Here is a 52,453-nt window from a genome sequence, read left to right as displayed (position 1 = left end):
CTTTTCGTCATGGAAGCTCTTACCGTCACCCTCTTTAGCGAACAGCACCATGATGGGCATGGGCTGGCCTTGCACTCGCTTGAAGATGAAACCGAGCATGAAGTAGGTCCACCCGATTTGGGCCGCCTTCATCAAGACGATTTCATTGACCGCGGGATCATCCAACGCGGCAGCCACACCGAGGAAATACGGTGTGTAGTAGAAGTCGTAGAGTCCGTGAAGTACGCCGGATTCTGGCGGCAGCCAGAACTCACTCGACAGGTAATCAGTTGTTGATATTTGCTTCGGCGGATTGAACTGCTTGCCTGCCTCCAGCAAGGCGCCGGCCAAGCTTATCCGCATAGCCTCCAATTCGGCCGATTGTAGATTCAGCAATGCGAGCCACCGTGGTTCGGTCGATGCTGACCTTCAGACCGTTCTCCAGCTCCTGAATCAGCTTCTCGAAACCGCTCTGGTACTCGCGGTTGGCGAAGCTGGCCCAGTCACTGAGTGCGAACGTTGCGTCAGCCGTAGGGACGAGCGTCCCGAGTTTCTCGTGATAGGCCAGGCGGCCGTTGGCGGCCTTGACCGTGGACTCTTCAATACGAGCCGCATTGAGCAGCTCGACTTGGCTGCCGCCTCGACCGGCCGCCTTCTCTCGCAGGTCGCGGATGTATGCGGTACGGATCTCGTCAAGGGTGGCGTTGGTCCAGTCGATGGCGAGCGACTTCAGCACGTCGCGGCAGTTGCGCTCGCTCATGTCCAGGTGCTGGGCAATTTCTCGTTGCGAGGGCATGAACAACTCCACCGCAGGACCAGGCCGGAAGCGGAACCCCCTATACGCCCGTCACTCTGCGAAAAATCCGCGGTCTACGTCGCCGCATTTGAGGAAGTCGCCAGGGAGGACCCGCTCTTTTCGGGGCGTCGGGGCGTCGGGGCGTCACCGCGTCATCGCCTCACCACCCGCCGCTCCCGGAACACCGCGCCATGCCGACGCTCGGCCCCATCCCATCGCGGCGATTCAGACTTCAGCACCGCTGCCAGGTTGCCGCGTGACCGCCAGATCGCGCACGCGAACACCGCCAGCAGCACCACCAGCGGCCAGCTCTGCGGCTGCATGTGCAGCGAGCCCTGCAGAATGCTGATCATCGTCTGCCCGGCGCAGCCCATTACCAGCACCGCCACCAGCGAAACGCCCCGCCGGAAGCGCGCGCCGCTGCGGCGATACGTGAACAGTCGCAGGAAGATCACCAGGCACAACCAGAACGTCACCTGCGTCAGCACCAGACTATCCATCGGCTTGCCCTCGCTGAGCCGGCAGAGCGCCGCGCTTGATTGCATTGAGCGACAGCGTCACCACCAGCACCGAACAGATGAACGCAGCCGGCCCGGGGAACGCGAACGGATGGACGCCGAACACCTCAAGATCGCCAACGGCCGGCGACAGCAGATAGCCCATCACGAACGAAGTCAGGAAGAACAACCCGCGCTGCCACAACGGCAGCTCACGCGTCGTCGTGAAATACAGCAGCGCGCCGAATAGCGCACCCACCGCCGCCTCCGTGTTCACGCCAGCCAGCACACCGGCCACGCCAACACCGACAGCGCCGGCAACCACCACGCCGCTCGGCTCGCTCATCACAACCTCCCACCGGCCAGCGGCCAAAAGAAAAGGCCCACCGTTGCGGGTGAGCCTTGGAATGGATGCCCCCTCTCGGGGGCTGGCCTGCCGGGGAACAGGCCGCGACACAGCACGTCGCTTGGTGGTTATCGCTGCGGGCGCAGCTCTACAACCATGCGCACTTTCTACAGCCGACATGCAACGGCGTAAACCCTCGAATTACGCCCCTCTCGAATCCTCCGCGAATGCTCCCGCAATCCTCCGCCAATCCTCGAAACACACCGGACGAACGGCCATCACGCAGCCCCCTTCGCCGCCGCCCTCACCGCCCGCGCCGCAGCCTTGCGCTCCCCTTCACGCCGGCGCTCGGCCACCAGCGCAGCCCGTGCGGCATCGCGCGCCACCCGTGCCCGCTTCACCGCCGCCGCATGTGCATCCGTGCCCCGCTCCGCCGCCTGCAACCGCGCCAGCGCCACCGGCCACTCCGCCATCAGCTCCGCGTGCAGCTCATCCACCTGCGTCCGATACGTCCGCATCGAGATACCCAGGCGCGCACACTGCGTCGCCACCGCCACCGCCTGCGGCCCCTGGCAGTAGCGCACATGCGCCAACCGCTGCAGCACCCGCCCACGCGAGCCAAGCCCTAGCGGCGCATCCTTCGCCAGCCCGTCCAGCGCCATCGTCACCGCCTGGCTCGCCCGGCTGATCGCCACCGCGCACTCCACCAGCGACAGGCAACGATGCCCGCCAACGCCGCCCGGCGCATCGTCACCCAGCCGGCCCAGCGGCGAGGCGATGGCCACATCCAGAGCAGGGTCCACAACCTCACGGCCCCACGCCTGCAACAGCACCTCCATCGCCTCGATCATGCTTCACCCCCGACCCGACACAAAAACACCGAACCCAACACAAACCCGACACACTTAAAACCCTTACAAATCAACACCTTCAAAGTAACTGTGTTGGGTGTGTTGGGTTTGTTGGGTTTTTCAGCCCTCGCGTAGAAAAAAAACCAACCGTCACCGGTGCCGGCAACCAATCCCGAGCGCGATGCACGCATGCGCGCGCGCGCGTAAAACCCGACACACCCGACACACACCGCCGCAAGCCCCGCCGTTACTGGCCTGCCGCTGTGTTGGGTTGCAAAACCAAACCCGACACAACCCGACACACCCGACACACATTTGCGCCAAATCATGCCGCCACCTCCTTGACGTGATCCCAACCATCCACGTCCCAGCCCGCCAACTTCGCCCGCGCGCGCCACTCCCTCACCTGCTGGCCAAGCGCAGCGGCTTTCAGAGATAGGGGCGGGAAAGAGCCCTCCTCCTCGCCTTCCCCCGCATCCGGCAGGAAGAACGCACCGAAGCGCCGATCGCTGCCGTCCGTCCACGGAATCGGCCGCGGCGTCTTGCCGACTTCCGAACTGATGAACAAGCTGAACTTCGTCTGGCTCATCGCGTGCTCGCGGTTGCGCTGGCACCACTCCAGAAACAGCGCATACAGGTCCGTCGACAGGCACGCGCCCCACAGGCCCTTGCCCAGCTCGCCCACCCGCCACTGATGCAAAAACGTCTGCCACCCCGCACGGGACAGCGCCACCAACCGCTGACGCGCATCCGTCTTCGGTGGCCGCGTGCGCTCATTGAAGTCACCCAGGTCCACATCCAGCAGCCAGCCATACAGCGCCGCCACCCCACCGTTTGCCAGCTCCGCGCCGATCGCCCGCTGCCGTTCCTCCGGCAACGTCTCCAGCGGCCACATCACCAGAAACCGGCGGTCCGACTCACTGATCGGCCACGGCATGATCTCGTTCGAGAGGAACACCGCATTCATGTGGTTCGCCTCCTCCCAACCGTTGATGAACTTCGACTCCATCCGCACCGTCTTCCCGGTGATCAAATGCTTGATCTTGCCCACCTGGTTGTAACGCTGGTCCCGGCTTACCACCTCCTCGAACACCGCCCACAGCTTCCGGCTCTGCCACGCATTGAAGTTACTCTCCAACTGCGTCTGCCCCACCGTCGCCGCATACGGCCCGTACAGCGCCCCCAACGTATCGGCGAACAGCAGACTCTTGCCCGAGCCCTCCATCACCGAATGCATCAGCACCGCCGTATCCAGCTTCGCGCCCGGGTGCTGCAGCGGAAAGGCCAACCACTTCACCAGCCAATCCAGCGGCGCTGGCTCGTGGTTGCACAAAAAGGAGATCAGCCACCGCAGGTTCTCGCACGCCTTGTCATCGCGCACCGGCTCCAGCGGCAGCCCCTCGAACGTGTTGATGTACACCGCCGGGTCTTTCGTCATCGTCGGGTCGAACACAATGTGATCGACGTCCACCGTCCGCCGCTCCGCGCTGTTCAGCCACAACGCATAGGCATCGCCCAGCGCCATCTTCACCGCGCCCTCCGGGATGCGCCGCTTCTTCTCGCGGTCCCACACATCCTTCGTCCCATCGATGTACACATACCGCTGGATGGGCGTCATCCCCAGCGCACCGGCCTTCTTGCCAGCCATCCGCCGCGCCTGCTCGATCTCGCGCACCTCATCCGCGCCGATCAGCTTCTTGCCCGCATCCTCCGCCCAGCCCTTCGCCAACGGCTTCGTCACCAGGGCCTCGAACGCGGTCTTCTTCATCACCGCTTTCTTATCCTGGTCCCAGACGTGCGTCGTGCCTTCCACCAGCGCAAACCGCCGCAACACCTGTGCCGCCGTAAACCCCGCCCCCGCCCCCCCGCTTTCGGAGGAGCCGCCCGGCGCCGCGGCTTCGTCAGCGGATGGGGTCGGGGAAGGCTTACCACCAGCAACCGCAGCAGTAAGCTGCTCCGTCACCGCCTCCAGCCCCCACGCCACATGCACATCGTTCCAGTCCTGCCCCGCCTCGGCTTCGGCCGGCAGCGTAGGGAACGCCGCAATACCGCCAACCTCACCCGCCGCCGCTTCCGCCTTCTTTCGGCCCGGGTTGCCCGGCTTCGTCGGGTCGTCATCGCCGGCCAGCACCAACAGCGCATCCGGGCACTGCGCCGCCAGGTCGCGCGCCACCGCCGGCATGTTGCCGGAGTCCAGCGCCATCGCCACGGGCCAGCCCTTCGCCATGTGCACGCTCGCCGCCGTCGCATAACCCTCGGCCTCGGCGATCACCGCCGCACCGTCCAACTCGCCCAGCACATGCCGGCATCCCGCCTTGCGCCCGTACTTCGGGAACAGCTTCGTGCCCTGCTCGTTGATCGCCTGCAGGCTCCACAACTTCCCCGCCGCATCGCGCAGCGGCACCGCCACAGTGCCGGCCTTGAACATCAGGAACGACAGCGAATCCGGCCTGGGCTTCGGCATGTGCGCGAAGAACTCCCGCGCCTCGCTCCCCACCCACACATCGCAGCGCTGGCGCTCATCATCGATGGCCAGCACAACCGTGTAGTGGAAAAAGCCCACACCAAAAGCCCCCACCTGCTTACGCTCCAGGTAGGGGCTTTTGCCTTGCGGCTTGCAGTGCTTCGTCCAGATCAGCTCACAGGCGGAGGCCACGGCCTCACGCATTACCTGCGCCCGCGCCTCATCCGCCTCGATCTCCGCCTGCCGCACCGCACGGCGCTCCTCGGCCTCGGCATTCAGCCGGCGTTTCTCCTCGGCGGTCATCGGCTCGCGGCGCGGGCGCCACCCGTTGTCCTTCGCCAGCTTGATCACCGTGCCCATGCCCGTGCCCGCCTTGCGGAACGAGCGCCACACCGTTTTCGCATCGGCCGCGTTATACCCATCGCCGGTCGCGCTCCAGGTATCCCAGGCATCGAACCCAGCGCTGGCAAACTCCGCCTTGATGCCCATACCCACCTGCAACCACGTGTCGCGGTCATCGGCGGGGATGTACTGCAGCAGCTCGGTCAGGTCGGCTAGCGTCAGAGGTACGCGCTCAACCACGGCGCACCTCCATGACCTTTTCAGTGAGCCGAACCCACTGCGCCATCTCGTCTGAGACCAAATAGCGGACCCGCACCCGCGCGCCGATCAGATCAAGGAAGCTGAGCGGCATGCTCTTAGAACCGGACAAGATTGCCGATACGTGGGCGCCTGATACGCCAATCGCCTCAGCGAAAGCTTTTTGCGTGCCGTAGTGCTTTTCGATGTAGAGCTTCAGGATCCGGCGGCATTGCTCTTGGGTTACTTCAGCCACGGCGCACCCCCGCATTCCGCTTGTCCTCGAAGACCTGGCACTCCACGCACAGCCGGCACCCTTGCACCGCATCGCGCCGGGCCTGTGGAATCTCCACGCCGCACTCCTCGCACTCGCTCAGGCTCACGCCCTCATAACGCACGCGGGCGGCAATCGCCGCCTCCCGGTCGTCCAGCTCGCGCTGTTGCGCCATCTCGAATGCACGCTCATCCATGACAGCTCTCCTCCATCGCCTGCTCGGCGCCGGCGACGATCCCGAGAATCTCCCCGATCATCCGGTTCGCGTGGTAACGCAGCGTCTCCACCTCGTGCGGCTCCCAGCGGTTATCCGCTGCGCCGTCATGCAGGCTGCCGACAAACTCACCCTCGGCCTGCAACAGCGCGCCCAGCGCCTTCAGCGCATCGCGCGTCGCTGGTACCGGCTGCGGCACGAACGCCACCGCCCCGGCCGGGCGCACCAATGCCGCCAGCAGGCGCGGATCGCGCGTCGTAGCGACGATCTCCTCAATGAACTCAGGGTGAATTGGGCGGTGGCCCTCAGGGTTGACGCGCTTGCTCAGCTCGTCCGGGTCCATGCCGATGGTCAGCGCCACCGCGTTCTGGCCCCCTGTTGCGTCGCGCGTGGCGCGGTACAGCGCCTGGCGGGTATTAAGCACCGGGCCTTTGCCCGGTAGTAGATCTCTGCGGCTCATGGCTTTAATGCCCCGGTAACGCTGTAGCCAGCTGCAGGGCAGTTGCCCTACAGTTGGCTCACAGCTCGCGACCTTCCCGATACGTGCTGTGTCCTCGGGTCGCGGGTTGAGGGAGTCAGGGGTGGTACCCGTCTCCCGGACCGCTGGGTCAAGGCCGCTTTACTTTGGTGAGTGGGCGCCTTGATTCCAGCCTCTACATCCACCTGCCGCCGCGGCGTCAGGTTTGTTGCTCTTGGCCCTGGGCCTGTGCCGGCTCCGGTCTGCTGGTGAGGCTCCCGGAGCCGGCCCCCGCCGCCTGAATCCTTGTGCTGTATCCCGGCGGGGTGTGCCTTGGTGAGTAGTCAGGCTGCTGATTTGCGAGGAGCTTCCGACTCGCGCAGCGAGGAATCCGAACCGCCAACCTTCTGTGCGTAGAGCGATTCGATTGCCTTGCCTGTGGTGTAGCGAACATCGGAGCCATTCAGCGCCCGGTGGATCGTAGGCTGAGTGGCGCCCACCGCCTCGGCGATGGAGCCTTGGGTGTAACCCGCCTCAAGCAGCCCTTCGATCATGTTCTTGATGGTCATCGCTCAATCCTATGCGTATTCGCATTGAAATCGATAATACGCGGACGTATTGAGCGAATCAATACACTCGGCAATACGTTTTTGAATTGGAAACAGCCATGCATATAGGCAAGCGACTTGCCGCGAAGCTGGAAGAGCTTGGCTGGTCGGAAGGCGAGCTGAAACGCCGTTCCGGCGTATCGCAGCCGACCATCCATAGAATTATTACTGGTGAGTCTCAAGACCCTCGCCAGAGCAACGTCGAGAAGATCGCCCGGGCGCTCGGCGTAAACGCTCACTGGCTGCGGCATGGCGGCCCGAACGCCACAGGCACGAAGGAAGGCCCGGCGTCCTACGCTATTGATATGGAGCCGGGCCCGGAAATCGTTACCCCTTATCGTCCGATCAAGATCGTCGGCACCGCACAGCTGGGTAACGAGGGCTACTGGTATGCACTGGACGGAGGTGATGGCGTGGTTGACGTGCCCTCTCGGGACCCGGATGCCTACGCATTGCGTCTGCGTGGCGACTCGATGGCACCGGCGATTCGCTCCGGGTGGATCGCTGTCTGCGAACCTAACCACTCATGGGTACCAGGTGAATACGTGCTGATCTGCCTCACCAGCGGAGAAAGCATGGTCAAGGAACTGCTCTACGCCAACGACACGGAAGTCAGCGTCATGTCAGTCAACGACGCATTCGGCCGCCGCACCATTCCGGTCGAACAGATAGAAACCATCCACTACGTCGGGGCCATCCTGCCACCCAGCAAAGTACGGCTCTAACCGAAACACCTACGCAAGGAAGCGAAACCATGGGCAACCTCACCCTTACCCGCCGCGAAGGCGAAAAGATCGTCATCCGCGTTCAGCCCGGCACGAATGCCGAAGAGCTGATCGAACAGCTCCTGCTGGACGGCATCATCATTACCGTCAAAGAGATCAAACGCACCAACACGCGCCTAACCATCGACGCACCACTGGACCTGCAGGTGCTGCGCAGCGAGCTTGAAGAGGCGTAGACCCACCCTCAAGTCATGTACCGATACATTACATGGCGGCCTGCGAGACTAATGGCGTGCAAAATCTTATATGAGATAGAATCTCGTCAGTCGTAGCCGATCAGACGGGCCAGGGATGTCCACAGGAGAAAACATGAACACCGATTTACCCACTCGATTGGGGAAGTCACCGCTGATTGACTCAGTCTTTGAGGTCCGTTTCAGCGGCGGGCCATCATTATCTGCGATCCTGACAGGCGTCATTTATTCTGGCCTCGGCTGTACTGAACTGGCTAAGCTGCCTCATTCAGAAATACCGGAGTCTATACGCACTGCGGATCCCAACTTACGTTATGTTCCGCTGAATGGCTTATCCTGGGGAAATTATAGCTTAGGTGTTGGCGACAACATTATAAGCCTAACCCCCAAACACCCTTATCCCGGCTGGGCTAAATTTCAGGAAAAAATACGGGAGCTTATTAATTTTATAGGCGACCTTCCCTTTATCGAGAATTATGAACGCTACTCTTTCAAGTACATAGACATTCTTGAAGAGCGGATTCATAAAGACATATCCGACACCTTGGCCCTTACTTTCTCCTTGGGCAATAGGGATTGCAGGCTAAACAACATTCAAATTCGCACTGAATTCCCAATTGAGCGTGGCGTGCATATCGTTCAAATTGTAGGAAACGCAACGGCTCAACTACCAGACGGAAGAAGCTTTACCGGTATCATGGTGGATATTGACAGCATCCATATGGTTGAAGGTGGAGTGGGTAAAGCCGGTGCAGACATGGTCCTAGCGGGCATCTCTGAATTGCATTCAAGCAACAAGGCGCTTTTCTTTGATCTTCTTACTGCTAATGGTTTAGCCAGACTGGAGCCACAATATGGGTAACGCAAAGATTAATTATCTTGCAACCTTTGCGACTGCATCCGCGCTTGCGATTAGTACAAGCTCTATTGCTTCACCCCAGGTGATTGGCGCCGCGCACGACCAAGCAAATGTGCGCTATGAGCTCCACGCTACGAATTCGAGTCACGAAAGCGTCAAGATCCTCATCCCTGAGTACTCTCCATCAGACATAGAGACCCGGATGTCTCAATTCTACGGCAAGCTGGTGGCCGAGCAGGTTGACCTAGAGCCTGAGTTCGCCCACGCCCTTTTGGAAAACTTAGATTTTCTGTACGAGGACTAACGTAGGTGGTCATGGACGACGTTAAGGATCAAATACCTTATTACCTGACCCAGAAGGCTGGCGAAGGCATTCTCAAAGAGTTAGAAAATTACTCTGCGCATACACCAATGTTTCTCACCCGAGAAATGGAGGGGATACTACAGGGCGATGGTTGGAAGGGATTTTGTTTCTTTAACCACCTAACGGGAAACATCCAGAATGTGCGCGCAATAGTTTTGTCGAATAGCTGCGATATCGACCCAGGGAATGCTAGAGATCTCCCTGCACAGGTAACCTTCGTCCCCTTGATGAAGCTAAGCAAAATAGAAATAGTGTTTAGGAAAGCTGGCCACTCAGAACAAGCGATTCAGCAGAAACTCAGAGATATACGCGCCCAGAGGTCTACGTCTTTCTTCTTTTTACCGAGCCAAGGGGTTCTTGATGAGGACTATGCAGCTTGGTTAAGCGATGCTCATTCAATGCCTATGAAGAGCTTTCTTGACAGCGAGGCGCGCCAAAAAGTTTTCACGTTAAATATGACTGGCTTCTACCTCTTTCTGTTTAAACTCTCTATCCATTTCTGCCGCTTCCATGAAAAGGTAGACCGTTTCCCTAGCGGGGACGGGGCCTCGATGCGAGAGTAATAACGCCCGCTTCAAAATCCGCTCCATAAGTTTACATGTGGCATCCAGCCACCACACTCTGCCGTTGCTCGAATTAATCCTCACAACTACTGTGTAGATGTACAGTACAAAGGAGGCTTTTCATGCAAGGGCACGCTACGCTATCCCATCCCTCTCACCTCTCCACCTACCACCGCCTGGTGCGCCGCGTTAATCGCACCATCACCACGCCGCGCGCCCAGCGCGAGTGCCAAGCCAACCTCGCGCCGCAGCAGGATGACCGGCCCGAAGACTGGGAGCGCCTGCTGGATGAAATCCAACAAACGGACGGCGTCGCCATGACCAAGCGGCCAGATGGCAGCGTTCACGTCCGCTGGCGCTCTGCTGCGCGCTACCCCGAATCGTCGGCACTGTGACGACGGAAGTTCGCTCACCTATCCAATGCGGTTATTCGTTTACGCATTGACACGATCAATACGCTGACGTATTGTTCTCGCGTACCCACTCACCACGGGATCGCGACAATGGACACAGCACAGCACAGCAGCACCCGCTGCCCGGTCTACTTGCACCCGGCAGCGGCATCTAACCCCGTCACCGTACGCCGCATCGAACGTGAAACCGGCCTGACCGCTCACGTCACCCTGCGCGCCGCACAACTCAAGCACCACACCCTCCCCGCCTTCGAGGACTTCGGTCCGTTCGGTGGCGCAGCATGAACAGCCGAATTGAGGTTCTGGCCCTCCAGATCATGGCGCTCTGCATGCGCATCAGCGCCGCCGGGCGCTATACCGCCCACTGCGAATACGACGCGGACAACCATTGCATCGGGTGCCGCGTTCGCAAGCCCATGTCTAAGGCTGCTCGCACCACGGCGACCCCGGAAGAACACAGCGCACGGCACCTGTTCTCGGAATACATCTACATCGACGCGTTCACGGAATCGCTAGATCTGGATGTGGCCCAAGCGCAGCCGGTATGTGCCGATCTGGAAGCCTTGATCGAAAAGCTGATCGGCTACACCCGCGCCGAGAGCGAGGTGCCAGCATGAGCACCTTCTCCCTCACCAGGGGCAGCGAAGCCGCCCTTGGCATGCTCGCCAGCCAGGCCGGCAGCGAAACCCTGCTGCTCACCCAGCCCGCCCGCGAGCTGCGCGCCGAGCTGAGCATCGAGCCATTCACCAGCGACAGCGGCGATCAGCTGCTGGCCGTGCTGTTCATGCGCGAGCAGCGCCACAGCATGACCCTCCAGCGCAACGACGGCGCCAACTTCCAGCACCTGGCCGACTGGGTCGAGGCCGTCGCCAACGGCACGCTGGATACGGCCGAGGCCATACCGCAGCGCGCTTACCCGAGCGACTTGGCAGGTGCCACGGCGGCATTCAACGCAGCCACCCATGAGCTGAACGCGCAGACAGGCCCAGCCCCGGCGCAGGATGAGCCGCTTTATGTCACGCACCGCCCACTGATCCGTAACGCTATCGGATTACTGGGAATGCGCCGGCCTGTATCCCCTGGCGTGCAGCAGGTGATCGACGATCTCGAAATGATGCTGAAGGGAATGCCAACGCCGTCAGTGCCTGCCGAGGCGCAGTGGCTTGATGTGGCCGAGGAAGCCACACGGCTCGTGCAGACCGAACAGCAGCCGGAGCAGCGCAAGTGGGTCGAGATGATCGATGCGGCAATGTTGGAGATGCGAAATATCGCCCCTCCGCTTCGCCGGAGCGAGTGCGCGCGGCTTATCCGCGCCGCCCTGGCCGCCGGCCTCACAGCCTGAGGCCCACCACCATGAACCGTACTCTCGACCAAGTCGCCGCCGTGCTCGGCATCGGCCCGCGCAAGCTGCGCACCCGCATGCGCGCGCTGGGCCTGCTCAACCACGCCGGCGAGCTGATCAGCAGCGAGCGCGGCCAGGGCCGGCTGTTCGTCGACACCCGCAGCCGCTGGAACCCGGCCATCAACAGCTACACGCACTACGGCGTGGTCATGGCGACCGAAGATGGCATCGCGTGGCTGGCCGAGCAGCTGGAAATCACCATCACCCGCAAGGACGTCGCCGCATGAGCACCTCCGCGACCCAACACGCGATCGGCGCCCTCAAGCTCGCCAGCCTGCATCTGGACCACCCCAGCGTGATCCCAGGCCGAATGCTGCATGCCACCTGCGCCGAAGCCATCGACCGTCTGCAAACCAACCAGCCCCACGCGGATGACCTCGGCCGGCTCTGGTGCTCGCTGTTCGCGGTACTGCCGGGTGGCTACCTGCCACACGTCACCCTGACCACGGATCAGGCCGTGCCATTCGCCTGCGTCATCACCGACGCCACCGGCAACGTGGTCGACCGGCAAGCCGGCAAGACCATCGAGGGCATCACCGAGATCATCCGCCTGCGCCACGCACCCGGCGCGCCACGCTCCGTCGAGGGGCGCGGGGACCACGAAGGGGCCAGCCAGTGACCAGCACCTACGAGCAATTGCTACGCCGCTACGACCGGCCCTGCCTGCCACTGGACGAAGTGCGCGCCGAGTACCTGCCGCACATCAACAGCATGGAGTACCTGCTGGACGAGATCCGCACCGGCGCCATCAAGCTGCGCTACACCCGCCTGCACGGCACCCGCAAGGCGCAGCCCGTGGTGTACCTGCAGGACCTGGCCAACTGGCTCGATGCGCAAAACCCCACCCATTCCGCCGCCTCAACCAAGGCGGCATAACCGCCCACCACGGGCAACCAAAGAGGCACAGCACGCCATGAAACCCACCGATACCAGCGAGTTCATCAACTCCCTCAACGCCAGCGTATTCGCCCAGCAGGTCGGCCGCGCGCTTTCCGATGTCGCCGCAGGCGTGGTCGACCACGGCAAGCCCGGCGAGGTCACGCTCAAGTTCAAGCTCAAGCAGATCGGCCAGAGCAACCAGGTGACCGTCAGCCACACGCTGGACTTCGTGCAACCCACCAAGCGCGGCAAGAAGCGCGAGGACACCTCCCTCGACACGCCCATGTACGTCACCGAGAACGGCCTCGAGCTGTTCCAGACCAGCCCGACCGACCAGATGTTCACCCGCGAGGAAGCGCCGGTTAAAGCCCGCGAAGTCTGAGCCGCATCACCAAGCCCCACTCACCAAAAGGAAGACACAGCATGTCGCTGAGCAAAGAAGCCATCCAACACATCGAGTCCCAGGCCATCATCGCCGCCGCCAAGCCTATCGTCATCGACGGCGGCACGTCCGTGGCCGTGCTGCCGGAAGCTGTCAGCCTGCGCAGCCTCGAGCAGTACCAGCCCCTGCGCGATCGCTTCCGCGGAACACTGCGCACTCATTCGCTGCGCGACTTCACCAAGTACGTCGCCGCCCATGACAACGCCAACCAACCCCGCCCGGGTGGTTTCATCGATCAGGACGCCATGTCCGCCACCGTCATCTTCAACCTGGGCGAGCCCGACCACGCCGGCCACGGCGATGACACCGCCACCCTCACCCTCAAGCCCACCGCCGCCTATTCCGCTCTGCTCGGTGTGCTCGGCAAGCCGCTCAGCCAGAAGGACCTCGCCGAATGGCTGGAGGACTGGCTACCCACCCTGCAGGCGCTGGACGGCGAGACGAACCTGCAGATGATCCAGGCCATCAACGCAGTGCGCCGCATGACCATCAAAGCCACCAGCCAGCGCGACAGCAACGTCGGCGACTTCTCATCCAGCCGCTCAGCGATGGACGAGATCGAGGCCAAGAGCCAGGACACCCTGCCCTCCGCCTTCATCTTCACCACCGTGCCGTTTGAAGGGCTGGACGTGGCAGATATCAAGCTGCGCCTGTCCGTAATCACCGGCCGCGACGAACCGCAACTGAAGCTCCGGTGGGTCGGGGAGGAAGCGCAGCGCGAAGCCTTTGCCCGGGAATTCAAGGACGTGCTCGAGCAGGAAGTCGGCGGCCTGGTGCCGCTCACCATCGGCACCTTCTCCCTCGGCAAATAACCACCACCACCCGCCGGCCTCACCAGCCGGCGGTCACCACGGGGACACAGCACATGAACATCACCACCATTCAAATACTTGCCTTGATCGGCTGCGTTGCCGCCGCGGCACTCGTGTTCGGCATCGGCTTCTATGAAGGGCTGCGCGCCGGCAAGCGCGAAGCGTTCGACACCGGCTACCAGCGCGGCCTGCAGGCCCACCGGCACGAGCTGCACCGCCTGCACGAGCAGCGCGACAAGGCCCAGCACGAGCACACCATCACCCGCCTCGACGCTGCCCAGGCAATCGAGCAGCGGACCTCAGAACTGGACACCTGCAAGGCCCAGATCGCCACCCTGCAGAACCGAGCGCTGACCGAGGCAGACGCCGACCACCTGATCGCGATGGCCGACAAACTCAGCCTGGCCGCCAACACGTTCGCCGGACTGCGCTCGAACGACCAGGCAGAAACCTGCCGCCGCCTCTCCAACACCGCTCGCGCCATGTTCGACCGCTACTGGCAGACCCTGCCCGTGCTGGAAGTGGAGGTGATGCAATGAGCTGGATTCTCACCCGCACCGGCCGCCGCTTCGACCTCCTCGCGCCCAAGGCCGACCAGGTCAGCACGCTGGACATCGCCCACGCGCTCTCGCAGCTCTGCCGCTTCAACGGCCACACCAGCCGGCACTACTCCGTCGCGCAGCACAGCCTGCTGGTAGCCAGCATCGTGCCGGCCGAACACCAGCTCGCCGCCCTGCTCCACGACGCGACCGAAGCCTACGTCGGTGACATGACTCGCCCACTCAAGGCCCTGCTGCCCGACTTCAGCGCCATTGAGCACGGCATCTGGCTCGCCATCTGCGAGCGCTTCCAGCTCGACCCGCAACTGCCCGAGTGCATTCACGAGGCGGACATGGTCGCCCTGGCAACCGAACGCCGCGACCTCATGCCCGAGCACGGCGAGAGCTGGCCATGCCTGGAAGGCGTGACACCAGCACCGTGGCAGCTGCCCGAATGGACCAACACCCACGCCTGCGTCCAGTACCACAGCAAGCTGCTCGAACTGCTGTCCACCACCCACCGCGCCCGCGCCTGCTCCACCTGGGAGCGCGTGGACGCCGAGCACACCGGTGCCGCTGCGCCGCAGTGCTTGTGAGGTGAGCATGGACAATATCTTTCGCATCCACCCGCAGCCGGCGTTCAATTTCAGCGGCCTGGTCATCGACAACTTCGCCGGCGGCGGCGGTGCCTCAACGGGCATCGAGCTTGGTATCGGCCGCCCGGTCGACATTGCCATCAACCACGACCCCGAAGCGGTGGCGATGCACGACATCAACCACCCGCACACCAAGCACTTCTGCGAATCGGTTTGGGAGGTCGACCCACGCGTTGTCGTCGACGGTCGCCCGGTCGATCTCTGCTGGTTCAGCCCGGACTGCAAGCACTTCAGCAAGGCCAAGGGCGGTGCGCCTGTGAAGAAGGAGATCCGCGGACTCGCCTGGGTCGCCATCCGCTATGCCGCCACGGCCAAGCCGAAGGTCATCATGCTGGAGAACGTTGAAGAGTTCGTGACGTGGGGGCCGCTGGCCACCGACGGCCGCCCCTGCCCGAAGAACAAGGGCCGCACCTTTACCAGCTTCGTCAACGCACTGCGCCGCCTCGGCTACGTCGTCGACTGGCGCGAGCTCCGCGCCTGCGACTACGGCGCCCCGACCATCCGCAAGCGCCTGTTCCTCATCGCGCGTTGCGACGGCCAGCCGATCGTCTGGCCCGAGCCCACTCACGGCGACCCGGCGAGCGAAGCGGTCAAGGCCAAGCGCTTGAAGCCATGGCGCACCGCCGCGGAGATCATCGATTGGTCACTGCCCTGCCCGTCGATCTTCACCCGCAAGAAGCCACTGGCCGAGAACACCCTGCGCCGCATCGCACGGGGCATTCAGCGCTACGTGATCGAATCGAACCAGCCCTTCGTTGTTCAGGGCATGGCACCTTTCATCACGGAGCACGCCAACGGCAGCACCCAGCGCAACATGCCGGCCGATGCACCGCTGCGCACCATCTGTGCCCAGGTAAAAGGCGGGCACTTCGCGCTGGTAGCTCCGGTGATCACCAAGTTCCGGTCGAACGATCGAGGCTCATCGGTCGAAGCGCCGCTGGCAACTGTCACCGCGAACAGCTTCATCAAGAAGCCGGGCGGCGCCGCTCCGATCGGCCTCGTCGCCGCCTTCCTCGCCAAGCACTACGGCGGCAACTACACCGGCCCGGGCAGCAGCCTGGAAAGCCCGCTGCCAACCGCGACCACCGTCGATCACAACGCACTGGTGACCAGCCACCTGGTGAAGCTGCGCAACAACTGCATCGGCCAGGACCTGCGCGAGCCCATCCACACGCTGACCACCGGCGGCCACATGGGCGAGGTTCGCGCCTTCCTGCTCAAGTACTACGGCACCGGCGACGGCCAGCCGCTGCAGGAACCACTACACACCGTCACCACCAAGGACCGCCACGCACTGGTGATGATCAAGGGCGAGCCCTACCAGATCGTCGACATCGGCATGCGCATGCTCGAGCCGCACGAACTGTTCGCGGCCCAGGGCTTCCCGGCCGACTACATCCACGACCGCACCGCCGGCGGAAAGAAGCTCAGCAAAGCAGCTCAAGTCCGCATGTGCGGGAACAGCGTCTGCCCACCGGTAGCCGCCGCCCTCGTCCGCGCAAACCTCAGCGCGCAGCAGCTCGGGGAGGAGGCGGCATGAGCCAGCTTGATCTATTTGCTCCGGCGCTCGGAATTGCTACGCCCAATCGAGTGCCTTATCAGTCATTCGATGCCAGGCGCGCGCGCAACATCATCCTCGATCAGCTGCGCCGCGCGGGTGGCGGGTGGGTGCGCCGCATGGCACTGAGGCGCGCAACCGGCATGCGGCCGAGCGAGGTGGGTGGCGTACTGAATGAGCTGGCACGCACTGGCCAGATTGAATTCACGGAGTCGATGGACATCATTCACCCCTTGCACGGGTTCATGGGGCACACGCGCGGCTACCGCATGCTGATGGAGGTCACGGCATGACCTACTCGATCTTTTTCACCACCGAAATGCCCAACGACACCGCCCAGGTCAGCGGCCGCCTGCCACGCAAGCCGCAGCGCTGGACGATTGAGTGGTTGGTCAAGACGCCGGACGGCAAGACCCACGTCGACAACTCACGCACTATCCAGCGCGCCACCTATGAGGAGGTGAACGCGATCATGGGCGCCATCATCGACGACATCAAAGCCGAGATCGGCGAGCTGGCCACGTTCATCAGCTACCGCCTGACCTGCCACGGCGGCACCAAGAAGCATCGCAAGGGAGGGAAGCGGCGATGAATACCGCATTTCTGCTGATGGCCCAGTACAACGGCCAGGCGATCATTCCTCTAGAGCGGGTGTGCTCGGACTATTTCAGCCATCTGACGCCGGACAAACTCCAGCGCAAGGTAGCCACTGGCGAAGTGGATTTGCCAGTGGTTCGCATCGAGGGAAGCCAGAAGGCCGCCAAGGGTGTGCACCTCACCGACTTGGCGGCTTACCTCGATGAGCAACGCCGAAAGGCCGTGGCCGAGAACGACAAACTACACGGTCGCTTCAAGCGAGCCGGCTGAGCTTTTGTCCGCTTCTTTCCCTCTGGCGCCCAGCTCAACGGGCGCCGCTATTATCCGCTCCAACCAATTCCAACCGGCGTAAGGGTCGCCGCGACCCCGCAAATGTGTGTAGCGCCGCAGCGAGTTCCAATCCCGATGGCCAGACACACTGGCCACCCGCGGGATGTCCCAGTCCATCTCGAACAGCCGGCTCACACCATCATGCCGGAGGTCGTGAAACGTCAGGTCGTCCAACTCCAGAAATTTGCCGGCCCGGGTGAACGCCGCGGAAATCGAGTCGCTGTTGTAGGGAAAGATCACCTCACAGTGCCTCGGCATGCTTTTCAGAATCGCCCAGGCCTCATCAGGAAGGTGGCACCACACATCGTTACCAATCTTCTGACCGGGGTTCTTCATATCCCGAACCAGCACGGCCTGCCGCTTTTCATCCAGGTCGGCCCAGCGGATTCGCGTGATCTCTTCCTGACGGCGGGTGGAGAAAATGGCGAAACCGATGATCTTCGGCATGTTGATTGAGCTTGGCCGACGCTTCTGCGTCTCGAAGAAATACTCGAGCAGCTTGTCCAGCTCATCCGCCGTTGGCCGCCGATCGCGTTCTTTGCTCTTGGTGCGCACCCCGAGCTTTCGCAACACCTTGCGTGCGTCACCAACCGCATGCGGATCGACGTCATACCCCCAGGCAGGCTTTGCAACCGATAGCACCGCACCAAGGTGCGCCAGATCGTTGCCCACGGTCTGCCCCTTCACGCCGCCGCCCTCTGACCCCATCCGCCAGGTTGCGAACTCCACCAGCCGCTGACTGGTTACGTCGACGTCCGCCAAGTCTCCCAGCCAAGTGCTAGCGATCGCCTTCAATGTTGCACGTTTGGTCTTGCCCAGAGGGCGAATCCGTTCGTACTCCTCCAGGTACTGGTCGATGATGTCTCGCAGCGTAGACGCTTTCCGATTCGCACGAGCGAGCGCACCGGGCTCTGCCAGCTCCGTCTCCCGGCGCTTCACCCATGCTTGTGCAGTCTGCTTGCGGTCGAAGGTCTGGCTTTCTTGATAAACTACCTTGCCTTCGCGCTTGATCCTGATCTGCGCGGTATACCCAACCCCGCCGCCCTTCCGCGGCCGCGCCGTTATCGTCCCCATCCTTTGCCCCCGGTGCTACACGCCAAAATGGCGTCCTACAATGTAGCACCGAGCCTAAAAAAACGGGCAAAAACAGGCGAAAACGAGCAACAATCAGACAGCCGAAATGTTCGACAAACCAGCCGCAAACGCAGTAACCACGCGCCCCGGACCTTCACGCCGCTTCTCCGTCGCACCGATGATGGACTGGACGGATCGTCACTGCCGGTACTTCCTGCGCCAGCTGTCGCGCCACGCCCTGCTCTACACCGAGATGGTCACCACCGGCGCGCTGATTCACGGTGATGCTGCGCGCTACCTGCGATACGACGCATGCGAGCACCCGCTGGCGTTGCAACTGGGCGGCAGCGTTCCGGCGGAACTGACGGCATGCGCGAAGATGGCCGAGGCCGCCGGCTATGACGAGGTCAACCTCAACGTCGGCTGTCCCAGCGATCGCGTGCAGAACAACATGATCGGTGCCTGCCTGATGGCCCATCCGGCGCTGGTCGCCGAGTGTGTGAAAGCCATGCGCGACAGTGTCGGCATCGAGGTGACGGTCAAGCACCGGATCGGCATCAACGGCCGCGACAGCTATGCCGAACTCTGCGATTTCGTCGGTCAGGTGCGCGACGCCGGCTGCCGCAGTTTCACCGTACACGCGCGCATCGCCATCCTCGAAGGTCTATCGCCGAAGGAGAATCGCGAGGTGCCGCCGCTGCGCTATGACGTGGCCGCGCAGCTGAAACGGGACTTTCCTGACCTGGAAATCGTCCTCAACGGCGGGATCAAGACGCTCGACGAGTGTGAAGCGCATCTGCACACCTTCGATGGCGTCATGCTCGGCCGTGAGGCGTACCACAATCCCTATCTGCTGGCGCAGGTGGATCAGCGGCTGTTCGGCAGCAGCGCGCCGGTGATCAGTCGCGCGCAGGCGTTACGCGCCATGCGGCCGTACATCGAACAGCACCTGGCGAGCGGCGGCACGATGCATCATGTGACCCGCCACGTACTCGGGCTGGGCTCGGGCTTTCCCGGTGCGCGGCGCTTTCGCCAGATGCTCTCGGCGGATATCCACAAGGTTACCGACCCGCTCGCGCTGTTCGATCAGGCTGCCGCCCTGCTTGACGGACATTGATCGCCGCCCGAGGGAACGCTGCCTTCCCAGCCCCATCAAAGCACGCGTACCCGTGACTATCGGCCCGTTGTAGCGGGCCGGTTCGCTCGGGTAAGGTCATGCTCATTCACTGGACGGAGCCTCCCCTTTCATGACTTCCAAGCTGGAACAACTCAAGCAGTTCACCACCGTCGTCGCCGACACCGGCGACATCGATGCCATTGCCCGTCTGCAACCGGTGGACGCCACCACCAATCCGTCGCTGCTGCTCAAGGCTGCTGCGCTGCCGCGCTACGCCGAGCATCTCAAGTCCGCGATGAGCCGCTGCCAGGGCGATGTCGGGCTGGCCTGCGACCTGTTCGCCGTCGCGGTGGGCGAGGAAATTCTCAAGCTGATTCCGGGGCGTATCTCCACCGAAGTGGATGCGCGCCTGTCCTTCGACAGCCAGGCGATGATCCAGCGTGCCGAGCGCCTGATCGGTCTCTACGAGCAGGCGGGAATCGGCCGCGAGCGCGTGCTGATCAAGATCGCCGCAACCTGGGAAGGCATCCGCGCCGCCGAGCAGCTGGAGAAGGCCGGTATCCAGACCAATCTTACCCTGCTGTTCTCCTTCACCCAGGCGGTGGCCTGCGCCGAGGCTGGCGTCTTCCTGATCTCGCCGTTCGTCGGCCGCATCTACGACTGGTACAAGAAACACGAAGGCCGCGACTACCAAGGTGCCGAAGATCCGGGCGTGCAATCGGTGAGTCGCATCTACGACTACTACAAGGCACACGGCTACGAGACGGTGGTGATGGGCGCGAGCTTCCGCAACGTCGGCCAGATCGAGGCGCTGGCCGGCTGCGATCGGCTGACCATCAGCCCCGAGCTGCTCGTCCAGCTCAGCGAGGCCAGTGGCACGCTGGAACGCCGCCTAGCGCCGGGACGTGGCAGCGAACCGCGCATCAGCCTGGATGAAGCCAGCTTCCGCTGGGGCTTGAACGAGGATGCGATGGCGACCGAGAAGCTGGCCGAAGGTATCCGCCAGTTCGCCCGCGATCAGGAAAAACTCGAAGCCCTGCTCAAGGCGCTCGCCTGATCAGGAACGCTCCAGCGCGGTGACGAGGTCACGGAAGGCCTCGCGGTTGGATTCGTTGAGGCTCATCAGGATGCGGTGAGCCTCCAGCACCTTGGCCTTCACCACCTCTTCCGACTGGTCCTGCGATGGCAGATCAGCCAGGCATTCCGGGCACGGCAACGGCCGGTCGACGATGTTGAACACCTGATCGAAGCCCATCGACTGCAGCAGACGGGTGATGTCCGGGTGGGTAGTCACCAGGGTCGGCAGCATGCCGACCTTCTGCCGCGACAGGATCGACAGCTTGGCCAGCAAGCCCAGCGTGGTGCTGTCGATGCTGCGGCTTTCCGTCAGGTCGATGACGATGGTGGAGAAATTGAGCGCCGAGAAAATCCGGTCGATGGTGGCGTCCAGCGCCGAACACAGCGTCAGGCGGATTTCACCGATGAACTTGAGGACGAAGGTACCGTCCATCTCGGCGAACTGGATCTTACCCGTACTCATGCAAGGTTCCTGCTCAACACCAGCAAGGCGATATCGTCAGGCATGTCCGCCAGCTCGGCCAGGCCGAAGACTCGGCGCAGGCCATCCAGCGTGCCACCGGCGCCGCTGATCAATTCCGGCAACGCCGACTCTTTTTCTTTGAGTGTATCGCCTGGCAAAAGGTCCAGAATGCCGTCCGAGAGCAGCGTGAGGCTGAAGGTTTCCGGGAGTTTCAGCTCGAAATCCTGATAGGTAGCCTCGACGAACAGCCCTACCGGCAGACCGCGCCCCTCCAGGTAATGGGCAGCGCCGCCAGTGTACAGCACCGGCATCGGCAGATGCCCGCCGATGCTGTAGTGCAGCACGTCACGCTCGATGTCGATCACCCCGCCGAGCATGGTCACGTGTTTGCCCAGCTTGCAGTTGATCAGCCCACGGTTGATGTGATCGAGCACTTCGGATGGCTTGAATTCGCGCAGCGTGCCGCTGCGCCGCGACTCGTAGAGCAGCCGCGTGGTCATGAACTTCAGCAGTACGGTTACGAACGCCGACGACGCACCGTGCCCCGATACGTCGGCGAGGTAGAAGCCTATCCGCCGGTCATCCACGCGGAAGTAGTCGACGAAATCGCCGGACAGGTACAGCGACGGAATGATCTGGTGGGCGAAGTCGAAACCGTCGGCGCTCCAGGGCGTCACCGGCAGCATGTTCATCTGTACCTGACGACCGGCGTCCTGATCTTCCTGCAGCAGGTGCAGGCTGGCCTGCAGATCGCGGTTGGCGGATTCCAGCTGCTCGCGATAGCGGCGGTTTTCCAGGCGCAGACGGGAACGATCCAGTGCGCGACGCACCGAATGCTCGAGCATGGCCAGGTCTTCCAGCGGCTTGATCAGGTAGTCGGCGGCGCCCAGGCGCAACGCCTCGACCGCATCGCTCATGACACCGGCACCGGACACCACGATGACCGGCAGATCGGCCTGGCGCTCGCTGATCTGGCGAATCAGCTCGAGGCCGTCCATCTGCGGCATGCGCAGGTCGCAGATCACCAGATCGGGCTGCTCGGCCTCGAACAGCGCCATGCCTTCCTGACCGCTGCTGGCCTGCAGCACGCGGAAACCACTGTCATCCAGATAGGCTGCAAGGCTGGCCCGCACCACATCGTCGTCATCTATGATCAGTAGCGTCGCGCTTGGTTTATGCATGTTCCTACCAGGCGATTTACGCCAGGATGATGAGCCAGAGCGTGGAGCCCGCGCGGTGCGCGGCACGAGGGATGTTTTCAAGGCGCAGACGGTACTCCCATACGAACAGCGTTTCAAGCCAGGCACCCTGGACCGGCCGCAGGCGTCGATGCCACGATGATCGCTGGCTATAAGAACTTCGACAAATAGATGAAAAGGACAAGCACATGAGCCAGAAAGACCGGGACTACAGCGAGAAGCGCGACTTCATCCGCATGCCTGTCGAATGCACCGTGCGGTTGCTGGACGGCGAACGGCAGATTCAGGGCAAGTGTCTCGACCTGTCGAGTACCGGCATGCAGGTCGTGGCGGCGACCAGCCTGAATGCCGGCGACCGGCTACGCGTGCTGATCGCCTCGCAACATCCGACGCTCAAGGGACTGGACGCCGAAACCGAAGTGATACGGGTCGCCACATTGGAAGACGGCCAGCAAAGCCTGGGCCTGGCGATACTGGCGATGGCCTGACGGAGAGGTCGCGTCAGGCCTTATGCCGAATTCAGCGATCCGGCGGCGAGGATCAGAAGTCGTCTTCGACCTGGCCGTCGAGCGTGCGGAATTCGCGGTTCTGCAGGTAGGCGTTGCGGACGAACACATACTTGTCGCCAGTGATCATCTTCTCCGCCGACAGCAGGCCAGCACGGGTGTCGATCACATTCACGCCGCGCGTGAGGTTGCGCGACGGCACATGATCCATGTACGGATACGGCTTGAGGAAAGCATCCGGCACCAGTCCTGCGGTGTCGCGTACGGTGCTCGGCCCGAGCAGCGGCAGCACCACGTACGGTCCATTGCCCAGCCCCCAGACACCCAGCGTCTGGCCGAAGTCTTCATCATTCTTCGGCAGCCCCATGCGCGTCGCCACGTCGAAGAAGCCCAGCACGCCGAAGGTGGTATTGAACAGAATGCGGCTGGTGTCGATGCCGGCATCGCGCACCTTGCCCTGCAAAAGGTCGTTGGTCAGCACCACCACATCGTCGAGGTTTCTGAAGATATTGCTGATGCCGTCTTCGAGAAAGGTCGGCGTCACCTTCTGGTAGCCCTGAGCGAGCGGTTTGAGGGTGTAGGTATCGAGCGTATCGTTGAAGCGGAACACCGCCCGGTTGACGCCCTCCCACGGGTCTTCCTCGGCAGCCTGCAGCGCCGGTACCGCCAGCGCTGCAGCGGCAACCAGAGCGACGTTGAAAAGCCCGAGGCACCGCGTGCCGAACTTGCGCATTGCAACTCTCCTGTTAGTCGGTGGCCGTGCCACCCTGCCGATCCAAGCGGCGAAGTATAGAACCATTCGCCAGCATTTCGGCAGCCTGCGGACGTGCGGAGGCTGCGCCACCGCGGAGCATGGTGCAGACACAGACAAGCCAACGCGGCTGGTTTAACCTTCGTTCATCAGCACGGCTTGCCGCCGTGACGTTTCGCAACCATGAGAGGGAAGCAACATGCCGGCACATGATCTGCAGTCGCAGCTCGAAGAACTGCGTAGTCAACTGGCGCAGGACACCCCGCTGACCGAGGAGGAGCGCGCCTCGCTCCAGGCCATCGCCCTGGATATCGAAGCCCGCCTGGCAGATGATGGCGAGGCCGAATACACCGACTCGCTGGTGGACGGCGTCAACCTCGCCGTGGAGCGATTCGAAGTCAGCCACCCAAGCATGGCCATCACTCTGCGCAACATCCTGCAGAGTCTGGCCAATATGGGTATCTGAACGGGTCGACCGGGCTTACTGCCGCACCAGCCGGCGGTTGTCCGGCGCGAACGCCTCGGTGCTGCGGTACGGGTTGATGTCCAGCCCGCCGCGGCGCACGTAGCGGGCGTAAACCGTCAGCCTGCGCGGCTGCAACAGCTTCTGCAGGTCGAGGAAGATGCGCTCAACGCACTGCTCGTGAAAGTCGGCGTGCTGGCGAAAGCTCACCAGATAGGCCAGCAGGCTCTCCGGCAGCAGTGCCGGCCCGCTGTAATCCACCAGCACGCTGCCCCAGTCCGGCTGGCCGGTCACCGGGCAGTTGGACTTGAGCAGATGGCTGTGCAGGCACTCCTCCACCTGCCGGCTCGCGTCGCAGCGCAGCAGGTCCGGGCGCGGCGCATCGTAATGCTCGATGGCAAAATCCAGTTCATCAATGCAGCGCCCCGGCAGGGTCGCCACGCCCTCAGCCGCCACCTCATCGAGGCCGCGCAGGCGAACCGCGACCGGCTTGCCCGCCGCGCCGGAAAGATCGCGCTGCATGACCTCCAATAGCGCCTGCTGCGAGGCGAAGACCGACTGGTTGAGCGAGTTCAGATAGAGCTTGAACGACTTCGACTCGATGATGTTCGGCGAATCGGCCGGGATGGCGAACTCTCCGATGGCCACCACTGGCCTGCCCGACGGCAGCAGCCAGGACAGCTCATAGCAGTTCCAGATATCCACGCCGCGATACGGCAGCGTCGCTGCGCTCAGGCCCAGCTCGGCCCATTTCGGCGCGCGCGGAATGGGAAACAGCTGCTCGGGGCTGTAGGTGGCAACGTAGGCGCTGGACTTGCCCAGCGGCGAATGTTCTGCGGGATGCTGCATGGCGGGAACCTGAACGAAAAACGCCGCGAAGTGTAAAGCCTCGCGGCGTTTTTTTCAGCGCAGCGCGGTGCCAGGCGATTACTGGCGCATGCCGCGCCCACTCTTGAGCAGACGCACGCAGAACAGATACAGCAGCACCGCCGCCACGGCCATGAAGCTGATCGCCACGCCAATGCGAATGTCCGACACGCCGAGGATGCCGTAGCGGAAGGCGTTGACCATGTGCAGGATCGGGTTGGCCAGCGACAGTGTCTGCCAGAATGGCGGCAGCAGGTGGATCGAGTAGAACACCCCGCCGAGGTAGGTCAGCGGCGTCAGCACGAACGTCGGGATGATCGAGATATCGTCGAAGTTGCGTGCGTACACCGCGTTGATGAAGCCGCCGAGGGCAAAGATCGTCGCCGTCAGCACGATCACCAGCACCATCACGCCGGCGTGATGGACCTGCAGGTCGGTGAAGAACATCGACAGCAGCGTGACGATCACCGCCACCGCCAGGCCGCGGGTGATGCCGCCCAGGGCGAAGCCGATGACGATGACCTGCGGCGAAACCGGCGAGACCAGCAGCTCCTCGATGGAACGCTGGAACTTGGTACTGAAGAAGCTCGACACCACGTTACTGTACGAGTTGGTGATCACCGACATCATGATCAGCCCCGGCACGATGTACTCCATGTAGCTGAAGCCGCCCATCTCGCCGATTCGTGCGCCGATCAGGCTGCCGAAGATGACGAAATACAGCACCATGGTGATTGCCGGGGGCAGCAGCGTCTGCGGCCAGATGCGTGTGTAGCGGCGGATTTCGCGCTGCACGATGGTCTGCAGCGCGACCAGGTTGGGGCGCAACTCGGCACTCATGGGTTCACCTTCTGCAGGTTGGTTTCCACCAGCGACACGAACAGTTCCTCCAGCCGATTGGTCTTGTTGCGCAGGCTCAGCACCTCGATGCCCTGGGCGGCGAGCAGGCGGAACAGCTCGGTCACGCCCTGGCTCTTCTCCACCTGAACCTCCAGCGTGTGGTGATCGACCAGCCGCGACGGATAACTACCCAGCTCCGGCGGCACCAGCTGCGACTCCTTCAGGTCGAGCAGGAAGGTCTCCACATGCAGCTGCTTGAGCAGCTCGCGCATGCTGGTGTTCTTGACGATGCGACCGTGGTCGATGATGCCGATGTTGCGGCACAGCTGCTCGGCTTCTTCCAAGTAGTGGGTGGTGAGGATGATGGTGATGCCCTCGCGATTCAGCTCGGTGAGGAACGACCACATCGAGCGGCGCAGCTCGATGTCCACGCCCGCTGTCGGCTCATCGAGGATTAGCAGGCGCGGCTGGTGGATCAGCGCTCGGGCGATCATCAGACGGCGCTTCATGCCGCCGGAGAGCATTCGCGAGGACACGTCACGCTTGTCCCACAGCCCCAGCTGATGCAGATATTTTTCGGCACGCTCCCCGGCGATCTTCGCCGGGATGCCGTAGTAGCCGGCCTGGGTGACGAGAATATCGAAGGCCTTCTCGAACTGGTTGAAGTTGAACTCCTGCGGCACCACACCCAGGCAACGCTTGAGTCCGGACGGATCGCGATCCAGGTCGTGGCCGAACACGTTCACCGTGCCGCTGCTCTTGTTCACCAGCGTGGAAAGAATACCGATGGTGGTGGACTTGCCGGCGCCGTTGGGGCCGAGCAAGGCGAAGAAATCGCCTTCGGCAACGTCCAGGTCGATGCCCTTGAGGGCCTGGAAGCCGTTGCCATAGGTCTTGGTCAACTGCCGGATGGACAGAGCGTTATTCATATAAGAAGTGCACACAACGCCGAGGGATCATCCTAGATAAGGTCGCCGCGCCGTGATTGCAACCATCCATCCCCTCGCCCGAAGGCCGCCTGCCTGCAGGAGGCTTTCGCTGACCGGCCGTTTACGCGAGGATGGGCCGCCCAACCAGACGGAATCGCTCATGTTGCGCACGCTCGTCCTTTCGCTGGCTCTGTGCCTGGCCGCTTCTGCCCAGGCCGACGGATTCATCACCCGCCTGCTGAACAAACCGGTACCGGGCGGCGTCGCCGTGATCGCGCTGGGCGACAGCGCGCGGGCGCCGCAGGTCCGCTATCAGGACAAACCGACGCTGGTGCTCCGCGAGGAAGGCCAGCGCTGGATCGCCATCGTCGGCATCCCGCTGACGGCCCGGGCCGGCGCGCAAGCGCTGGAGGTCGACGGTCAACCGCGGACCTTCCAGATCGCCGGCCGCGAATACCGCGCGCAACACATCACGCTGAAGAACAAGCGGCAGGTCAATCCGAACCCGGCCGATCTGGCGCGCATCGAGCGCGAACTGGCCGAACAGAATCGCGCCTATGCCCGCTTCAGTCCGAACCAGCCAAGCAACCTGCTGTTCGACCATCCGGTGGATGGCCCGCTGTCTTCACCGTTCGGCCTGCGTCGTTTCTTCAATGGCGAGGAACGCAATCCGCATTCCGGGCTGGATTTCGCCGCCCGAGCCGGCACCCCGGTGAAGGCCCCGGCAGCCGGCGAGGTGATCCTCACCGGCGATTACTTCTTCAACGGCAGAACGGTGTTCGTCGATCACGGCCAGGGCCTGATCAGCATGTTCTGCCACCTCTCGGCGATCGACGTGAAGGTCGGCGACCGCCTGGAGCGCGGCGCCGTGCTCGGCAAGGTCGGCGCCACCGGCCGTGCCACCGGGCCGCACCTGCACTGGAACGTCAGTCTCAACGACACCCGCGTCGATCCCTCGATCTTCATCGGCGCGTTCAAACCCTGACCACAAGGAAAGCCCGCATGCGCATCAGAGCCACGCAATCGACCCTGCTCATCATCGACATTCAGGAACGCCTGCTGCCGGCGATCCTCGACAGCGCGCTGATGATTGAAAACACCACCTGGCTGCAGCAGATCGCGCAGCGTGTCGGCGTGCCGGTGCTGCTCACCGAGCAGTACAGCAAGGGCCTTGGCCCGACCGCTGCGGTGCTGCGCGAGGGCGTGCCGGATACCGCGATTCTAGAGAAGATGGAATTTTCCAGCGCCGCCGACGGCGAACTGTTCAAAAGGCCTGGCGGCGAGCGCCAGCAGTTCGTGATCTGCGGCTGCGAGACCCACGTCTGCGTCATGCAGACCGTGCTCGACCTGCTGGAGCGCGGCAATCAGGTGTTCGTCGTCGAAGAAGCCGTCAGCTCGCGCCGCGCCTCGGACAAGGCGCTGGCGCTGACGCGCATGCGCCAGGCCGGTGCGCAAATCGTTTCGCGCGAGATGGTGGCGTTCGAGTGGATGGAGCGCGCCGGCACCGAGCTGTTCAAATCGATCAGCCGCGAATTCATCCGCTGATCCCTTCTGCAGCGCACCGGCGGGCGGGAATTTGCTAAGGTCCCGCCGTTCGGGCGGCCCCGCACGCCGCCCCTCTCTGCTGGAGCGCCCATGAAGGAACAACTGACCATCGCCCTGGACTGGCTCGGCAAGCATCCCGAGCTGCAAACCCTGGCCGCCTGCGCCGCCCTGATCTTCGCCGCCTGGCTGTCCAACTGGATCGTCAAGCGCATTCTGGTGCGCGGCCTCTACCGTCTGCTGCGCCACGCCGGCGACCCGCAGTTGCAGGACTTCGGTGTCATCAAGCGGCTGTCCAACATCGTCCCGGCGCTGGTGCTGTCGATCGGGGTGAATGCCGTGCCCGGCCTGCCGGAAGCGGCGGTGACGGTGGTACGCAACGTCTGCGGCGGCTTCATCGTGCTGACTGTCGCGCTGGCGCTCGGCGCGGTGCTGGACATCATCAACCTGCTCTACCAGCGCCGCGCGGACGCGCGAATCCACCCGATCAAGGGCTATCTGCAGGTGGTGAAGATCGTCGTCTACGCGATCGCCACCATCCTCATCATCGCCACGCTGATCGACCGCTCGCCGCTGATCCTACTCTCCGGCCTCGGTGCGATGGCCGCGGTGCTGATGCTGATCTTCCAGGACACGCTGCTGTCGCTGGTGGCCAGCGTGCAGATCACCTCCAACGATCTGATTCGTGTCGGTGACTGGGTGGAGATGCCGCAGCTCAATGCCGACGGCGACGTCATCGACATCGCCCTGCATACCGTGAAGGTGCAGAACTGGGACAAGACCATCACCAGCATCCCCACCAAGCGCTTCATCTCCGACTCGTTCAAGAACTGGCGCGGCATGCAGGAAAGCGGTGGCCGGCGCATCAAGCGCAGCCTTTTTCTGGATCAGCAGAGCGTGCACTTCCTCGACGCCGAGGAGCGCAAGCGCCTGTATCGCTTCAGCCTGCTGGAGGACTACCTGGTCAACAAGCGCAAGGAGATAGACGAGTGGAACGCCAAGCTCGCCGAGCGCGGCCAGGAGCCGGTCAACACGCGCCGCGCCACCAACATCGGCACGTTTCGCGCGTACGTCGAACGCTATCTGCGGGCACATCCCGGCGTGCACCAGAACATGACGCTGCTGGTGCGCCAGCTGAGTCCGACCGCGGACGGCCTGCCGCTGGAAATCTACTGTTTCACCAACACGGTGGTCTGGGCGCAGTACGAGGCGATCCAGTCGGACATCTTCGATCACCTGCTGGCGATCCTGCCGGAGTTCGGCCTGCGGGTGTTCCAGCATCCGAGTGGAGGCGATATGCGTGATTGGCGCCAGTCGCTGGAATCGCGCGACGCGCCGGCGTTGCAGCAGCCGGACGAACATCCGGCCGAAGTGGAGGGTTAATCGTAGGTTGGCGCTGAGGCACGAAACACTCAACACAGCCTTGAGCACTGCCCATTGCGTCGTCCCTGACGCCAGCGCCGCGAGCTGCCCCGAAACGCCCCGCGCCTCAGCGCCAACCTACGTCCGGAGCGGGTAATTCCCACTCCTAGCAGCCGTGAATCAGAAGCTCATGTCGACGCGCGCCCAGTAGGTACGCCCCGGCTCGTTGACCCGTGTAGTCGGGTCGAGCCCGTAATCGGCGAAGCCCGCGCTGCCGGCCAGGTTGAGATGCTCGCTGTAGTTCTTGTCCAGCAGGTTGTCGATGCCGGTGCTGAACTTGAAGTTCTTGTTGAACCGATAGGCACCGTTGACCGCCAGCACTCCGAAGCCCGAACTCTCGTCGAAGTCCTTGCCGACCACCGTACCCTGGTTTTCGGCGACCCGGCCCTGCGAAGCCACCACACGCCAGAGACCACTGGTGCTCCAGTTGTCGCGTTCGTAGGTCAGGCCCAGACGCCCTTCCAGCGGCGGGATCTGCGGCATGGCACGATCATCGCTGCGGTTCTTGCCCCAGGCGTAGGCCAGGCTGGCATCACCCTTCCAGTTGCTGGTGAAACGGTAGCTTGCACCCGCCTCGGCACCGGCGATGGTGGCGTCGATGTTGCTGACATCGGCGCGCATCATTCCCGGCATCACCCCAGGTACATAGCTGAACAGGATGTAGTCCTCGACCACACCGGCGTAGGCGGATACCCAGGCCTCCAGCGGCCCCTTGGCGTACTGCAGACCGACATCCAGCTGCGTGGTCTTTTCCGGACGCACCGAGTCGAACGGCTGCACGGTGCCAACCGGCCCCGGATTGGAGACGAACAGCTCCCAGTAGTCAGGGAAGCGCTGCGCGTGGCCAAGCCCGGCATACCAGGTAGCCGGCAGACTGGACAGCTCTTCCTCGTAACGCACGAAGCCGCTGTACAGCGTATCGCGACGGGTTTCGCCAGCGGTGGGGTTAGCCCAGTCACGCTTGACCATCGGCATGCTGGAAGGATCGTGGCTGTTGAAAAATTCGCGCTGATCCTCGGCCTCGTGCAGATCTACCCGTACGCCGCTGACCACTTTTTGAGTGTCGGTGATATCCCAGGTCAGCTCGCCAAACAGTCCATAACTGTGCAGCATCGCATCCGGTACCCACGGCAGAGCGCCGCTACCGGCCGCGAGAACGGTCTGGTTAACTGCCTTGGTCGGATCCATCACCTTACGGTGTTCGCTACGCTGCGCATCGACACCGGCCTTGAGCTCGACGTCGGTCCACTGCCAGGTGCCGACCAGACGCCCACCGACGGTGCGACGATCGACCCGCGAAAGCGTTGGGTTGGGCATCATTCCGCCCGGACTGCGCAGGCTGAAGTTGTCCATGATGTGATCGGCGTAGTTGTAGTAGACCTGCGCCTCCAGCCCGTAGAACGTCTCGCCGATGTTGGTTTTCTTGAAGCGCAGCCCCAGGCTTTCGCGCTGGAACTGGCTGCCGTCCATGCCGCGTCCGGCATAGCGCGCATAGCCGTCGCCGCGCCCGGCGGTCAGCTCAACGAGCGTGTCGGCATCCGGCGTCCAGCCCAGCGCGACATCGGTGTTCCACTTGTCGTAGCGCGACGGCACGGTGTCGCCGTTGCCATCCTCGTAATCGTCGGCCTGAGAGCTGTTGGCCATCAGCCGCGCGTAGCCCTGCTCGCTGCCCGCCGCGGCATCGATATTGCGGTCGAAGCGGCCGTTGGAGCCGGTCAGCAGGCTGGCGTTGATGCGATAGTCCGGTTCGCTGAACTGTTCCGGTTCACGCTCGAACAGGATCGTTGCCGCCGAAGCCCCCGGGCCCCAGAGCACGCTCTGCGGTCCTTTGATGACGGTCAGCTTGTCGAAGGTATCCGGGCTGATGTACGAGCTCGGCGAGTCCATGCGATTCGGGCACGCACCCAGCATCTCGCCACCGTTGCTCAGCAGTTTCAGCCGCGAGCCGAACATGCCGCGGAACACCGGATCGCCGTTCACCCCACCATTACGCACCGCGGAAAAGCCCGGGATGGTCTTGAGGTAATCGCCGGCGTCGCTGGCCGGAACCGGCTGGCGCGGGATCTTCGGATCGGTGACCACTGTCAGCGGCGACTGCTGAGCCACGCCAGTGATGACCATCGGTGCCAGCTCGACCGAGTCGGCTGCCTCGGTGTGATGCGAGTGATCCATCGGCTCGGCAGCCAGTGCGGCACCGCTGAGCAGACTCAGTAATGCGGCGTGCGCCAATTGCCAGCGGCGGCGCGAAGGACGAAGCGAAAAATCAACGGACAGGCGCGAGCGCGCCGCACAGCCAATAGTGTTACTGGACATAGTTCTTTCCACATCTGCATTTTTGAATAGCCGCGTTGGCGGCCTTGAAAATTCAACTCTGCAGATATGGCGGGGCGCGTGGATGGCCGCTGCTGCGGCGCTCGGCAGACGGCAGCGGCGCCTGCGGCAGGGCGTGGAAATAGGCAGGGCGATGCAGTGGCAGCGCCAGATCGACGGACAGGGTCAACGGCGGATTGAGCGTGAGCAACTCGCAATAGCCACACAGCTCCAAGGCCGTCAGCCAGGCCGGACCGTCACTGGAAAGCGCTCGATGGTGCGCGACCGCCTTGACCGGCGCGCCCTCCTCGGCGTGCTCATGCGCGGCGTGGTGATGCTCGCCCATGACCGCCGGTTCCGGCGGCGATACCTGGAGCGCGGAATACAGCGGGCCGACATGAATCATCAGCATGGCGAACAGGCCAAGCCAGATACTCAATGTCGAAAGCCCTTTGCGCGTCACCGACGAATCCCTTGTTCGAACAGGCTGATTTACCACCCACGGCGGGTGCGGCTGGATGATCGCATGTCACCGCACCGAAGTGGTGCGGCATGGCGCCGCACAACCACATAGCAAGCAAACAGACAATAAATTCCAGAAAATGAAATTATATTGCTGAAATTATATCTAGATGGTGCTTCCTGCCATTTTTCGAAGCGTTGTTGCAATTCGGCCACAGAAAACCATAACGTTCGTCTCATGAACGACTGCGGCGGCAGGTGACCCGATTCCCTGCCCGCGCCAACAACAGGGAAACGCCATGACCATGCTCAAGAATCCATCGACGAAATATCGCGCCTTTCCGACCCTCGCCATGCCGGACCGCACCTGGCCGTCGAAGACCATCACCCAGGCACCGATCTGGCTGAGCTCCGACCTGCGCGATGGCAACCAGTCGCTGATCGAGCCGATGGACGCGGCAAAGAAGATGCGTTTCTTCAAGACACTGGTCGCGGTAGGCCTCAAGGAAATCGAGGTCGGCTTCCCCTCCGCCTCGCAAACCGACTTCGACTTCGTGCGCGAGCTGATCGACGGCGGGCATATCCCCGACGACGTGACCATCCAAGTGCTGACGCAGGCTCGCGAGGATCTGATTACCCGCACGTTCGAGTCGCTCAAGGGCGCCAAGCAGGCGATCGTTCATTACTACAACGCCACCGCGCCGAGCTTCCGACGCATCGTCTTCAATCAGGACAAGGCCGGAGTGATCCAGATCGCCGTGAATGCCGGCCGGATCATCAAGCGCCTCGCCGAACAGCACCCCGAGACCGCATGGCGCTTCGAGTATTCGCCGGAGATCTTCAGCTCCACCGAGCCGGAGTTCGCCGTCGAGGTGTGCAACGCGGTGGTCGAGGTGTTCCAGCCGACCCCGGCGAACAAGCTCATTCTCAACCTGCCGGCCACGGTCGAGGCGGCCACGCCTAACGTCTACGCCGATCAGATCGAACACTTCTGCCGAAACATCGCGCGTCGCGACAGCGTGCTGGTCAGCCTGCACACCCACAACGACCGCGGCACCGGCGTGGCCGCCACCGAGCTGGGCCTGATGGCCGGCGCCGACCGTGTCGAGGGCTGCCTGTTCGGCAACGGCGAGCGCACCGGCAACGTCGACCTCGTCACCGTGGCGCTGAACCTCTACACCCAGGGCGTCAATCCGCAGCTGGATTTCTCCGACATCGATGCCGTGCGCAAGGTGGTCGAGGAATGCAATCAGCTGCCGGTCCACCCGCGCCACCCGTACGTCGGCGATCTGGTGCATACCGCCTTCTCCGGCTCGCACCAGGACGCGATCCGCAAGGGTTTCTCGCAGCAGGACCCGAACGGTATATGGGAAGTGCCCTACCTGCCGATCGATCCGGCCGACATCGGCCGCAGCTACGAGGCAGTGATCCGCGTCAACAGCCAGTCCGGCAAGGGTGGCATCACCTTCCTGCTCGAGCAGGAATACGGCATCAGTCTGCCGCGGCGCATGCAGATCGAGTTCAGCCAGGTGGTGCAGAAGGAAACCGATCGCCTGGGCCTGGAAATGAGCGCCAAGCAGATCTACGCGCTGCTGGAAGCGGAGTATCTGCAGGCGACTGCGCCGTACGCGCTCAAGGGCCATCGGCTGCAAGAGGAGAACGGCACCAGCGCGCTGGATGTCGAGGTGCTCGCCGATAACCAGTCGCAGCACTGGCGCGGCATCGGCAAGGGCCCGCTGGAAGCGCTGGTCGCCGCGCTGCCGGTCAAGCTGGAGATCATGGATTACCACGAGCACGCCATCGGCGCTGGCAGCAACGCCAAGGCCGCGTCCTACATCGAGGTACGACTGGATGGCGAGCGCCCGCTGCATGGCATCGGCATCGACGAAAACATCACCACGGCGAGCATCCGCGCGCTGTTCAGTGCCCTGAACCGTGCCTTGCGCGAAGCCGGGACGAAAGCGGCCTGAAGCGAAACCGCACGATCACAAGGGATGCCAAGGCATCCCTTTTTTTATCGCTGCTACAGCGTCCGTCAGCAACCACAGCCACGCGCCGGCGGTCTACCCTGTTCACCAATCCTCGCCCCCTCACCCACCAGGAGCTTCCCATGATCGATGCACAGGGCTATGCCGCCCAAGACCCCAACAGCCCGCTCGCACCTTACCGTTTCCAGCGCCGCTCGCCGGGCGAACACGATGTCGAGATCGAGATCCTGTTCTGCGGCGTGTGCCACTCCGACCTGCACACCGCACGCAACGAGTGGAACAACACCCTATATCCCTCGGTCCCCGGGCACGAGATCGTCGGCCGCGTCAGCGCCGTCGGCTCGGCAGTGAGCACCTTCAAGGTCGGTGACCTGGCCGGAGTCGGCTGCCTGGTCGACAGCTGCCGCAACTGCCCGTCCTGCGGCGAAGGACTGGAGCAGTACTGCGAAAACGGCTTCGTCGGCACCTACAACGGTCCGGCGTTCGGTGGCGGCGAAAACACCCTGGGCGGCTATTCGGACCGTATCGTGGTGGATGAGAAATACGTGCTGCGCATCCGCCACACCGATAACCTGGCCGCCGTCGCACCGCTGCTGTGCGCAGGCATCACCACCTATTCGCCGCTTCGCCAGTGGAAGGTTGGCCCGGGACAGAAGGTCGGCGTGGTCGGCCTCGGCGGGCTCGGCCACATGGCGGTGAAGATCGCCAACGCCATGGGCGCCCGAGTGGTGCTGTTCACCACCTCGCCGGACAAGAAGGACGACGCCCTGCGCCTGGGTGCCTCGGAAGTGGTGGTGTCGAAGAACAAGGACGAGATGGCCGCACACGTCAACAGCTTCGATTTCATTCTCAACACCGTCGCCGCGCCACATAACCTCGACGCCTTCGTCAACCTGCTCAAACGCGACGCCACCATGACGCTGGTTGGCGCGCCGGCCTCGCCACATCCTTCACCCAGCGTGTTCGGGCTGATCTTCAAGCGTCGGCGCATCGCCGGCTCGCTGATCGGCGGCATCGCCGAGACGCAGGAAATGCTGGATTTCTGCGCCGAGCACGGCATCGTCGCGGATATCGAGATGATCCGCATGCAGGACATCAACCAGGCCTACGAGCGCATGCTCAAGAGCGATGTGAAGTACCGCTTCGTGATCGACATGGCAACGCTCACCGCAGCCTGAACGGACTAACGCCCGCCCCGCTCTCCGAACGAGAGCGGGGGCAGCACGCCGTTCGTCGAAAAAATCACAACCAATTGTTTTTATTGGTCTTTCTCTCAACGCTGAGGGCTAATATGCCGCGCCGCATGGATGCGTTACTCGTTCGGTTGTCGAGAATGCCATGCGTCACTTCAGTCTTCTGCTGCTCCTTGTCTTCTGCGGTGCCGCCGCCCATGCCGACGCGCCGCGCACCTTTCGCGAAGCGAAAAAGCTAGCGTGGCAAATCCACGCCGAGCGCCCGGTGGATTTCTACTGCGGCTGCCGCTACCGCGGTAATCGCATCGACCTTGCCAGCTGCGGCTATGTACCGCGCAAACAGCCACAGCGCGCCGCTCGCGTGGAGTGGGAGCATATCGTCCCAGCCTGGGTGATCGGCCATCAGCGACGCTGCTGGCAACGGGGCGGACGCAAGCACTGCACCGCCAACGATCCGGTATTCAGCCGTGCCGAAGCCGATCTGCACAACCTGGTTCCGGTGGTCGGCGAGGTCAACGGCGACCGCAGCAATTTCGGTTTCGGCATGCTTCCGGCCCGGCCAGGGCAGTACGGCGAATGCCCCATGGTGGTGGATTTCAAGCAGCGCACGGCGATGCCGCCCGAACGCAGCCGCGGCGCTATCGCCCGCACCTACCTGTACATGAGCGAGCGTTACCAGCTACGCCTGTCCCGCCAGGACCGGCGGCTCTACGAGCTGTGGAATCGCCGCTACCCAGTCAGTGAATGGGAGCGCTGGCGCAACCAGCGCGTTGCCTGCGCGCAGGGCAATGCCAACCACCATGTCGGGACCGTCAATCTGCAGCGTTGCACCGGCGACTTCGCCAGTCGCTGAGTCAGCCGGACAGCTTGTCGCCGTTCATCGGCAGCGGCATGCTGTGGGCATCGATACCATTGCCAGGACGCCATGCAGAACAACACGCTTTACGTCACCCTCGGCCTGATCGTGCTGCTGGCGCTCATCCTCTCTGGCATCCAGCCTTATGACCGTGCGACCTGGCTGCTGGAAGTCAGTCCGGTGCTGCTCGCCACCCCCGTGCTGCTGGCGACCCATCATCGTTTCCCGCTAACTCGCCTGCTCTACGTCCTGATCGCCTTCCATGCGCTGGTACTGATCCTCGGCGGCGCCTACACCTATGCCCGGGTTCCGCTGGGCTTCTGGGTCCAGGAGCTGTTCGACCTGCAGCGCAACCCCTACGACAAACTCGGCCATTTCATGCAGGGGCTGGTGCCGATGCTGGTGGCGCGCGAAATCCTGCTGCGGCAGCGCTACGTGACGCCTGGGGCGATGCTGAATTTCCTGGCTATCTGCGTGGCGTTGGCGATCAGTGCGTTCTACGAGTTGATCGAGTGGTGGGTAGCGCTGATCGCCGGTGGTGGTGCCACCGACTTCCTCGGTACCCAAGGCGATCCCTGGGACACGCAGTCGGACATGCTGCTGGCCTTACTCGGCGCCAGCGCGGTGCTGCTCGGCATCGATCGTCTGCAGGACCGGCAGATCGCCGTGCTCGAGACGCATAACAAGCCCGAAGGCTGATCGCCATGCCCTACCGCCTCGGCGCCGACGCACTGCTGATCCTACATCTGGGATTCGTGCTGTTTGCCCTGTTCGGCGGACTGCTGGTGGCGCGCTGGCGCGGCTTGCTGCCGATTCATCTGCTGGCGATGGGCTGGGCGATCTACGTCGAGCTGGCCGACCGCGGTTGCCCCCTTACCTACTGGGAACAGGCGCTACGCCAGCTGGCTGGCGAGACGGGCTACAGCGAAGGATTCATCGAACACTACGTGCTGCCGCTGCTTTATCCAGACTGGCTGACGCTGCCGGTGCAATACGTGTTGGCCGGCGTGGTGCTGATCATCAATGTGCTGGTTTACGCGTGGGTCTGGCAGCGCAGACGCCGGCCGCGCGACGCATCCACCGAGCACGCCCGCTCGTTGCACGCTCCGGTCGAACAGCCTGCCGCTCAACCGCAAAGAGCGCCTTGCTGGGCGCTCTACCGGATCGATGACAACGGCAACGAAGTGGAAATGCACCGTTTCAGCGATTACCGCGCAGCCGAACAGGCGATGCATGACTACGAACAGCGCGGGCACAAGCAGGCCTACCTGCTGCGCGCGGTGCGCTAGCGCCGCAGCTTGCCTTCCCGGCGCCGCGTCAGAGCTGTAACTCGAAGGCGTCGCCGTCGTGATAGGCCGGGAAGCGCTCACGGAACGCTGCCAGATCGCGCGCACGCAACGTGCAACGCAGAACGCCGTCGCGCTCGCCGGCATCAAGGAGGGTATCGCCCTTGAAATCCAGCACCTGGCTGTCGCCACTGTAGGCGTGTCCCTTGCCATCCTCGCCGATACGGTTGACCGCAGCGACGAAACACAGATTCTCGATCGCGCGCGCCGGCAGCAGACGGCTCCACGCATCACGGCGGGCAGCCGGCCAGTTGGCGGTGTACAGCAGCAGGTCGGTACCGTGCGGGTCGCGACTCCAGACCGGGAAGCGCAGGTCGTAACAGATAAGCGGACGCACCCGCCAGCCGTTCAGCTCGAATACTGCCTGCTGAGCCCCCGGCGTGTAATGCCGATGCTCGCCGGCCATGCGGAACAGGTGGCGCTTGTCGTAATGCAGCATCTGGCCATCAGGACGCGCCCAGAGCAGGCGGTTGCGATGGCTGCCATCGGCGGCCTCGACGATCAGGCTACCGGTCACCACCGCATCGAGCCGTATCGCCTGCTCACGCAGCCATGCGTAACTCGGCCCCTCCTCCGGCTCGGCCAGCGCCGCCGCCTCCATCGAGAAACCGGTGGTGAACATCTCTGGAAGGATGACCAGATCGGCGCCGCGGGCCTGCTCCAGCATGGCGGCGAAGCGCTCACGGTTGGCCGGCGCGTCCTGCCAGACCAACGAGGTCTGGACCAGCGCCAGTTCGAGATCGGGCAGGTTGTTCAGATCGCGCATAGTCGTTCCGCCGCCTGACGCAGCGTCTCCTCTCGTTTGGCAAAGCAGAAGCGCACCAGCCGCAGCCCCTGCGGCGGCCGCTGGTAGAACACCGAAATCGGGATGCTGGCCACGCCGTGCTCGCGGGTGAGCCACTGGGCCATCGCCACGTCGTCAAGGTCCGGACGAATGGCCGAATAGTCGATCAGCTGAAAATAGGTACCCGCGGCCCGCTCGAATCGCAGGCGCGAGCCGGCCAGCAGGTCGCAGAACAGATCGCGCTTGGCCTGGTAGAACGCCGGCAATTCGACGATGTGTTCGGGATGCCCGGCCATGAAATCGGCCAGCGCCCACTGCAACGGCGTCACTGCGGTGAAACTGACGTACTGATGCACTTTGCGCAGCTCGTCCGTCAGCGCCGGCGGTGCCACTACATAGCCGGTCTTCCAGCCGGTAACGTGATAGGTCTTGCCGAACGAGCTCACAACAAAGGCACGCTGGTACAGCTCGTCATGGCGCAACACGCTGGCGTGTGCACGACCATCGAACACCAGATGTTCGTAAACCTCATCGCTGAGCAGATAGATGTCACGCCCGCGGATCAGCTCGGCGAGGCGATCCAGCTCGCTGCTTTCGATCAGCGCACCGCTGGGATTGTGCGGGGTATTCAGCACAATCATCCGTGTGCGCGGCGTGAGCGCGTCAGCCAGGCGCTGCCAGTCGATCCGGAAGTCCGGCAGGGTCAGCGGCTGGTGGATGCACACACCGCCGGCCAGCTGCACGGCCGGCTCGTAGCTGTCGTAGCAGGGATCGAACACGATGACTTCGTCACCGGCGCGAACCACTGCCTGGATCGCGCAGAATATCGCCTGGGTGGCACCGGGACTGATGGTGATCTCGCGATCGGCGCAGGCGTTTCGACCGTAAAGCGAACGCACCTTGACCGCCACCTGCTCGCGCAAGGCTGGCAGGCCGGTCATCGGTGCGTACTGGTTGTGCCCGGCCATGACGTGCCGCGCCAGCGCCTCGCGCAGTGCCAGCGGGCCGTCGAAATCCGGGAAGCCCTGCGACAGGTTGAGCGCGCCGGTTTCGGCGGCGAGCTGCGACATGGTGGTGAAGATGGTGGTGCCGACGTTGGGCAGTTTGCTGGTAATCATCGATACAAAACGCCAGGGACCCGGGGCTTGGAGTGAGACCGAGCATGCACGCCGCCGCCCGGCCCGTCCAGCCTCTGCCCCGGCGCTCGCCGCTAGCGCTTCTTGTCGCGGCGCTTCTTCTCGGCCTTCTTGTGATGGCTCATCAAGCGGCGTTTCTTGTTGACCTGGCGATCGGTGAGGGTGTTCTTCTTGCCCTCGTACGGGTTCTCACCGCCCTTGTATTCGATGCGGATCGGCGTGCCGACCAGCTTCAGAACACGTCGGTAGGTGTTCTCCAGATAACGCGAGTAGGACTTCGGCACCGCATCGACCTGATTGCCGTGGATCACGATCAGCGGCGGGTTGGCGCCGCCCAGGTGCGCATAGCGCAGCTTGATGCGGCGGCCGGCGACCATTGGCGGCTGGTGCTCGCGCACCGCGTCCTCGAGGATTTGCGTCAGGCGGCTGGTTGGCCAGCGAGTAACCGCGGAGGTGAACGACGCCTGCACCGACTTGTACAGGTGCCCGACCCCGGTGCCATGCTTGGCCGAGATGAAGTGGATATCGGCGAAGTCGACGAAGAACAGGCGGCGTTCCAGCTCGGTCTTCACGTAGTCCTTCTCACCCGGCTCCATGCCATCCCACTTGTTCAGCGCGATGACCAGCGCACGGCCGGTTTCCAGTACGAAGCCGAGCAGGTTGAGATCGTGCTCGACAACGCCCTCACGGGCATCCATGACGAAGATCACCACGTTGGCGTCCTGGATCGCCTGCAGTGTCTTGACTACGGAGAACTTTTCCACCGCCTCGAAGATCTTGCCGCGCCGGCGCACGCCGGCGGTGTCGATCAGCGTGTACTTCTCGCCATCGCGCTCGAACGGAATGTAGATGCTGTCGCGCGTGGTGCCAGCCTGGTCGTAGACGATGACCCGCTCTTCGCCGAGCATGCGGTTGACCAGCGTCGACTTGCCGACGTTAGGCCGGCCGATGATGGCGATCTTGATGCCATCCTTCTCGCTAGGCCCGGGGATGCGCTTGGCCTCCTGCCCCTCCGCAACCTCCTCGGCTACCTCGCCTTCAACCGCCTCGCCCTCTTCGGCGTTGTCCTTGGGGAAGATGCCCAGCGCCGCGTCCAGCATGTGGCTGATGCCGCGACCGTGCGCCGCCGCGATGGGCAGCGCATCGCCCAGCCCCAGCGGGCTGAACTCCGCCCGCGCGAGATCCGGGTCGACGGTGTCGACCTTGTTCGCGACCAGGAAGCTGCGCTTGTTCCGCTTGCGCAGGTGCTCAGCGATCATCTGGTCGGCGGCAGTCAGCCCCGCACGCGAGTCGACCATGAACAGCACCGCATCAGCCTCTTCGATGGCCTGCAGCGACTGTTCGGCCATTTTCGCGTCGATGCCTTCCTCGTCACCGGAAATGCCCCCGGTGTCGATCACGATGTAGGTGCGCCCCTGCCATTTGGCCTCGCCATACTGGCGATCACGGGTCAGGCCGGCGTACTCGGCGACGATGGCGTCGCGGCTCTTGGTGAGCCGATTGAACAGGGTGGATTTGCCGACGTTCGGACGCCCCACCAGAGCTATTACGGGAACCATGCGGCTCTCCATTGCGATATTTCAGAAAACACGAAGGCCGCTGCAAGGCAGCGGCCATACAATCGAACGCTCCGCGGCGGCGGAGCGTCAGGACGACTCCGGCGTATCAGTCGTCTCGGCGGATGGTCAACGCGACCAGCTTGCCGTCATTGCTGAATACGTACAGCCAATCGCCCTCGACAACCGGGCGCGCGCGCAGTCCGGAGCTGTCGATACGCTCACGGGCCACGAAACGCCCATCCACCTGGCTCAGCAGATGCAGATAGCCTTCACGGTCGCCCACCAGCACGTAACTGGAAAACACCGCCGGAGCCGAAAGCTGGCGGCGCGCCAGTGCATCGTTGCTCCACAACGCCGTGGTGGAACGTTCGTCGACACCCTCCACGGTGCCGCTGGCGAGGCTCAAATAGACGCTACCGTAGCCCAGTGCAACGCCGGAATAGGTGGAAGCATCGCGTTGCCACTGGATACGGCCGCTTTCGACATCCAGCGCCGCCGCACGCCCCTGGTAGGTGGCGACATACAGCGTACCGCCGGACAGCAGCAGGCCACCGTCGATATCCACCACACGCTCCAGCTCGGAACGTCCCTGCGGGATCGCCACACGCTGCTCCCACACCGGCAGACCGCGGCGCGTATCCAGCGCGATGACCTTGCCGTTGGACAGACCGGCAATCGCCAGCTGATTGGTCAGTACCGGCGCGCCGGTGCCGCGCAGGGTGAGTACCGCTGGCGAGCCTTCGTAGCTCCAGCGCTGCGCGCCAGTGTCGATTTCCAGTGCGATCAGACGATCATCCTGGGTCTGCACCAGCACGATGTCGCCGTTCACCGCCGGAGCGGCCAGCACCTCACTGCTGACCCGACTGCGCCAGCGCTCCTCGCCGCTGGCGACGTCCAGCGCGATCACCTCGCCGCGCAGCGTGCCGACCAACACCAGACCATAGCCCGCACCGACCGCACCGGAAACCGGCACTTCGAGGTCGGTCTTCCAGTTGACCTTGCCGGTCAGGCGATCTACGGAAACCACCAGGCCCTCGACGTCGGCAGCATAGATTTGCTCGCCGTACACCGCAGGCACCAGCAGGCTGTAGGTTTCGCCCTGGCCCTCGCCAATCGAGCGGCTCCATTGCTTCTGTAGTTCGACCTCGGCTTCAAACTTGGTCAGCTCCGCAGGCTCCGGCTCTTTCGTGTCATTGCTGCTGCACCCGGCGGCCAGTACGGCGAAGGTCAGCAACGCGGCAGTCTTCCAGCGCATCGGTTACGCCTCCCCTCGGGCCAGATCGTCCAGCTTCAGCTGCAGACCGCCGATTGCGGCATCCTGCGACAGCGCCTGTTTGGCCTTGGTATAGGCGGCATGCGCCTCGTCCACGCGGCCCAGCTGCACCAACAGATCACCGCGCAGCTCCTCGCGGCTGGCGGCGAAGGCCTTGTCGGCCTCGCCTTCGAGCAGTTTGAGGGCATCTTCTGCCTTGTCCTGCGCCGCCAGCACACGTGCCAGGCGCTGACGCGCCAGCTCGCCGAGCGTTGCGTCGGCAGGCTTGTCGACAATTGCGCGCAATTCGGCAGCGGCTTCGTCCAGACGGCCGCCCTCAACCGCCACCTTGGCGACAAACAGGCTACCGTACTGAGCGTAATGAGTACCGGCAAAGTCCTGCTTCAGCTGATTGCCCAGGCGCGCCACTTCCGCGGCGTCCGCCTTGCCGGACTCCAGCGCAGCCGTCAGCAGCTGCTGGTACAGCCCGGATGCGTTATACGCCTGGTTGAGCTGATGGTTCTGCCAGAACTGCCAGCCGAACACCAGCGCCACGGCGAGAGCGCCACCCGTGAGCAAAGGCTTGCCGTTGCGCTGCCACCAATCCTTGATTTGTGCCAGTTGTTCTTCTTCGGTACCCGAGGTCACGCTGTCACTCCTTCCATTCGCTTAGTCTCAGACCTGCTCGAGGCAGGCAGCCAGACGCTCGGGTAGAGCATCCCAGGCAATGCTTTGTTGTTCGCTGTCATCGCGCAGCGGCTTGCAACCTACCACGCGCCCGGCAAGTTCGTCCTCACCGAGAATCAGCGCGAAATGTGCGCCGCTCTTGTCGGCCTTCTTGAACTGACTCTTGAAGCTGCCAGAGCCGGCATTGACCAGCAGACGCAGGCCCGGTAAGGCGTCGCGCAGACGCTCGGCCAGACCGAGTGCCGCCAGTTCGGCCGCTTCGCCGAATGCGCAGATGAACGCGTGCGGCGGCTGATTCAGCGTTGCGGGGACCAAGTCGAGGGTTTCCAGCAGCAGCACCAGGCGTTCGACGCCCATCGCGAAGCCGACTCCCGGGGTGGGCTTGCCGCCGAACTGGCTAACCAGCCCATCGTATCGGCCGCCGGCACAGACCGTTCCCTGCGCGCCGAGCTTGTCGGTCACCCACTCGAACACCGTGCGGCCGTAATAATCGAGTCCGCGCACCAGCTTCGGGTTGATCTCGTAGGCGATACCGACCGCATCCAGGCGCGCCTTCAGCCCGTCGAAATGCTCGCGTGACTCCTCATCGAGGTAGTCGTGCAGCGTCGGCGCATCGGTCAGCAACGCTTGGGTCTGGACATTTTTGCTGTCGAGGATGCGCAGCGGGTTGGTAGTCAGGCGGCGCTGGCTGTCTTCGTCGAGCTGATCGAACCGCTGCTGCAGGTAGGCGACCAGCGCGTCGCGATAACGTACACGCGCTTCGCTGGAGCCAAGGCTGTTGAGCTGCAGCGTCACCGCTTCGCTCATGCCGAGCTGTTTCCACAGACGAGCGGTGAGCACGATCAGCTCGGCGTCTACGTCCGGGCCAGGCTGATTGAACACTTCCACGCCGATCTGGTGAAACTGACGATAACGCCCCTTCTGCGGTTTCTCGTAGCGAAACATCGGGCCGGTGTACCAGAGCTTCTGCACCTGGCCGCCGCCGGTTAGGCCGTGTTCGAGTACCGCGCGCACGCAGCCGGCAGTACCTTCTGGACGCAGCGTCAGCGATTCGTCGTTGCGATCACGAAACGTGTACATCTCCTTGTCGACGACATCGGTTCCTTCACCGATGCCACGGGCGAACAGTTCGGTGTATTCGACGATGGGCAGGCGGATTTCGCTATAGCCGTAGCTGTCGAGCAGCTGCGCAAAAGTGCCCTCCAGGTAGCGCCAGAGCGGAGTCTGCGCCGGCAGGATGTCGTTCATGCCACGAATGGCTTGCAGGGACTTGCTCAAAGGAATTCCTTAACAATCAACTACGGGCAATGAGCGCGGCATCCGCTTCGAGCTTCTCGGCCGCCTTGCGGCGGATCAGCTGCTCCAGCTCGTCAACCAGATTCTCGTTGTTCAGCTTCTGCGCCGGCTTGCCGTCGATATACACCAGGTTGCTCGGGCTGCCGCCGGTCAGGCCGATATGCGCCTCCTTGGCTTCGCCTGGGCCGTTGACCACACAGCCGATGACCGCTACGTCCAGCGGCACCAGCAGATCCTCGACGCGCGCCTCCAGCTCGTTCATGGTCTTGACCACGTCGAAGTTCTGCCGCGAGCAGCTGGGGCAGGCAATGAAGTTGATGCCTCGCGAACGCAGGTGCAGTGATTTGAGGATATCGAACCCAACCTTGATCTCTTCCACCGGATCGGCAGCCAGCGAAACACGGATGGTGTCGCCGATGCCCTCGGCGAGCAGCATGCCCAGTCCGACTGCCGACTTCACCGTTCCGGAGCGCAGCCCGCCGGCCTCGGTGATCCCCAGATGCAGCGGCTGCTCGATCTGCTTGGCCAGCTGACGGTAGGCCTCGACCGCCATGAACACATCGGAGGCCTTCACGCTGACCTTGAAGTCGGGAAAGTTCAGCCGATCCAGATGCTCGACATGGCGCAGCGCCGACTCGACCAGCGCCTCGGGCGTCGGCTCACCGTATTTCTTCTGCAGGTCCTTCTCCAGCGAACCGGCGTTGACGCCGATGCGGATCGGAATGCCGCGGTCGCGCGCAGCCTCGACTACCGCGCGCACCCGATCCTCGCGACCGATGTTGCCCGGGTTGATGCGCAAACAATCGACACCCAGTTCGGCCACGCGCAGGGCGATCTGGTAATCGAAATGGATATCCGCGACCAGCGGCAACTGAACCTGCTGTTTGATCTGCCCAAAAGCCTCGGCGGCCTCCATCGACGGCACCGAGACGCGCACGATATCGGCACCGGCATCTGCCAGGCGACGAATCTGTCCGACAGTCGCTTCGACATCGCACGTCTCGGTGTTGGTCATGCTCTGCACGGAGATCGGCGCATCGCCGCCGACCGCAACGTTGCCTACCCAGATCTTGCGAGATGGGCGACGTTTGATGGGAGACTCTGAATGCATGCTTACTGCCCCAGCTTGATACGCGCCGTCTCGCCGCGAACATACGAGGCAAGATCCACGGCCGCGCCGTTGTAACTGACCTGCGCGCCGCGCGCGTAGCCCAGATGGACATCGAGCGGCGCCTTGCCGGTGACGCTGTGCTCGCTGCCAGCCTTGGCCAGGCCGCTATAGAGCACGCGACCGTCGGCATCGGTCACCCTGGTCCAGCAATCGGCACTGAACTGCAGGACCAGACGACCCTCACCAGCGGCGGGCACCACTGCCGGCTCCGACGGAGTCTCGGTGACTGGCGCGCTCACCTGGGTTTCCGGCGCGGCGCTGGTCTGCGGCTCGGCAACTTCCGATACCGACTGATCGACAACGGTGTTTGCCTCATTAGCCGGAGTCGACATGCCCTGCTCGTCAGGCTGCGGCGTAGACTCGGTCGTCGACGGTTGTTCGTCTGTTGTGGGTAGCGGAGCGTCCGCGACCTCCTCCTGGTCTTCCGGCCGATCGAGCAGATGAATCTGCGTGGTACCGTCGGCCGTTTCCACTTCGATACTGTCCAGCGCTGTCACCGCAGGCGCGGTCTCTGGCTGCTGGATACGCTCTTGCCACCAGTAAAAACTGGCGCCCGCCACGACCAGCAGTAGAGCAAAGCCGAAGAACCGCAAAACGCTTCGCGACAGTCGTCCGGGCTCTTCGATGCGCCCCAGGCTGGTGACATTGCTGCCAGTGGCGCTGGTGCCAGTATGCTGATCGAACTCCTGAACGAGCCGGTTAGGGTCCAGTTCCAGCAGTTTGGCGTAGGCTCTGACGTATCCACGGGCAAAGGTATGCCCCGGTAACTGGCTGAAATCGCCAGCCTCGATCTGCGCGACCGAGCGGGCCGTCAGATTGAGCTGCTGGGCAACGGACGCCAACGACCAGCCCTTGCTCTCGCGAGCCTGGCGCAGGGTTTCACCCGGATTGGCGCCCATCGGGGCAGCCTCGTGGTTCGGCGCTGTCATCGTTGCTCCGAAAGGTATTGCTGATATTCGGCCGTGCCGGGATACAGACGCTTGAGCTGCAGCGCCAGACTGGCTGCCCTGTCGCGATCCCCGTGGATATCGGCCAGACGGATACCGAGCAGCAGGCTACGGGCGTTCTGCTCGGCAAGTTGGCTGTAGCTGTCGTAGTAGGCCTTGGCAGGGACGTACTGTTTGGCGTCATAGGCCATCAGCGCGAGTTCCAGCAGCGCGCCAGGCTGACGACTGTCCAGGCGCAGCGCACGAGTGAAATACTTCTCGGCCTGCTCCGGCTGGTTCAGCTTCAACGCGGTCATGCCCATGTTCTGGAAGACCCGCGCACGCTCGGGATACAGATTGTCTTCCGAGGCCTGGGTGAATCGTTCGAGCGCTTCGGCATAGCGTTTCTGCTCGAACAGAAAACTGCCGTAGTTGTTCAGAATCCGCGCGTCTCGACGACTGGCCAGCGCTTCGCGGTAATGCTTATCGGCCAGCTCATTTTCCATTTCCGTCTGGAATACCAACGCCAGCGCCGCGTGTGCATCAGCGCTGCGCGGATCGAGCTCCAGAGCCTTGCGCAGTGGCGTCTTAGCCCGCGACGCGGTGCCCTGCTGTACGTAGCCGATACCCAGCTGAATGTAGGCATCGCGTGCCTGCTGGCGCCCTTCTTCGGTTTTCAGCGGATCGACAGTGCCGGTCGAAACACAGCCAGTCAGGCCGGCCAATAGCAACAGCAGCGCAACGCGCAAGGTCATCAGTACCCCCTCAGGATCGGTTCGAAGCAGCGCGCGCGGTATCGGGCTCGGTCTGCAGTTCACGCACGGCGATGTAGCGCTCGCTACGGCGGGTGCGGTCCAGCACCTGACCGACGAGCTGGCCGCAAGCGGCATCGATGTCTTCGCCGCGGGTCGTACGCACCGTCACATTGTGCCCGGCTTTGTGCAGGATGTCCTGAAAACGCCGGATGGCATTGTTGCTGGGGCGCTCATATCCGGAATGAGGGAATGGATTGAATGGAATCAGATTGATCTTGCAGGGGATTTTCGCCAGCAGCGCAATCATCTGCTCGGCATGTTCGGGCTGATCGTTGACACCCTGCAGCAGGGTGTACTCGATGGTCAGCACGCGCTTCTCGCCAAGTCGCGAAATGTAACGCTGACAGGATTCCAGCAGCATCTGCAGCGGATACTTTTTGTTGATCGGCACCAACTGGTCACGCAACGCATCGTTCGGCGCGTGCAACGACAGCGCCAGAGACACATCAATGACCTTGGCCAGCTCATCGATCATCGGCACGACACCAGAAGTCGAGAGCGTAACCTTGCGTTTGGAGATACCGTAACCGAGGTCGTCCATCATGATTTGCATGGCGGCAACCACGTTATCGAAATTCAGCAGTGGCTCGCCCATGCCCATCATCACCACGTTGGTGATGGCGCGGTCGACTTTCGCCGGGACGGTGCCGAAGGATTTGTTGGCAATCCACACCTGACCGATCACCTCGGCGGCGGTGAGGTTGCTGTTGAAGCCCTGTTTGCCGGTGGAGCAGAAGCTGCAATCCAGCGCACAGCCTGCCTGGGACGATACGCACAGCGTGCCACGTCCAGCCTGGGGGATGTAGACGGTTTCGACACAGCTACCCGAAGCAACGCGCACGACCCATTTGCGGGTGCCGTCGCTGGAAATGTCTTCACTGACGATTTCCGGGCCGCGTATCTCGGCACAGGCCTTGAGCTTTTCGCGCAAGGTCTTGCCGATGTTGCTCATGGCGTCGAAATCATCGACACCAAAATGGTGAATCCACTTCATCACCTGACCGGCACGGAAGCGCTTCTCCCCAATCGACTCGAAGAAGCTTTCCAGCTGCGGCTGGGTCAGGCCCAGCAGATTCACCTTACCGGTCGTGGCAATCATAGGATTCACCTTCGCTCAATCAGCGAATGCGTGCGCACACTTCGGTGGCCGCGAAGAAGTAGGCGATCTCGCGTGCAGCGGAGGCTTCCGAGTCGGAACCGTGCACGGCGTTCTCGTCGATGGAGACAGCGAAGTCAGCGCGGATGGTGCCAGCGGCGGCTTCTTTCGGGTTGGTGGCGCCCATCAGTTCGCGGTTCTTGGCAATGGCGTTCTCGCCTTCCAGAACCTGAACGATGACTGGACCGGAAGTCATGAAGGCAACCAGATCCTTGAAGAAGCCGCGCTCGCTGTGCTCGGCGTAGAAGCCAGCGGCTTCACGCTCGGACAGCTGAACCATCTTGGAAGCGACGACGCGCAGGCCGGCCTTCTCGAAACGGGTGGTGATTTCGCCGATCACGTTCTTGGCGACGGCATCGGGCTTGATGATGGAGAAGGTGCGTTGCAGGGCCATGTAGGACTCCAAAACTGATGGGTTAAAGCGAACGAACAAACCCGCGAATCATACGCGGGTTCGGGTCAAAACATAAGGGTAGTCGGCAGCCAGAGGTTCGAGCGAAGCCGTATCGGCGCCAGGGAGAGTCGCCGATTATTGCGCCTCTTCGATCCAGGCGGCCTGGATGGCTTCCAACACTTTCTCGCCGCCACGCTGTGGATCATCGGAAAAATCCGGCAGCTCCAGCACCCAGCGATGCAGTTCAACGAAGTTCACGTAGCGCGGGTCGACCTCAGGCCGCGCTTCGGCCAGCTCGATGGCGATATCCAGTACATCGGTCCAATGCAGACTCATGAATGACGCCCTCGCCTCAATGCCCTTCGGAAACCTGGTTGATGGTGTATTTAGGGATTTCCACGACCAGATCGGCCTTGTCGACCACAGCCTGACAGGACAGGCGCGAGGTCGACTCCAGCCCCCAGGCCTTGTCCAGCATATCGTCCTCGAGCTCATCGGACGGTTCCAGACTGGCGAAACCTTCGCGGATCACTACGTGGCAAGTGGTGCAGGCACAGGATTTCTCGCAGGCGTGCTCGATCTCGATGCCGTTGCGCAGCGCGGCATCCAGTACGGTTTCGCCGGCTTGCGCCTCGATCACAGCGCCTTCTGGGCAGTGCTCGGCATTGGGCAGGAAGATGATCTGCGGCATCTGGGTCATTCCTCGATATCGTTGAGCCGTCGTCCGGCCAGCGCGGCCTTGACGGTTGAATCCAGTCGACGCGCAGCGAAGGCATCGGTGATCTGGCTGAGTCGCTTGCTCTGGCGCTCGATCGCAACGCCGTCCTGACTGTCGAGCAGCGCGCGCAGCGCATTCATCTGCTCTTCGATGGCTTCGCGCTCCTCGGCACTCAGCAGTCGCTCGCCATCAGCCGCCAGCGCCGCCTCCACGGCCTCCAGCAGCCGCTGGGCATCCACCAGCTGTTCGCGCAGGGCGCGGGCCCGCTTGTCCTCACCGGCCTTGCGGAAGGAGTCCTCGAGCATGCGCGCAATCTCGCCGTCGGTCAGCCCGTAGGACGGCTTGACCTGGATGCTCGCCTCGACGCCCGAGGTCAGCTCGCGCGCCGAAACACTCAGCAACCCGTCGGCGTCTACCTGAAACGTCACACGGATCTTCGCCGCCCCCGCCACCATCGGCGGAATGCCGCGCAGTTCGAAGCGCGCCAGCGAACGACAGTCGGCGATCAGTTCGCGCTCACCCTGCAGCACGTGAATCATCATGGCCGACTGGCCATCTTTATAGGTGGTGAAGTCCTGGGCGCGTGCAACCGGAATGGTGGTGTTGCGCGGGATGATCTTTTCCATCAACCCACCCATCGTCTCCAGGCCCAGCGACAATGGAATCACATCGAGCAGCAACAGTTCGTTGCCGTCACGATTGTTGCCGGCAAGCGTTTCGGCCTGGATCGCGGCACCGATTGCCACTACTTCGTCCGGATCGATATCGGTCAGCGGCTCGCGACCAAACAACTGCCCAACCAGACTGCGTACCAGCGGAACCCGCGTCGAACCGCCGACCATGACGACTGCACTGACTTCATCCGCCTCAACAGCGGAATCGCGCACGGCACGCCGACAGGCCTTGAGGCTGCGCGCAACCATTGGCTCGATCAGCGCATCGAACGTCGCCCGATCCAACTGGCCCTGCCAGCCCGCATAGCTGACCGGTGCGCTATCGGCATCGCTCAGACGCTCCTTCGCGGCACAGGCAATCTTCAGCAGCTCGCGCTGCGCACCTGGCTCGAGGTCACCGGAAATACCGGCCTGATCGAGAATCCACCCGGCCACGGCGTGATCGAAATCGTCACCACCCAGCGCAGTATCACCGCCGGTGGCCAGCACTTCGAACACACCCTTGGTCAGGCGAAGAATGGAAATATCGAACGTGCCGCCGCCCAGATCGTAGATCGCGACCACGCCCTCGGCCTGCCGGTCGAGGCCATAGGCAACCGCCGCAGCGGTCGGCTCGTTGAGCAGGCGCAAAACATTCAGCCCGGCCAGCCGCGCCGCATCCTTGGTAGCTTGGCGTTGCGCATCATCGAAGTACGCCGGCACCGTGATCACCGCCCCCACCAACTCTCCGCCAAGCGTCGCCTCGGCGCGCTCGCGCAGCGCTCGCAGTATCTCCGCGGAAATCTCCACCGGACTCTTGGGCCCCTGCACCGTCTCAATGAACGGCATCTGCGACTCGCCCCCGCTGAAGCGATAGGGGAGCTGCTCACCCAACTGCTTCACGTCGGCAAGGCCACGCCCCATGAGGCGCTTGACCGAGCTGATGGTATTGAACGGATCGCTCGCAGCCGCGACCTTGGCGGCGCGCCCCACTTCGACGCGGTCGGCGTGGTAGCGCACGACCGAAGGCAATATCACCTGCCCATCGGCATCCGCCAGCGGTGCCGTGACACCACTGCGCAGAGCAGCTACCAGCGAATTGGTGGTGCCCAGATCTATTCCGACGGCAAGGCGCCGCTGGTGAGGCTGAGGGCTTTGTCCGGGCTCGGCAATCTGAAGTAAGGCCATATCTGTCTGATGTCGAGCGCAGCGCCAGGCGCCACGCGAAGGTTAATCGTCGAGGCGCTCTTCGAGTTGGCGCACTTCCTGGGACAGCTTGTCGAGAAACTGCATGCGGCGCACCAGGCGCTCGGCCTCTTCCCGCGCTGCAGCATCGCGCCAGATCTGCGCGAAACGCTCATCCAGCGCGCGTTGGGCATCCTTGAGGCGCACCTTGAAAGTGGCGACCCCCGGGAGGTCGACCTGCTCATGCAATGCCTCTAGCTCTTCACGCCAATGCATCTGCTGCATGAGGAACTCCGGGTCCTGCACAGTGGCTTCCAGGGGCAGGTCGTGCCCCTGCAGGCTCAACAGATAGCGCGCACGACGAGCCGGCGCCTTGAGCGTCTGGTATGCCTCATTGAGGTTCGCCGAACGCTCCAGCGCCTGACGCTGCTCGGACTCGCCGGCGTCAGCAAAACGGTCGGGGTGAACCTGACGCGCCAGATTTCGATAGCGCTCCGACAGGTCGTTCAGATCGAGATCGAACTCCGGTTGCAGATCGAAAAGCGCGTAATGACAGGGATTGCCCACAGCGTCCTCAGATATTGAAGCTCTCGCCGCAGCCGCATTCGCCACGCACGTTGGGGTTATTGAACTTGAAGCCTTCGTTTAGCCCTTCGCGGACGAAATCGAGCTCGGTACCGTCAAGATAAACGAGGCTTTTCGGATCGATGATGACCTTGACGCCATGACTTTCGAACACCGCATCCTCAGCACCGGTTTCATCGACGAATTCCAGCACATAGGCCAACCCGGAGCAGCCGGTGGTCCTGACGCCCAGCCGCACGCCTACGCCCTTTCCACGCCCCTGCAACGAACGAT

At 63.0% G+C, this 52,453-nt stretch carries 68 protein-coding genes (2 of these 68 running past the window's edge); 32 read left to right on the top strand and 36 right to left on the bottom strand.

Going from position 1 to position 52,453, the window contains the following annotated elements; translation table 11 throughout:
- From AC0ZJQ_RS06780 to AC0ZJQ_RS06730, 11 genes are all read right to left on the bottom strand, one after another.
- Nucleotides 1-330: the 5' end (the start) of a terminase gpA endonuclease subunit gene (locus AC0ZJQ_RS06780; RefSeq protein ID WP_217496800.1), read on the bottom strand. The gene continues 1,692 nt to the left of window position 1, outside the view; only the first 330 of its 2,022 coding nucleotides appear in the window; its start codon is at nt 328-330; its stop codon lies beyond the left edge, outside the window.
- Nucleotides 266-775 (bottom strand): hypothetical protein, encoded by a 510-nt coding sequence (locus AC0ZJQ_RS06775; protein WP_476477551.1) that lies wholly within the window; start codon nt 773-775, stop codon nt 266-268. Before AC0ZJQ_RS06775 ends, AC0ZJQ_RS06780 begins: the two co-directional genes overlap by 65 nt.
- Nucleotides 776-927: 152 nt before the next feature.
- Entirely contained in the window at nt 928-1,275 is a 348-nt protein-coding gene (locus AC0ZJQ_RS06770) for a phage holin family protein (RefSeq protein ID WP_476477550.1), read from the bottom strand.
- Nucleotides 1,268-1,618, bottom strand: coding sequence for a putative holin (locus AC0ZJQ_RS06765; RefSeq protein ID WP_043296268.1), 351 nt, complete (start codon nt 1,616-1,618; stop codon nt 1,268-1,270). Before AC0ZJQ_RS06765 ends, AC0ZJQ_RS06770 begins: the two co-directional genes overlap by 8 nt.
- Before the next feature lie 278 nt (nt 1,619-1,896).
- Nucleotides 1,897-2,421, bottom strand: coding sequence for a hypothetical protein (locus AC0ZJQ_RS06760; protein ID WP_476477549.1), 525 nt, complete (start codon nt 2,419-2,421; stop codon nt 1,897-1,899).
- Nucleotides 2,422-2,465: 44 nt separating this feature from the next.
- On the bottom strand, nt 2,466-2,798 hold the full coding sequence (locus AC0ZJQ_RS06755) for a hypothetical protein (protein WP_476477548.1): 333 nt from the start codon (nt 2,796-2,798) through the stop codon (nt 2,466-2,468).
- Nucleotides 2,795-5,515, bottom strand: a complete 2,721-nt coding sequence (locus AC0ZJQ_RS06750) for a DUF5906 domain-containing protein (protein ID WP_476477547.1) — start codon at nt 5,513-5,515, stop codon at nt 2,795-2,797. The genes AC0ZJQ_RS06755 and AC0ZJQ_RS06750 overlap by 4 nt, the downstream gene beginning before the upstream one ends.
- On the bottom strand, nt 5,508-5,768 hold the full coding sequence (locus tag AC0ZJQ_RS06745; RefSeq protein WP_476477546.1) for a helix-turn-helix domain-containing protein: 261 nt from the start codon (nt 5,766-5,768) through the stop codon (nt 5,508-5,510). The genes AC0ZJQ_RS06750 and AC0ZJQ_RS06745 overlap by 8 nt, the downstream gene beginning before the upstream one ends.
- On the bottom strand, nt 5,761-5,982 hold the full coding sequence (locus AC0ZJQ_RS06740; protein WP_476477545.1) for a TraR/DksA C4-type zinc finger protein: 222 nt from the start codon (nt 5,980-5,982) through the stop codon (nt 5,761-5,763). Before AC0ZJQ_RS06740 ends, AC0ZJQ_RS06745 begins: the two co-directional genes overlap by 8 nt.
- Nucleotides 5,975-6,460, bottom strand: a complete 486-nt coding sequence (locus AC0ZJQ_RS06735) for a phage regulatory CII family protein (RefSeq protein WP_138299525.1) — start codon at nt 6,458-6,460, stop codon at nt 5,975-5,977. Before AC0ZJQ_RS06735 ends, AC0ZJQ_RS06740 begins: the two co-directional genes overlap by 8 nt.
- Nucleotides 6,461-6,801: 341 nt before the next feature.
- Nucleotides 6,802-7,026 (bottom strand): helix-turn-helix domain-containing protein, encoded by a 225-nt coding sequence (locus AC0ZJQ_RS06730; RefSeq protein WP_333396932.1) that lies wholly within the window; start codon nt 7,024-7,026, stop codon nt 6,802-6,804.
- A gap of 98 nt (nt 7,027-7,124) precedes the next feature.
- Between AC0ZJQ_RS06730 and AC0ZJQ_RS06725 the strand changes: the two genes are divergently transcribed.
- From AC0ZJQ_RS06725 to AC0ZJQ_RS06630, 20 genes are all read left to right on the top strand, one after another.
- Nucleotides 7,125-7,790 (top strand): LexA family transcriptional regulator, encoded by a 666-nt coding sequence (locus AC0ZJQ_RS06725; protein ID WP_476477544.1) that lies wholly within the window; start codon nt 7,125-7,127, stop codon nt 7,788-7,790.
- A 29-nt stretch (nt 7,791-7,819) separates the two neighbouring features.
- A complete protein-coding gene (locus AC0ZJQ_RS06720) occupies nt 7,820-8,026 on the top strand; it encodes a carbon storage regulator (protein ID WP_476477543.1) in 207 nt (68 codons plus the stop codon).
- 133 nt (nt 8,027-8,159) lie between these two features.
- Nucleotides 8,160-8,906, top strand: a complete 747-nt coding sequence (locus AC0ZJQ_RS06715; RefSeq protein ID WP_476477542.1) for a TIGR04255 family protein — start codon at nt 8,160-8,162, stop codon at nt 8,904-8,906.
- Nucleotides 8,899-9,207 carry a hypothetical protein gene (locus tag AC0ZJQ_RS06710; RefSeq protein WP_476477541.1) on the top strand — a complete coding sequence of 103 codons (309 nt, stop codon included), beginning with the start codon at nt 8,899-8,901 and terminating at the stop codon, nt 9,205-9,207. Before AC0ZJQ_RS06715 ends, AC0ZJQ_RS06710 begins: the two co-directional genes overlap by 8 nt.
- Before the next feature lie 11 nt (nt 9,208-9,218).
- Entirely contained in the window at nt 9,219-9,830 is a 612-nt protein-coding gene (locus AC0ZJQ_RS06705; RefSeq protein WP_476477540.1) for a hypothetical protein, read from the top strand.
- Between the two features lie 122 nt (nt 9,831-9,952).
- Complete coding sequence (locus tag AC0ZJQ_RS06700) at nt 9,953-10,225, top strand: DUF1654 domain-containing protein (protein WP_476477539.1); 273 nt, start codon at nt 9,953-9,955, stop codon at nt 10,223-10,225.
- A gap of 108 nt (nt 10,226-10,333) precedes the next feature.
- Nucleotides 10,334-10,528 (top strand): hypothetical protein, encoded by a 195-nt coding sequence (locus tag AC0ZJQ_RS06695; RefSeq protein ID WP_476477538.1) that lies wholly within the window; start codon nt 10,334-10,336, stop codon nt 10,526-10,528.
- Complete coding sequence (locus AC0ZJQ_RS06690) at nt 10,525-10,860, top strand: hypothetical protein (RefSeq protein ID WP_418651940.1); 336 nt, start codon at nt 10,525-10,527, stop codon at nt 10,858-10,860. The genes AC0ZJQ_RS06695 and AC0ZJQ_RS06690 overlap by 4 nt, the downstream gene beginning before the upstream one ends.
- Nucleotides 10,857-11,585 (top strand): hypothetical protein, encoded by a 729-nt coding sequence (locus AC0ZJQ_RS06685; protein WP_476477537.1) that lies wholly within the window; start codon nt 10,857-10,859, stop codon nt 11,583-11,585. The genes AC0ZJQ_RS06690 and AC0ZJQ_RS06685 overlap by 4 nt, the downstream gene beginning before the upstream one ends.
- An 11-nt stretch (nt 11,586-11,596) precedes the next feature.
- Entirely contained in the window at nt 11,597-11,872 is a 276-nt protein-coding gene (locus tag AC0ZJQ_RS06680; protein ID WP_213662832.1) for a hypothetical protein, read from the top strand.
- A complete protein-coding gene (locus AC0ZJQ_RS06675) occupies nt 11,869-12,264 on the top strand; it encodes a hypothetical protein (RefSeq protein WP_476477536.1) in 396 nt (131 codons plus the stop codon). The genes AC0ZJQ_RS06680 and AC0ZJQ_RS06675 overlap by 4 nt, the downstream gene beginning before the upstream one ends.
- Nucleotides 12,261-12,521 carry a pyocin activator PrtN family protein gene (locus AC0ZJQ_RS06670; RefSeq protein ID WP_138299517.1) on the top strand — a complete coding sequence of 87 codons (261 nt, stop codon included), beginning with the start codon at nt 12,261-12,263 and terminating at the stop codon, nt 12,519-12,521. The genes AC0ZJQ_RS06675 and AC0ZJQ_RS06670 overlap by 4 nt, the downstream gene beginning before the upstream one ends.
- A gap of 37 nt (nt 12,522-12,558) precedes the next feature.
- A complete protein-coding gene (locus AC0ZJQ_RS06665) occupies nt 12,559-12,906 on the top strand; it encodes a hypothetical protein (RefSeq protein ID WP_014819652.1) in 348 nt (115 codons plus the stop codon).
- A gap of 41 nt (nt 12,907-12,947) precedes the next feature.
- Nucleotides 12,948-13,778 carry a DUF2303 family protein gene (locus tag AC0ZJQ_RS06660; RefSeq protein ID WP_476477535.1) on the top strand — a complete coding sequence of 277 codons (831 nt, stop codon included), beginning with the start codon at nt 12,948-12,950 and terminating at the stop codon, nt 13,776-13,778.
- A 53-nt stretch (nt 13,779-13,831) separates the two neighbouring features.
- Nucleotides 13,832-14,317 (top strand): hypothetical protein, encoded by a 486-nt coding sequence (locus tag AC0ZJQ_RS06655; RefSeq protein WP_476477534.1) that lies wholly within the window; start codon nt 13,832-13,834, stop codon nt 14,315-14,317.
- Nucleotides 14,314-14,913 (top strand): phosphohydrolase, encoded by a 600-nt coding sequence (locus AC0ZJQ_RS06650; protein WP_476477533.1) that lies wholly within the window; start codon nt 14,314-14,316, stop codon nt 14,911-14,913. The genes AC0ZJQ_RS06655 and AC0ZJQ_RS06650 overlap by 4 nt, the downstream gene beginning before the upstream one ends.
- A gap of 7 nt (nt 14,914-14,920) precedes the next feature.
- Nucleotides 14,921-16,513, top strand: coding sequence for a DNA cytosine methyltransferase (locus AC0ZJQ_RS06645; protein WP_476477532.1), 1,593 nt, complete (start codon nt 14,921-14,923; stop codon nt 16,511-16,513).
- The gene (locus tag AC0ZJQ_RS06640; RefSeq protein WP_476477531.1) at nt 16,510-16,824 is read left to right on the top strand and encodes a hypothetical protein; all 315 of its coding nucleotides are present in this window, start codon (nt 16,510-16,512) and stop codon (nt 16,822-16,824) included. Before AC0ZJQ_RS06645 ends, AC0ZJQ_RS06640 begins: the two co-directional genes overlap by 4 nt.
- Nucleotides 16,821-17,123 carry a hypothetical protein gene (locus tag AC0ZJQ_RS06635; RefSeq protein ID WP_476477530.1) on the top strand — a complete coding sequence of 101 codons (303 nt, stop codon included), beginning with the start codon at nt 16,821-16,823 and terminating at the stop codon, nt 17,121-17,123. Before AC0ZJQ_RS06640 ends, AC0ZJQ_RS06635 begins: the two co-directional genes overlap by 4 nt.
- Nucleotides 17,120-17,398: a pyocin activator PrtN family protein gene (locus AC0ZJQ_RS06630; protein ID WP_333396973.1), complete on the top strand. Its 279-nt coding sequence runs from the start codon at nt 17,120-17,122 to the stop codon at nt 17,396-17,398. The genes AC0ZJQ_RS06635 and AC0ZJQ_RS06630 overlap by 4 nt, the downstream gene beginning before the upstream one ends.
- Here the strand turns inward: AC0ZJQ_RS06630 and AC0ZJQ_RS06625 are convergent.
- Entirely contained in the window at nt 17,369-18,532 is a 1,164-nt protein-coding gene (locus AC0ZJQ_RS06625) for a tyrosine-type recombinase/integrase (RefSeq protein WP_476477529.1), read from the bottom strand. The genes AC0ZJQ_RS06630 and AC0ZJQ_RS06625 overlap by 30 nt on opposite strands.
- Nucleotides 18,533-18,638: 106 nt before the next feature.
- On the opposite strand from AC0ZJQ_RS06625, the gene dusA reads away from it, so the two are divergent.
- Nucleotides 18,639-19,649 carry a tRNA dihydrouridine(20/20a) synthase DusA gene (dusA, locus tag AC0ZJQ_RS06620; protein ID WP_476477528.1) on the top strand — a complete coding sequence of 337 codons (1,011 nt, stop codon included), beginning with the start codon at nt 18,639-18,641 and terminating at the stop codon, nt 19,647-19,649.
- Nucleotides 19,650-19,779: 130 nt separating this feature from the next.
- The gene (gene tal, locus AC0ZJQ_RS06615; protein ID WP_476477527.1) at nt 19,780-20,706 is read left to right on the top strand and encodes a transaldolase; all 927 of its coding nucleotides are present in this window, start codon (nt 19,780-19,782) and stop codon (nt 20,704-20,706) included.
- On the opposite strand, the gene rssC is transcribed toward tal, so the two are convergent.
- Both rssC and rssB read right to left on the bottom strand, forming a co-directional pair.
- The gene (rssC, locus tag AC0ZJQ_RS06610; protein WP_003288338.1) at nt 20,707-21,189 is read right to left on the bottom strand and encodes an anti-sigma factor antagonist RssC; all 483 of its coding nucleotides are present in this window, start codon (nt 21,187-21,189) and stop codon (nt 20,707-20,709) included. It lies immediately after the preceding gene.
- Complete coding sequence (rssB, locus tag AC0ZJQ_RS06605) at nt 21,186-22,370, bottom strand: two-component system response regulator RssB (RefSeq protein ID WP_476477526.1); 1,185 nt, start codon at nt 22,368-22,370, stop codon at nt 21,186-21,188. Before rssB ends, rssC begins: the two co-directional genes overlap by 4 nt.
- Before the next feature lie 206 nt (nt 22,371-22,576).
- On the opposite strand from rssB, the gene AC0ZJQ_RS06600 reads away from it, so the two are divergent.
- Nucleotides 22,577-22,876, top strand: a complete 300-nt coding sequence (locus AC0ZJQ_RS06600; RefSeq protein WP_043296228.1) for a PilZ domain-containing protein — start codon at nt 22,577-22,579, stop codon at nt 22,874-22,876.
- A 52-nt stretch (nt 22,877-22,928) separates the two neighbouring features.
- Here AC0ZJQ_RS06600 and AC0ZJQ_RS06595 read toward each other — a convergent pair whose 3' ends face one another.
- Nucleotides 22,929-23,627, bottom strand: coding sequence for an MlaA family lipoprotein (locus AC0ZJQ_RS06595; protein WP_054093839.1), 699 nt, complete (start codon nt 23,625-23,627; stop codon nt 22,929-22,931).
- A gap of 217 nt (nt 23,628-23,844) precedes the next feature.
- Here AC0ZJQ_RS06595 and AC0ZJQ_RS06590 point away from each other — a divergent pair, with 217 nt between their 5' ends.
- Nucleotides 23,845-24,111 (top strand): DUF4404 family protein, encoded by a 267-nt coding sequence (locus AC0ZJQ_RS06590; protein ID WP_008568022.1) that lies wholly within the window; start codon nt 23,845-23,847, stop codon nt 24,109-24,111.
- Between the two features lie 15 nt (nt 24,112-24,126).
- On the opposite strand, the gene queF is transcribed toward AC0ZJQ_RS06590, so the two are convergent.
- From queF to AC0ZJQ_RS06575, 3 genes are all read right to left on the bottom strand, one after another.
- On the bottom strand, nt 24,127-24,957 hold the full coding sequence (gene queF / locus AC0ZJQ_RS06585; protein WP_165595181.1) for an NADPH-dependent 7-cyano-7-deazaguanine reductase QueF: 831 nt from the start codon (nt 24,955-24,957) through the stop codon (nt 24,127-24,129).
- 78 nt (nt 24,958-25,035) lie between these two features.
- A complete protein-coding gene (locus tag AC0ZJQ_RS06580; RefSeq protein WP_008568024.1) occupies nt 25,036-25,815 on the bottom strand; it encodes an ABC transporter permease in 780 nt (259 codons plus the stop codon).
- Entirely contained in the window at nt 25,812-26,744 is a 933-nt protein-coding gene (locus tag AC0ZJQ_RS06575) for an ABC transporter ATP-binding protein (protein WP_237264594.1), read from the bottom strand. The genes AC0ZJQ_RS06580 and AC0ZJQ_RS06575 overlap by 4 nt, the downstream gene beginning before the upstream one ends.
- A 160-nt stretch (nt 26,745-26,904) precedes the next feature.
- Between AC0ZJQ_RS06575 and AC0ZJQ_RS06570 the strand changes: the two genes are divergently transcribed.
- The 3 genes from AC0ZJQ_RS06570 (at nt 26,905) to AC0ZJQ_RS06560 (ending at nt 29,669) form a co-directional block, all read left to right on the top strand.
- A complete protein-coding gene (locus AC0ZJQ_RS06570; RefSeq protein ID WP_167136491.1) occupies nt 26,905-27,729 on the top strand; it encodes a M23 family metallopeptidase in 825 nt (274 codons plus the stop codon).
- 17 nt (nt 27,730-27,746) lie between these two features.
- Entirely contained in the window at nt 27,747-28,289 is a 543-nt protein-coding gene (locus tag AC0ZJQ_RS06565) for a hydrolase (protein ID WP_165595184.1), read from the top strand.
- Nucleotides 28,290-28,379: 90 nt separating this feature from the next.
- Nucleotides 28,380-29,669, top strand: a complete 1,290-nt coding sequence (locus tag AC0ZJQ_RS06560) for a mechanosensitive ion channel family protein (RefSeq protein ID WP_008568030.1) — start codon at nt 28,380-28,382, stop codon at nt 29,667-29,669.
- A 159-nt stretch (nt 29,670-29,828) separates the two neighbouring features.
- On the opposite strand, the gene AC0ZJQ_RS06555 is transcribed toward AC0ZJQ_RS06560, so the two are convergent.
- Nucleotides 29,829-32,021: a TonB-dependent copper receptor gene (locus AC0ZJQ_RS06555; protein ID WP_155552338.1), complete on the bottom strand. Its 2,193-nt coding sequence runs from the start codon at nt 32,019-32,021 to the stop codon at nt 29,829-29,831.
- 52 nt (nt 32,022-32,073) lie between these two features.
- On the bottom strand, nt 32,074-32,457 hold the full coding sequence (locus AC0ZJQ_RS06550) for a DUF2946 family protein (protein ID WP_178099712.1): 384 nt from the start codon (nt 32,455-32,457) through the stop codon (nt 32,074-32,076).
- Between the two features lie 322 nt (nt 32,458-32,779).
- Here AC0ZJQ_RS06550 and leuA point away from each other — a divergent pair, with 322 nt between their 5' ends.
- From leuA to AC0ZJQ_RS06525, 5 genes are all read left to right on the top strand, one after another.
- Complete coding sequence (leuA, locus tag AC0ZJQ_RS06545; RefSeq protein ID WP_008568033.1) at nt 32,780-34,450, top strand: 2-isopropylmalate synthase; 1,671 nt, start codon at nt 32,780-32,782, stop codon at nt 34,448-34,450.
- Nucleotides 34,451-34,590: 140 nt separating this feature from the next.
- Entirely contained in the window at nt 34,591-35,646 is a 1,056-nt protein-coding gene (locus AC0ZJQ_RS06540) for an NAD(P)-dependent alcohol dehydrogenase (RefSeq protein ID WP_008568034.1), read from the top strand.
- A 160-nt stretch (nt 35,647-35,806) separates the two neighbouring features.
- A complete protein-coding gene (locus AC0ZJQ_RS06535; RefSeq protein ID WP_008568036.1) occupies nt 35,807-36,514 on the top strand; it encodes an endonuclease in 708 nt (235 codons plus the stop codon).
- Nucleotides 36,515-36,586: 72 nt separating this feature from the next.
- The gene (locus tag AC0ZJQ_RS06530) at nt 36,587-37,216 is read left to right on the top strand and encodes a DUF2238 domain-containing protein (RefSeq protein ID WP_008568038.1); all 630 of its coding nucleotides are present in this window, start codon (nt 36,587-36,589) and stop codon (nt 37,214-37,216) included.
- A gap of 5 nt (nt 37,217-37,221) precedes the next feature.
- Nucleotides 37,222-37,806, top strand: coding sequence for a DUF2784 domain-containing protein (locus tag AC0ZJQ_RS06525; RefSeq protein WP_102827279.1), 585 nt, complete (start codon nt 37,222-37,224; stop codon nt 37,804-37,806).
- Nucleotides 37,807-37,834: 28 nt separating this feature from the next.
- On the opposite strand, the gene AC0ZJQ_RS06520 is transcribed toward AC0ZJQ_RS06525, so the two are convergent.
- The 16 genes from AC0ZJQ_RS06520 to iscA form a co-directional block, all read right to left on the bottom strand.
- Nucleotides 37,835-38,629, bottom strand: coding sequence for an amidohydrolase (locus AC0ZJQ_RS06520; RefSeq protein WP_167136484.1), 795 nt, complete (start codon nt 38,627-38,629; stop codon nt 37,835-37,837).
- Complete coding sequence (locus AC0ZJQ_RS06515; protein WP_102827281.1) at nt 38,617-39,765, bottom strand: pyridoxal phosphate-dependent aminotransferase; 1,149 nt, start codon at nt 39,763-39,765, stop codon at nt 38,617-38,619. The genes AC0ZJQ_RS06520 and AC0ZJQ_RS06515 overlap by 13 nt, the downstream gene beginning before the upstream one ends.
- A 92-nt stretch (nt 39,766-39,857) precedes the next feature.
- Nucleotides 39,858-41,342 carry a ribosome biogenesis GTPase Der gene (gene der / locus AC0ZJQ_RS06510; protein WP_102827282.1) on the bottom strand — a complete coding sequence of 495 codons (1,485 nt, stop codon included), beginning with the start codon at nt 41,340-41,342 and terminating at the stop codon, nt 39,858-39,860.
- Between the two features lie 106 nt (nt 41,343-41,448).
- Nucleotides 41,449-42,597, bottom strand: a complete 1,149-nt coding sequence (bamB, locus tag AC0ZJQ_RS06505; RefSeq protein WP_476477525.1) for an outer membrane protein assembly factor BamB — start codon at nt 42,595-42,597, stop codon at nt 41,449-41,451.
- Nucleotides 42,598-42,600: 3 nt separating this feature from the next.
- Nucleotides 42,601-43,242 (bottom strand): YfgM family protein, encoded by a 642-nt coding sequence (locus tag AC0ZJQ_RS06500; RefSeq protein ID WP_213662979.1) that lies wholly within the window; start codon nt 43,240-43,242, stop codon nt 42,601-42,603.
- Between the two features lie 27 nt (nt 43,243-43,269).
- The gene (hisS, locus tag AC0ZJQ_RS06495; RefSeq protein ID WP_476477524.1) at nt 43,270-44,559 is read right to left on the bottom strand and encodes a histidine--tRNA ligase; all 1,290 of its coding nucleotides are present in this window, start codon (nt 44,557-44,559) and stop codon (nt 43,270-43,272) included.
- A gap of 16 nt (nt 44,560-44,575) precedes the next feature.
- Nucleotides 44,576-45,688 (bottom strand): flavodoxin-dependent (E)-4-hydroxy-3-methylbut-2-enyl-diphosphate synthase, encoded by a 1,113-nt coding sequence (ispG, locus tag AC0ZJQ_RS06490; RefSeq protein ID WP_476477523.1) that lies wholly within the window; start codon nt 45,686-45,688, stop codon nt 44,576-44,578.
- 2 nt (nt 45,689-45,690) lie between these two features.
- Entirely contained in the window at nt 45,691-46,677 is a 987-nt protein-coding gene (locus AC0ZJQ_RS06485; protein WP_237264598.1) for a RodZ domain-containing protein, read from the bottom strand.
- Nucleotides 46,674-47,429 carry a type IV pilus biogenesis/stability protein PilW gene (pilW, locus tag AC0ZJQ_RS06480; RefSeq protein WP_155552324.1) on the bottom strand — a complete coding sequence of 252 codons (756 nt, stop codon included), beginning with the start codon at nt 47,427-47,429 and terminating at the stop codon, nt 46,674-46,676. Before pilW ends, AC0ZJQ_RS06485 begins: the two co-directional genes overlap by 4 nt.
- Before the next feature lie 10 nt (nt 47,430-47,439).
- Nucleotides 47,440-48,588: a dual-specificity RNA methyltransferase RlmN gene (gene rlmN / locus AC0ZJQ_RS06475; protein ID WP_237264600.1), complete on the bottom strand. Its 1,149-nt coding sequence runs from the start codon at nt 48,586-48,588 to the stop codon at nt 47,440-47,442.
- Between the two features lie 19 nt (nt 48,589-48,607).
- Nucleotides 48,608-49,039, bottom strand: coding sequence for a nucleoside-diphosphate kinase (gene ndk / locus AC0ZJQ_RS06470; protein ID WP_003288300.1), 432 nt, complete (start codon nt 49,037-49,039; stop codon nt 48,608-48,610).
- Nucleotides 49,040-49,174: 135 nt separating this feature from the next.
- Complete coding sequence (iscX, locus tag AC0ZJQ_RS06465) at nt 49,175-49,375, bottom strand: Fe-S cluster assembly protein IscX (protein ID WP_003288298.1); 201 nt, start codon at nt 49,373-49,375, stop codon at nt 49,175-49,177.
- Nucleotides 49,376-49,391: 16 nt separating this feature from the next.
- Complete coding sequence (gene fdx / locus AC0ZJQ_RS06460; RefSeq protein WP_237264722.1) at nt 49,392-49,730, bottom strand: ISC system 2Fe-2S type ferredoxin; 339 nt, start codon at nt 49,728-49,730, stop codon at nt 49,392-49,394.
- Between the two features lie 5 nt (nt 49,731-49,735).
- Complete coding sequence (gene hscA / locus AC0ZJQ_RS06455) at nt 49,736-51,598, bottom strand: Fe-S protein assembly chaperone HscA (RefSeq protein WP_237264601.1); 1,863 nt, start codon at nt 51,596-51,598, stop codon at nt 49,736-49,738.
- Between the two features lie 42 nt (nt 51,599-51,640).
- Nucleotides 51,641-52,162, bottom strand: coding sequence for a co-chaperone HscB (gene hscB / locus AC0ZJQ_RS06450; protein ID WP_008568053.1), 522 nt, complete (start codon nt 52,160-52,162; stop codon nt 51,641-51,643).
- 7 nt (nt 52,163-52,169) lie between these two features.
- Nucleotides 52,170-52,453 carry the 3' portion of an iron-sulfur cluster assembly protein IscA gene (iscA, locus tag AC0ZJQ_RS06445; RefSeq protein ID WP_008568054.1) on the bottom strand. The gene runs 40 nt beyond the window's last position, so the window shows 284 of its 324 coding nt (coding positions 41-324); its start codon lies beyond the right edge, outside the window; the stop codon is at nt 52,170-52,172.

It is taken from the genome of Stutzerimonas sp. 21-1, from assembly GCF_056336065.1.
Note: the sequence above shows the minus strand (reverse complement) of the source record. Positions and strands in the feature narration are given on the sequence as shown.

What these genes read in the sequence shown, in the direction of transcription:
- AC0ZJQ_RS06775 (WP_476477551.1), bottom strand. Translation starts at nt 775, where the DNA reads ATGCCCTCGCAACGAGAAATTGCCCAGCACCTGGACATGAGCGAGCGC.
- AC0ZJQ_RS06770 (WP_476477550.1), bottom strand. Translation starts at nt 1,275, where the DNA reads ATGGATAGTCTGGTGCTGACGCAGGTGACGTTCTGGTTGTGCCTGGTG.
- AC0ZJQ_RS06765 (WP_043296268.1), bottom strand. Translation starts at nt 1,618, where the DNA reads ATGAGCGAGCCGAGCGGCGTGGTGGTTGCCGGCGCTGTCGGTGTTGGC.
- AC0ZJQ_RS06755 (WP_476477548.1), bottom strand. Translation starts at nt 2,798, where the DNA reads ATGATTTGGCGCAAATGTGTGTCGGGTGTGTCGGGTTGTGTCGGGTTT.
- AC0ZJQ_RS06740 (WP_476477545.1), bottom strand. Translation starts at nt 5,982, where the DNA reads ATGGATGAGCGTGCATTCGAGATGGCGCAACAGCGCGAGCTGGACGAC.
- AC0ZJQ_RS06735 (WP_138299525.1), bottom strand. Translation starts at nt 6,460, where the DNA reads ATGAGCCGCAGAGATCTACTACCGGGCAAAGGCCCGGTGCTTAATACC.
- AC0ZJQ_RS06730 (WP_333396932.1), bottom strand. Translation starts at nt 7,026, where the DNA reads ATGACCATCAAGAACATGATCGAAGGGCTGCTTGAGGCGGGTTACACC.
- AC0ZJQ_RS06725 (WP_476477544.1), top strand. Translation starts at nt 7,125, where the DNA reads ATGCATATAGGCAAGCGACTTGCCGCGAAGCTGGAAGAGCTTGGCTGG.
- AC0ZJQ_RS06720 (WP_476477543.1), top strand. Translation starts at nt 7,820, where the DNA reads ATGGGCAACCTCACCCTTACCCGCCGCGAAGGCGAAAAGATCGTCATC.
- AC0ZJQ_RS06715 (WP_476477542.1), top strand. Translation starts at nt 8,160, where the DNA reads ATGAACACCGATTTACCCACTCGATTGGGGAAGTCACCGCTGATTGAC.
- AC0ZJQ_RS06710 (WP_476477541.1), top strand. Translation starts at nt 8,899, where the DNA reads ATGGGTAACGCAAAGATTAATTATCTTGCAACCTTTGCGACTGCATCC.
- AC0ZJQ_RS06705 (WP_476477540.1), top strand. Translation starts at nt 9,219, where the DNA reads ATGGACGACGTTAAGGATCAAATACCTTATTACCTGACCCAGAAGGCT.
- AC0ZJQ_RS06700 (WP_476477539.1), top strand. Translation starts at nt 9,953, where the DNA reads ATGCAAGGGCACGCTACGCTATCCCATCCCTCTCACCTCTCCACCTAC.
- AC0ZJQ_RS06695 (WP_476477538.1), top strand. Translation starts at nt 10,334, where the DNA reads ATGGACACAGCACAGCACAGCAGCACCCGCTGCCCGGTCTACTTGCAC.
- AC0ZJQ_RS06690 (WP_418651940.1), top strand. Translation starts at nt 10,525, where the DNA reads ATGAACAGCCGAATTGAGGTTCTGGCCCTCCAGATCATGGCGCTCTGC.
- AC0ZJQ_RS06685 (WP_476477537.1), top strand. Translation starts at nt 10,857, where the DNA reads ATGAGCACCTTCTCCCTCACCAGGGGCAGCGAAGCCGCCCTTGGCATG.
- AC0ZJQ_RS06680 (WP_213662832.1), top strand. Translation starts at nt 11,597, where the DNA reads ATGAACCGTACTCTCGACCAAGTCGCCGCCGTGCTCGGCATCGGCCCG.
- AC0ZJQ_RS06675 (WP_476477536.1), top strand. Translation starts at nt 11,869, where the DNA reads ATGAGCACCTCCGCGACCCAACACGCGATCGGCGCCCTCAAGCTCGCC.
- AC0ZJQ_RS06665 (WP_014819652.1), top strand. Translation starts at nt 12,559, where the DNA reads ATGAAACCCACCGATACCAGCGAGTTCATCAACTCCCTCAACGCCAGC.
- AC0ZJQ_RS06660 (WP_476477535.1), top strand. Translation starts at nt 12,948, where the DNA reads ATGTCGCTGAGCAAAGAAGCCATCCAACACATCGAGTCCCAGGCCATC.
- AC0ZJQ_RS06655 (WP_476477534.1), top strand. Translation starts at nt 13,832, where the DNA reads ATGAACATCACCACCATTCAAATACTTGCCTTGATCGGCTGCGTTGCC.
- AC0ZJQ_RS06650 (WP_476477533.1), top strand. Translation starts at nt 14,314, where the DNA reads ATGAGCTGGATTCTCACCCGCACCGGCCGCCGCTTCGACCTCCTCGCG.
- AC0ZJQ_RS06645 (WP_476477532.1), top strand. Translation starts at nt 14,921, where the DNA reads ATGGACAATATCTTTCGCATCCACCCGCAGCCGGCGTTCAATTTCAGC.
- AC0ZJQ_RS06640 (WP_476477531.1), top strand. Translation starts at nt 16,510, where the DNA reads ATGAGCCAGCTTGATCTATTTGCTCCGGCGCTCGGAATTGCTACGCCC.
- AC0ZJQ_RS06635 (WP_476477530.1), top strand. Translation starts at nt 16,821, where the DNA reads ATGACCTACTCGATCTTTTTCACCACCGAAATGCCCAACGACACCGCC.
- AC0ZJQ_RS06630 (WP_333396973.1), top strand. Translation starts at nt 17,120, where the DNA reads ATGAATACCGCATTTCTGCTGATGGCCCAGTACAACGGCCAGGCGATC.
- AC0ZJQ_RS06625 (WP_476477529.1), bottom strand. Translation starts at nt 18,532, where the DNA reads ATGGGGACGATAACGGCGCGGCCGCGGAAGGGCGGCGGGGTTGGGTAT.
- dusA (WP_476477528.1), top strand. Translation starts at nt 18,639, where the DNA reads ATGTTCGACAAACCAGCCGCAAACGCAGTAACCACGCGCCCCGGACCT.
- tal (WP_476477527.1), top strand. Translation starts at nt 19,780, where the DNA reads ATGACTTCCAAGCTGGAACAACTCAAGCAGTTCACCACCGTCGTCGCC.
- rssC (WP_003288338.1), bottom strand. Translation starts at nt 21,189, where the DNA reads ATGAGTACGGGTAAGATCCAGTTCGCCGAGATGGACGGTACCTTCGTC.
- rssB (WP_476477526.1), bottom strand. Translation starts at nt 22,370, where the DNA reads ATGCATAAACCAAGCGCGACGCTACTGATCATAGATGACGACGATGTG.
- AC0ZJQ_RS06600 (WP_043296228.1), top strand. Translation starts at nt 22,577, where the DNA reads ATGAGCCAGAAAGACCGGGACTACAGCGAGAAGCGCGACTTCATCCGC.
- AC0ZJQ_RS06595 (WP_054093839.1), bottom strand. Translation starts at nt 23,627, where the DNA reads ATGCGCAAGTTCGGCACGCGGTGCCTCGGGCTTTTCAACGTCGCTCTG.
- AC0ZJQ_RS06590 (WP_008568022.1), top strand. Translation starts at nt 23,845, where the DNA reads ATGCCGGCACATGATCTGCAGTCGCAGCTCGAAGAACTGCGTAGTCAA.
- queF (WP_165595181.1), bottom strand. Translation starts at nt 24,957, where the DNA reads ATGCAGCATCCCGCAGAACATTCGCCGCTGGGCAAGTCCAGCGCCTAC.
- AC0ZJQ_RS06580 (WP_008568024.1), bottom strand. Translation starts at nt 25,815, where the DNA reads ATGAGTGCCGAGTTGCGCCCCAACCTGGTCGCGCTGCAGACCATCGTG.
- AC0ZJQ_RS06575 (WP_237264594.1), bottom strand. Translation starts at nt 26,744, where the DNA reads ATGAATAACGCTCTGTCCATCCGGCAGTTGACCAAGACCTATGGCAAC.
- AC0ZJQ_RS06570 (WP_167136491.1), top strand. Translation starts at nt 26,905, where the DNA reads ATGTTGCGCACGCTCGTCCTTTCGCTGGCTCTGTGCCTGGCCGCTTCT.
- AC0ZJQ_RS06565 (WP_165595184.1), top strand. Translation starts at nt 27,747, where the DNA reads ATGCGCATCAGAGCCACGCAATCGACCCTGCTCATCATCGACATTCAG.
- AC0ZJQ_RS06560 (WP_008568030.1), top strand. Translation starts at nt 28,380, where the DNA reads ATGAAGGAACAACTGACCATCGCCCTGGACTGGCTCGGCAAGCATCCC.
- AC0ZJQ_RS06555 (WP_155552338.1), bottom strand. Translation starts at nt 32,021, where the DNA reads ATGTCCAGTAACACTATTGGCTGTGCGGCGCGCTCGCGCCTGTCCGTT.
- leuA (WP_008568033.1), top strand. Translation starts at nt 32,780, where the DNA reads ATGACCATGCTCAAGAATCCATCGACGAAATATCGCGCCTTTCCGACC.
- AC0ZJQ_RS06540 (WP_008568034.1), top strand. Translation starts at nt 34,591, where the DNA reads ATGATCGATGCACAGGGCTATGCCGCCCAAGACCCCAACAGCCCGCTC.
- AC0ZJQ_RS06535 (WP_008568036.1), top strand. Translation starts at nt 35,807, where the DNA reads ATGCGTCACTTCAGTCTTCTGCTGCTCCTTGTCTTCTGCGGTGCCGCC.
- AC0ZJQ_RS06530 (WP_008568038.1), top strand. Translation starts at nt 36,587, where the DNA reads ATGCAGAACAACACGCTTTACGTCACCCTCGGCCTGATCGTGCTGCTG.
- AC0ZJQ_RS06525 (WP_102827279.1), top strand. Translation starts at nt 37,222, where the DNA reads ATGCCCTACCGCCTCGGCGCCGACGCACTGCTGATCCTACATCTGGGA.
- AC0ZJQ_RS06520 (WP_167136484.1), bottom strand. Translation starts at nt 38,629, where the DNA reads ATGCGCGATCTGAACAACCTGCCCGATCTCGAACTGGCGCTGGTCCAG.
- AC0ZJQ_RS06515 (WP_102827281.1), bottom strand. Translation starts at nt 39,765, where the DNA reads ATGATTACCAGCAAACTGCCCAACGTCGGCACCACCATCTTCACCACC.
- der (WP_102827282.1), bottom strand. Translation starts at nt 41,342, where the DNA reads ATGGTTCCCGTAATAGCTCTGGTGGGGCGTCCGAACGTCGGCAAATCC.
- bamB (WP_476477525.1), bottom strand. Translation starts at nt 42,597, where the DNA reads ATGCGCTGGAAGACTGCCGCGTTGCTGACCTTCGCCGTACTGGCCGCC.
- ispG (WP_476477523.1), bottom strand. Translation starts at nt 45,688, where the DNA reads ATGCATTCAGAGTCTCCCATCAAACGTCGCCCATCTCGCAAGATCTGG.
- AC0ZJQ_RS06485 (WP_237264598.1), bottom strand. Translation starts at nt 46,677, where the DNA reads ATGACAGCGCCGAACCACGAGGCTGCCCCGATGGGCGCCAATCCGGGT.
- pilW (WP_155552324.1), bottom strand. Translation starts at nt 47,429, where the DNA reads ATGACCTTGCGCGTTGCGCTGCTGTTGCTATTGGCCGGCCTGACTGGC.
- rlmN (WP_237264600.1), bottom strand. Translation starts at nt 48,588, where the DNA reads ATGATTGCCACGACCGGTAAGGTGAATCTGCTGGGCCTGACCCAGCCG.
- ndk (WP_003288300.1), bottom strand. Translation starts at nt 49,039, where the DNA reads ATGGCCCTGCAACGCACCTTCTCCATCATCAAGCCCGATGCCGTCGCC.
- iscX (WP_003288298.1), bottom strand. Translation starts at nt 49,375, where the DNA reads ATGAGTCTGCATTGGACCGATGTACTGGATATCGCCATCGAGCTGGCC.
- fdx (WP_237264722.1), bottom strand. Translation starts at nt 49,730, where the DNA reads ATGCCGCAGATCATCTTCCTGCCCAATGCCGAGCACTGCCCAGAAGGC.
- hscA (WP_237264601.1), bottom strand. Translation starts at nt 51,598, where the DNA reads ATGGCCTTACTTCAGATTGCCGAGCCCGGACAAAGCCCTCAGCCTCAC.